The 53,991-nt window shown below is 59.6% G+C and carries 66 protein-coding genes and 1 pseudogene (2 of these 67 running past the window's edge); 51 read left to right on the plus strand and 16 right to left on the minus strand.

From position 1 onward, the window contains the following. The 7 genes and pseudogenes from EC919_RS09080 to EC919_RS09105 form a co-directional block, all read right to left on the minus strand. Positions 1–1,346, minus strand: the 5' portion of a protein-coding gene (locus EC919_RS09080) for an N-acetylglutaminylglutamine amidotransferase (RefSeq protein ID WP_133773172.1). 427 nt of this gene lie to the left of the window's left edge; 1,346 of the gene's 1,773 nt are visible here — the first part of the coding sequence; its start codon is at positions 1,344–1,346; its stop codon lies off the left edge, out of view. A gap of 36 nt (positions 1,347–1,382) precedes the next feature. Continuing rightward, positions 1,383–2,567 (minus strand): tyrosine-type recombinase/integrase, encoded by a 1,185-nt coding sequence (locus EC919_RS09085; RefSeq protein ID WP_133773174.1) that lies wholly within the window; start codon positions 2,565–2,567, stop codon positions 1,383–1,385. 187 nt (positions 2,568–2,754) lie between these two features. Beyond that, positions 2,755–2,991 (minus strand): hypothetical protein, encoded by a 237-nt coding sequence (locus tag EC919_RS09090; RefSeq protein WP_133773175.1) that lies wholly within the window; start codon positions 2,989–2,991, stop codon positions 2,755–2,757. Further along, positions 2,984–3,154, minus strand: a complete 171-nt coding sequence (locus tag EC919_RS27125) for a hypothetical protein (protein WP_166650514.1) — start codon at positions 3,152–3,154, stop codon at positions 2,984–2,986. Before EC919_RS27125 ends, EC919_RS09090 begins: the two co-directional genes overlap by 8 nt. Positions 3,155–3,329: 175 nt before the next feature. After that, positions 3,330–3,512, minus strand: a pseudogene (gene csrA / locus EC919_RS27810) (carbon storage regulator CsrA); the annotation flags it as partial. Between the two features lie 138 nt (positions 3,513–3,650). Further along, on the minus strand, positions 3,651–3,953 hold the full coding sequence (locus tag EC919_RS09100) for a helix-turn-helix transcriptional regulator (RefSeq protein ID WP_133773179.1): 303 nt from the start codon (positions 3,951–3,953) through the stop codon (positions 3,651–3,653). A 176-nt stretch (positions 3,954–4,129) separates the two neighbouring features. After that, positions 4,130–4,969, minus strand: coding sequence for a LexA family transcriptional regulator (locus EC919_RS09105; RefSeq protein ID WP_208294960.1), 840 nt, complete (start codon positions 4,967–4,969; stop codon positions 4,130–4,132). 105 nt (positions 4,970–5,074) lie between these two features. Between EC919_RS09105 and EC919_RS09110 the strand changes: the two genes are divergently transcribed. From EC919_RS09110 to EC919_RS27405, 19 genes are all read left to right on the plus strand, one after another. Next, positions 5,075–5,371, plus strand: coding sequence for a Cro/CI family transcriptional regulator (locus EC919_RS09110; RefSeq protein WP_133773181.1), 297 nt, complete (start codon positions 5,075–5,077; stop codon positions 5,369–5,371). Next, positions 5,368–5,535, plus strand: a complete 168-nt coding sequence (locus EC919_RS27130) for a hypothetical protein (protein ID WP_166650515.1) — start codon at positions 5,368–5,370, stop codon at positions 5,533–5,535. Before EC919_RS09110 ends, EC919_RS27130 begins: the two co-directional genes overlap by 4 nt. Before the next feature lie 140 nt (positions 5,536–5,675). Beyond that, positions 5,676–6,008, plus strand: coding sequence for a hypothetical protein (locus EC919_RS09115; RefSeq protein WP_133773182.1), 333 nt, complete (start codon positions 5,676–5,678; stop codon positions 6,006–6,008). Next, a complete protein-coding gene (locus EC919_RS09120; protein ID WP_133773185.1) occupies positions 6,005–6,343 on the plus strand; it encodes a hypothetical protein in 339 nt (112 codons plus the stop codon). Before EC919_RS09115 ends, EC919_RS09120 begins: the two co-directional genes overlap by 4 nt. Continuing rightward, positions 6,340–6,636 (plus strand): hypothetical protein, encoded by a 297-nt coding sequence (locus EC919_RS09125; RefSeq protein ID WP_243842229.1) that lies wholly within the window; start codon positions 6,340–6,342, stop codon positions 6,634–6,636. Before EC919_RS09120 ends, EC919_RS09125 begins: the two co-directional genes overlap by 4 nt. After that, positions 6,633–7,079 (plus strand): hypothetical protein, encoded by a 447-nt coding sequence (locus EC919_RS09130; protein WP_133773187.1) that lies wholly within the window; start codon positions 6,633–6,635, stop codon positions 7,077–7,079. Before EC919_RS09125 ends, EC919_RS09130 begins: the two co-directional genes overlap by 4 nt. Beyond that, entirely contained in the window at positions 7,076–7,849 is a 774-nt protein-coding gene (locus EC919_RS09135; RefSeq protein ID WP_133773189.1) for a phage antirepressor protein, read from the plus strand. Before EC919_RS09130 ends, EC919_RS09135 begins: the two co-directional genes overlap by 4 nt. Next, positions 7,846–8,247: a hypothetical protein gene (locus EC919_RS09140; RefSeq protein WP_133773191.1), complete on the plus strand. Its 402-nt coding sequence runs from the start codon at positions 7,846–7,848 to the stop codon at positions 8,245–8,247. Before EC919_RS09135 ends, EC919_RS09140 begins: the two co-directional genes overlap by 4 nt. Beyond that, positions 8,244–8,996: a helix-turn-helix domain-containing protein gene (locus EC919_RS09145; protein WP_133773193.1), complete on the plus strand. Its 753-nt coding sequence runs from the start codon at positions 8,244–8,246 to the stop codon at positions 8,994–8,996. Before EC919_RS09140 ends, EC919_RS09145 begins: the two co-directional genes overlap by 4 nt. After that, positions 8,993–9,775 carry an ATP-binding protein gene (locus EC919_RS09150; RefSeq protein WP_133773195.1) on the plus strand — a complete coding sequence of 261 codons (783 nt, stop codon included), beginning with the start codon at positions 8,993–8,995 and terminating at the stop codon, positions 9,773–9,775. Before EC919_RS09145 ends, EC919_RS09150 begins: the two co-directional genes overlap by 4 nt. Beyond that, the gene (locus EC919_RS09155) at positions 9,772–11,151 is read left to right on the plus strand and encodes a replicative DNA helicase (RefSeq protein WP_133773197.1); all 1,380 of its coding nucleotides are present in this window, start codon (positions 9,772–9,774) and stop codon (positions 11,149–11,151) included. Before EC919_RS09150 ends, EC919_RS09155 begins: the two co-directional genes overlap by 4 nt. Beyond that, a complete protein-coding gene (locus EC919_RS09160) occupies positions 11,144–12,493 on the plus strand; it encodes a tyrosine-type recombinase/integrase (protein WP_133773199.1) in 1,350 nt (449 codons plus the stop codon). Before EC919_RS09155 ends, EC919_RS09160 begins: the two co-directional genes overlap by 8 nt. After that, entirely contained in the window at positions 12,486–12,782 is a 297-nt protein-coding gene (locus tag EC919_RS09165) for a hypothetical protein (protein WP_037015266.1), read from the plus strand. The genes EC919_RS09160 and EC919_RS09165 overlap by 8 nt, the downstream gene beginning before the upstream one ends. After that, a complete protein-coding gene (locus EC919_RS09170) occupies positions 12,782–13,327 on the plus strand; it encodes a hypothetical protein (RefSeq protein ID WP_133773201.1) in 546 nt (181 codons plus the stop codon). Before EC919_RS09165 ends, EC919_RS09170 begins: the two co-directional genes overlap by 1 nt. Positions 13,328–13,487: 160 nt before the next feature. Beyond that, a complete protein-coding gene (locus EC919_RS09175; protein WP_133773203.1) occupies positions 13,488–13,688 on the plus strand; it encodes a hypothetical protein in 201 nt (66 codons plus the stop codon). Between the two features lie 482 nt (positions 13,689–14,170). Then, complete coding sequence (gene gvpU, locus EC919_RS09180; protein WP_133773205.1) at positions 14,171–14,641, plus strand: gas vesicle accessory protein GvpU; 471 nt, start codon at positions 14,171–14,173, stop codon at positions 14,639–14,641. A gap of 356 nt (positions 14,642–14,997) precedes the next feature. Beyond that, on the plus strand, positions 14,998–15,315 hold the full coding sequence (locus tag EC919_RS09185) for a phage holin, lambda family (RefSeq protein ID WP_122537670.1): 318 nt from the start codon (positions 14,998–15,000) through the stop codon (positions 15,313–15,315). A 41-nt stretch (positions 15,316–15,356) separates the two neighbouring features. Then, positions 15,357–15,743 carry a hypothetical protein gene (locus EC919_RS09190; RefSeq protein ID WP_133773479.1) on the plus strand — a complete coding sequence of 129 codons (387 nt, stop codon included), beginning with the start codon at positions 15,357–15,359 and terminating at the stop codon, positions 15,741–15,743. Further along, the gene (locus tag EC919_RS27405) at positions 15,703–15,891 is read left to right on the plus strand and encodes a hypothetical protein (protein WP_243842230.1); all 189 of its coding nucleotides are present in this window, start codon (positions 15,703–15,705) and stop codon (positions 15,889–15,891) included. Before EC919_RS09190 ends, EC919_RS27405 begins: the two co-directional genes overlap by 41 nt. Before the next feature lie 7 nt (positions 15,892–15,898). On the opposite strand, the gene EC919_RS09200 is transcribed toward EC919_RS27405, so the two are convergent. Then, positions 15,899–16,327: a hypothetical protein gene (locus EC919_RS09200; protein WP_133773206.1), complete on the minus strand. Its 429-nt coding sequence runs from the start codon at positions 16,325–16,327 to the stop codon at positions 15,899–15,901. A 261-nt stretch (positions 16,328–16,588) separates the two neighbouring features. Here EC919_RS09200 and EC919_RS09205 point away from each other — a divergent pair, with 261 nt between their 5' ends. From EC919_RS09205 to EC919_RS09290, 18 genes are all read left to right on the plus strand, one after another. Beyond that, on the plus strand, positions 16,589–16,921 hold the full coding sequence (locus EC919_RS09205; RefSeq protein ID WP_133773208.1) for an HNH endonuclease signature motif containing protein: 333 nt from the start codon (positions 16,589–16,591) through the stop codon (positions 16,919–16,921). A 234-nt stretch (positions 16,922–17,155) separates the two neighbouring features. Further along, positions 17,156–17,578: a terminase gene (locus tag EC919_RS09210; protein WP_133773210.1), complete on the plus strand. Its 423-nt coding sequence runs from the start codon at positions 17,156–17,158 to the stop codon at positions 17,576–17,578. A 27-nt stretch (positions 17,579–17,605) separates the two neighbouring features. Beyond that, positions 17,606–19,360 (plus strand): terminase large subunit, encoded by a 1,755-nt coding sequence (locus EC919_RS09215; RefSeq protein WP_133773211.1) that lies wholly within the window; start codon positions 17,606–17,608, stop codon positions 19,358–19,360. Then, complete coding sequence (locus EC919_RS09220; protein WP_133773213.1) at positions 19,360–20,628, plus strand: phage portal protein; 1,269 nt, start codon at positions 19,360–19,362, stop codon at positions 20,626–20,628. The genes EC919_RS09215 and EC919_RS09220 overlap by 1 nt, the downstream gene beginning before the upstream one ends. An 18-nt stretch (positions 20,629–20,646) precedes the next feature. After that, on the plus strand, positions 20,647–21,309 hold the full coding sequence (locus tag EC919_RS09225) for an HK97 family phage prohead protease (RefSeq protein WP_133773215.1): 663 nt from the start codon (positions 20,647–20,649) through the stop codon (positions 21,307–21,309). Positions 21,310–21,311: 2 nt separating this feature from the next. Then, positions 21,312–22,475 carry a phage major capsid protein gene (locus EC919_RS09230; protein ID WP_133773217.1) on the plus strand — a complete coding sequence of 388 codons (1,164 nt, stop codon included), beginning with the start codon at positions 21,312–21,314 and terminating at the stop codon, positions 22,473–22,475. Between the two features lie 37 nt (positions 22,476–22,512). After that, positions 22,513–22,704 carry a hypothetical protein gene (locus EC919_RS09235; RefSeq protein WP_133773219.1) on the plus strand — a complete coding sequence of 64 codons (192 nt, stop codon included), beginning with the start codon at positions 22,513–22,515 and terminating at the stop codon, positions 22,702–22,704. Further along, on the plus strand, positions 22,701–23,060 hold the full coding sequence (locus EC919_RS09240) for a head-tail connector protein (RefSeq protein WP_133773221.1): 360 nt from the start codon (positions 22,701–22,703) through the stop codon (positions 23,058–23,060). Before EC919_RS09235 ends, EC919_RS09240 begins: the two co-directional genes overlap by 4 nt. Further along, a complete protein-coding gene (locus tag EC919_RS09245) occupies positions 23,030–23,362 on the plus strand; it encodes a phage head closure protein (RefSeq protein WP_208294961.1) in 333 nt (110 codons plus the stop codon). Before EC919_RS09240 ends, EC919_RS09245 begins: the two co-directional genes overlap by 31 nt. After that, positions 23,355–23,798, plus strand: coding sequence for an HK97-gp10 family putative phage morphogenesis protein (locus EC919_RS09250; protein WP_133773223.1), 444 nt, complete (start codon positions 23,355–23,357; stop codon positions 23,796–23,798). Before EC919_RS09245 ends, EC919_RS09250 begins: the two co-directional genes overlap by 8 nt. Then, positions 23,798–24,163, plus strand: a complete 366-nt coding sequence (locus EC919_RS09255) for a DUF3168 domain-containing protein (RefSeq protein WP_133773225.1) — start codon at positions 23,798–23,800, stop codon at positions 24,161–24,163. Before EC919_RS09250 ends, EC919_RS09255 begins: the two co-directional genes overlap by 1 nt. A gap of 87 nt (positions 24,164–24,250) precedes the next feature. Further along, entirely contained in the window at positions 24,251–24,979 is a 729-nt protein-coding gene (locus EC919_RS09260) for a phage tail tube protein (RefSeq protein WP_133773227.1), read from the plus strand. A gap of 9 nt (positions 24,980–24,988) precedes the next feature. Further along, positions 24,989–25,423 carry a phage tail assembly chaperone family protein, TAC gene (locus EC919_RS09265; protein WP_133773228.1) on the plus strand — a complete coding sequence of 145 codons (435 nt, stop codon included), beginning with the start codon at positions 24,989–24,991 and terminating at the stop codon, positions 25,421–25,423. After that, entirely contained in the window at positions 25,420–25,650 is a 231-nt protein-coding gene (locus EC919_RS09270; RefSeq protein WP_133773230.1) for a phage tail assembly protein T, read from the plus strand. Before EC919_RS09265 ends, EC919_RS09270 begins: the two co-directional genes overlap by 4 nt. A gap of 27 nt (positions 25,651–25,677) precedes the next feature. After that, complete coding sequence (locus EC919_RS09275) at positions 25,678–28,563, plus strand: phage tail tape measure protein (RefSeq protein WP_166650516.1); 2,886 nt, start codon at positions 25,678–25,680, stop codon at positions 28,561–28,563. Next, a complete protein-coding gene (locus EC919_RS09280; protein WP_133773234.1) occupies positions 28,553–28,891 on the plus strand; it encodes a phage tail protein in 339 nt (112 codons plus the stop codon). The genes EC919_RS09275 and EC919_RS09280 overlap by 11 nt, the downstream gene beginning before the upstream one ends. A gap of 7 nt (positions 28,892–28,898) precedes the next feature. After that, positions 28,899–29,648, plus strand: coding sequence for a phage minor tail protein L (locus tag EC919_RS09285; protein ID WP_133773236.1), 750 nt, complete (start codon positions 28,899–28,901; stop codon positions 29,646–29,648). A gap of 2 nt (positions 29,649–29,650) precedes the next feature. Beyond that, positions 29,651–30,409: a C40 family peptidase gene (locus EC919_RS09290; RefSeq protein WP_133773238.1), complete on the plus strand. Its 759-nt coding sequence runs from the start codon at positions 29,651–29,653 to the stop codon at positions 30,407–30,409. 127 nt (positions 30,410–30,536) lie between these two features. On the opposite strand, the gene EC919_RS09295 is transcribed toward EC919_RS09290, so the two are convergent. Beyond that, positions 30,537–30,761, minus strand: a complete 225-nt coding sequence (locus tag EC919_RS09295) for a hypothetical protein (protein WP_133773240.1) — start codon at positions 30,759–30,761, stop codon at positions 30,537–30,539. Between the two features lie 218 nt (positions 30,762–30,979). Here EC919_RS09295 and EC919_RS09300 point away from each other — a divergent pair, with 218 nt between their 5' ends. From EC919_RS09300 to EC919_RS09355, 12 genes are all read left to right on the plus strand, one after another. Next, positions 30,980–31,489 (plus strand): hypothetical protein, encoded by a 510-nt coding sequence (locus tag EC919_RS09300; protein ID WP_133773242.1) that lies wholly within the window; start codon positions 30,980–30,982, stop codon positions 31,487–31,489. Positions 31,490–31,563: 74 nt separating this feature from the next. Further along, positions 31,564–31,908, plus strand: coding sequence for a hypothetical protein (locus tag EC919_RS09305; RefSeq protein ID WP_133773244.1), 345 nt, complete (start codon positions 31,564–31,566; stop codon positions 31,906–31,908). Positions 31,909–31,949: 41 nt separating this feature from the next. Further along, positions 31,950–32,546 (plus strand): tail assembly protein, encoded by a 597-nt coding sequence (locus EC919_RS09310; RefSeq protein WP_133773246.1) that lies wholly within the window; start codon positions 31,950–31,952, stop codon positions 32,544–32,546. Between the two features lie 57 nt (positions 32,547–32,603). After that, the gene (locus EC919_RS09315) at positions 32,604–36,170 is read left to right on the plus strand and encodes a host specificity protein J (RefSeq protein WP_133773248.1); all 3,567 of its coding nucleotides are present in this window, start codon (positions 32,604–32,606) and stop codon (positions 36,168–36,170) included. Positions 36,171–36,178: 8 nt separating this feature from the next. After that, positions 36,179–36,559 (plus strand): hypothetical protein, encoded by a 381-nt coding sequence (locus EC919_RS09320; protein WP_243842231.1) that lies wholly within the window; start codon positions 36,179–36,181, stop codon positions 36,557–36,559. Further along, positions 36,559–37,278, plus strand: a complete 720-nt coding sequence (locus EC919_RS09325; protein ID WP_133773252.1) for a hypothetical protein — start codon at positions 36,559–36,561, stop codon at positions 37,276–37,278. The genes EC919_RS09320 and EC919_RS09325 overlap by 1 nt, the downstream gene beginning before the upstream one ends. Before the next feature lie 72 nt (positions 37,279–37,350). After that, positions 37,351–38,376: a phage tail protein gene (locus EC919_RS09330; RefSeq protein ID WP_133773254.1), complete on the plus strand. Its 1,026-nt coding sequence runs from the start codon at positions 37,351–37,353 to the stop codon at positions 38,374–38,376. Then, positions 38,376–38,705 (plus strand): hypothetical protein, encoded by a 330-nt coding sequence (locus EC919_RS09335; RefSeq protein WP_133773256.1) that lies wholly within the window; start codon positions 38,376–38,378, stop codon positions 38,703–38,705. Before EC919_RS09330 ends, EC919_RS09335 begins: the two co-directional genes overlap by 1 nt. Continuing rightward, positions 38,702–38,980, plus strand: a complete 279-nt coding sequence (locus EC919_RS09340; RefSeq protein WP_133773258.1) for a tail fiber assembly protein — start codon at positions 38,702–38,704, stop codon at positions 38,978–38,980. The genes EC919_RS09335 and EC919_RS09340 overlap by 4 nt, the downstream gene beginning before the upstream one ends. Before the next feature lie 61 nt (positions 38,981–39,041). After that, positions 39,042–39,467: a cell wall hydrolase gene (locus EC919_RS09345; protein WP_133773260.1), complete on the plus strand. Its 426-nt coding sequence runs from the start codon at positions 39,042–39,044 to the stop codon at positions 39,465–39,467. A gap of 10 nt (positions 39,468–39,477) precedes the next feature. Further along, complete coding sequence (locus EC919_RS09350; protein ID WP_243842232.1) at positions 39,478–39,696, plus strand: hypothetical protein; 219 nt, start codon at positions 39,478–39,480, stop codon at positions 39,694–39,696. After that, on the plus strand, positions 39,693–40,946 hold the full coding sequence (locus EC919_RS09355; RefSeq protein ID WP_133773262.1) for an SGNH/GDSL hydrolase family protein: 1,254 nt from the start codon (positions 39,693–39,695) through the stop codon (positions 40,944–40,946). Before EC919_RS09350 ends, EC919_RS09355 begins: the two co-directional genes overlap by 4 nt. A 137-nt stretch (positions 40,947–41,083) precedes the next feature. On the opposite strand, the gene EC919_RS09360 is transcribed toward EC919_RS09355, so the two are convergent. Both EC919_RS09360 and EC919_RS09365 read right to left on the minus strand, forming a co-directional pair. Continuing rightward, on the minus strand, positions 41,084–41,581 hold the full coding sequence (locus EC919_RS09360) for a hypothetical protein (protein ID WP_133773265.1): 498 nt from the start codon (positions 41,579–41,581) through the stop codon (positions 41,084–41,086). Beyond that, positions 41,578–41,850, minus strand: coding sequence for a hypothetical protein (locus EC919_RS09365; RefSeq protein WP_133773267.1), 273 nt, complete (start codon positions 41,848–41,850; stop codon positions 41,578–41,580). Before EC919_RS09365 ends, EC919_RS09360 begins: the two co-directional genes overlap by 4 nt. A 518-nt stretch (positions 41,851–42,368) precedes the next feature. Between EC919_RS09365 and EC919_RS09370 the strand changes: the two genes are divergently transcribed. Further along, on the plus strand, positions 42,369–42,716 hold the full coding sequence (locus EC919_RS09370; protein ID WP_133773269.1) for a hypothetical protein: 348 nt from the start codon (positions 42,369–42,371) through the stop codon (positions 42,714–42,716). 556 nt (positions 42,717–43,272) lie between these two features. Here the strand turns inward: EC919_RS09370 and EC919_RS09375 are convergent. From EC919_RS09375 to mnmC, 5 genes are all read right to left on the minus strand, one after another. Continuing rightward, positions 43,273–43,500 carry a hypothetical protein gene (locus tag EC919_RS09375; RefSeq protein ID WP_122537513.1) on the minus strand — a complete coding sequence of 76 codons (228 nt, stop codon included), beginning with the start codon at positions 43,498–43,500 and terminating at the stop codon, positions 43,273–43,275. 220 nt (positions 43,501–43,720) lie between these two features. Next, complete coding sequence (locus EC919_RS09380) at positions 43,721–44,839, minus strand: lipocalin-like domain-containing protein (protein ID WP_133773271.1); 1,119 nt, start codon at positions 44,837–44,839, stop codon at positions 43,721–43,723. Beyond that, complete coding sequence (locus EC919_RS09385; RefSeq protein WP_133773273.1) at positions 44,829–47,309, minus strand: ABC transporter permease; 2,481 nt, start codon at positions 47,307–47,309, stop codon at positions 44,829–44,831. The genes EC919_RS09380 and EC919_RS09385 overlap by 11 nt, the downstream gene beginning before the upstream one ends. Before the next feature lies 1 nt (position 47,310). Beyond that, positions 47,311–47,979 carry an ABC transporter ATP-binding protein gene (locus EC919_RS09390; RefSeq protein WP_133773275.1) on the minus strand — a complete coding sequence of 223 codons (669 nt, stop codon included), beginning with the start codon at positions 47,977–47,979 and terminating at the stop codon, positions 47,311–47,313. Between the two features lie 148 nt (positions 47,980–48,127). Further along, on the minus strand, positions 48,128–50,146 hold the full coding sequence (mnmC, locus tag EC919_RS09395; protein WP_133773277.1) for a bifunctional tRNA (5-methylaminomethyl-2-thiouridine)(34)-methyltransferase MnmD/FAD-dependent 5-carboxymethylaminomethyl-2-thiouridine(34) oxidoreductase MnmC: 2,019 nt from the start codon (positions 50,144–50,146) through the stop codon (positions 48,128–48,130). A gap of 136 nt (positions 50,147–50,282) precedes the next feature. On the opposite strand from mnmC, the gene EC919_RS09400 reads away from it, so the two are divergent. Further along, positions 50,283–53,991 carry the 5' portion of an NEL-type E3 ubiquitin ligase domain-containing protein gene (locus EC919_RS09400; RefSeq protein WP_166650517.1) on the plus strand. Its footprint extends 593 nt past the window's final position, so the window shows 3,709 of its 4,302 coding nt (coding positions 1–3,709); the start codon lies at positions 50,283–50,285; its stop codon lies off the right edge, out of view.

The following is a 53,991-nucleotide window of genomic DNA, read 5'->3' on the forward strand; positions in this document are numbered from 1 at the left end:
GTGCTGTCCAGCCGCAGGGCTTTGTCCACGGCCGCATCAGCGCCCGGCATCGCGAAATGCTGGCGCACAAAATCACCGGCGGCGTCATTCGCCGTCAGCCACTTCGGTGTAACGGTCTCGGCGTACTCGTCGTAACTGCGGTCGAAGAACGCATCACGGTAAGCGGCATAAGGGTCGCTGGCGCCGTCCACTTGCGGGTACCAGTGATAGCCGGCGAACAGCTCGTCCGCGCCCTGGCCGCTCTGAACCACCTTGCAATGCTTGGCCACTTCGCGGGACAGCAGATAAAACGCGATGCAGTCATGGCTGACCATCGGCTCGCTCATCGCGCGGAACGCGGCGGGCAGTTGTTCGATGATCTCGCTTTCCTTGATGCGCAGTTGATGATGATTGGTGCCGTAGTGTTTGGCGATCAGATCCGAATACTGGAATTCATCGCCGCGTTCGCCGCCCGCATCCTGGAAACCGATGGAGAAGGTCGACAGGTCCTTAACGCCCACTTCACGGAGCAAACCGACGAGCATGCTCGAGTCAACGCCGCCGGACAGCAGCACGCCGACATCCACCGCAGCGCGTTGACGGATGGCAACGGCTTCCCGCGTGCTGTCGAGCACACGGTCGCGCCAGTCTTCGAGGGTCAGATTCGCTTCGTCAGCACGCGGACCATAGGGCAGCGTCCACCAGACTTTCTGCTCGACCTTGCCTTCGGCACTGACGCGCATCCACGACGCCGGGGGCAGTTTTTCAACGCCCGCCAGCAAGGTGCGCGGCGCAGGCACCACGGCGTGGAAGTTCAGGTAATGATTGAGCGCGACCGGGTCGAGCATCGGGCTGATGTCGCCACCTTTCAGAAGGGCGGGCAGCGCAGAAGCGAAACGCAGGCGCTTGTCGGTGCGCGACAGGTACAGCGGCTTTACACCAAGACGGTCGCGGGCGATGAACAGGCTTCTGTTGTCGCGCTCCCAGATGGCGAACGCGAACATGCCGTTGAGCTTGGGCAGCATGTCTGCGCCCCAGGCGTGGTAGCCCTTGAGCAGCACTTCGGTGTCGCCGCCGGAATGGAACTGATAGCCAAGGCTTTCAAGCTCGGCACGCAATTCCGGGAAGTTATAGATGGCGCCGTTGAAGGCCAGGGAGAGGCCCAGATGGCTGTCGATCATCGGCTGCGCCGAGCCGTCAGACAGATCCATGATTTTCAAACGACGGTGGCCGAGGGCAATTGGTCCCTGGCTATGAAACCCCCACGCATCCGGGCCGCGAGCCGCGAGATGATGGGTGATACGTTCTACTGCGGCGAGATCCGCAGGTTGGTTGTCAAAGCGTAGTTCGCCAGCTAATCCGCACATCAGTCCTAAACCCTTATGTTTTCGGCGTGTTTGGCGTTACTGGGATTTTGACCGTACCGATTCCGTACCACTTTCTTTCTGGTCCAGCTTCTTCAACTCAGTCCAATCGCTCGGCGAGCTGATCCACTTTGCGTATGTGGATAGCAGAACCTGTACGCTGTGCCCGAGCTGCGAGGCGATGAATGCCGGGTTCATGCCAGACATCAGGCACATGGTTGCGTACGTGTGACGGGTGTCGTACATCCTGCGCTGTCTAATCCCAAGCTTGCGCAATGCACTCAGCCAGTAACGTTTTGGCCCTGTCTCGGAGCGTATAAACAGCTCTGATTTGATCCCGCTGCCTTCAGGCGCAAACACATAATCAGAGCGCGCTGCCGTCAGCGGCCTAGCAGTATCGAGTGCATGAAGCGCCTGATCGTTCAATAAAACCTCGCGTGACTTCTTCGTTTTCGTCCTTTCCTGAATCTTCCCGTAGATGCGAATTCGGCAGACTTTGGCCGTTCGATTGCGGGTGTCCACCTCGCTCCAGCGCAGCGCCATCGCCTCGCCTGGACGCATTCCTGTATAGAAAGAAAACTCAAAAAACGCTGCGTAGATCTTCTGCAAGCCGTTCGTCAATTGATACAGCTGATCGATAATCGCGTCCGCTTCGTCACGGCTGAAAGGATCGATCTCACGCTTCACCGTCCGAGTGGCCGGGATCGACAGCGCGGGGTTGCGCAGGATCAGCTCGTCGTTCACTGCCTGCGCGAAGATGCTGGTCACCAACCGCACAGCGCCTTTGCGCCTGCTGGGCGATGACCACTGGATGTCCGTGGCGATCTTGCGCATCAGCATGGGGGTGATTTTGTCGACGGGCAGCTCAGCCAGGTACGGCACCCAGTAGATCTGGAGCGCGGACCGATAGCTTCTGCGAGTGCTCTCGACGATCTGCAGGCTGTTCAGCCACTCCTGCGCATAGTCGAAGAAGATAGGGACGGTGTGAACGATGGCGTTGCGCGAGTTCGGGAACAGCTCGGCGTACTTCTCTGGCGAGAGCGCGCCGGCCTTGTCCAGTTGCTTTACTTGAGCACGTAGATTCGCGGCTGCAGCGATCCCTTTCGGGGTTTGAGGGAAGGCGAGCGTTTCGCAGCACCGCTTCTTGTTCCAGGAGAAACGAATTCGGATTGATCGCCCGACAATTTCAACCCCTGCTGGCAGGTCCACAGGCTTTCTATCCATTCGTCATACCGCCTCACGCTATAAACAATTCGACCATCAATCTTCGTCCAGACCCACTCAGGAATGACCTTGCGCTCGCGCTTTCGCTGCAGCGCCCTCTGCGTGGTTCCCACCAGTTCAGCCATTCTCTTTTCGGTGACCTTGTCGAATCCATCGCCGGTTTCAATCTTCTCAGCTGCGACCATGGCTATTGCTCCTGACGCGTCAGGTTTTCTGTTTGTAGTGAAACTGACGCGTCACGGCTGCACTCCCCGTCGCGAACCTCTGCCTCGAGGCGTTCTAGGTCGTTCAACAGGCTGAGAACGGCCGCAGGGGTCGTAAGGTGTTCGAACTTTTCCAGCGCCTGCTCGGCGTCGTGGACAGATTCGAACTGCTGGCTGACCAAAGCTTCACACAGGTCCTTCAGGCTCAAGAGTTCAAGCATCAAATGATCCCCTGCGGAATTGGTCGGCGAGAAGCCGGCGCGGGTTGATACCGCAAGAGGCCGCCATTTCAGCAATCTTGATCACTGGGGTCTCGCGGCGCTGCATTGCATTGAACAGCTCGATCAGCCTCCGACCGACAGGCCCGTTACCGTAGCGGGTCATGTTCAATCTCCTTTGCCATCAGCGTGATGCGGCTCACCTTCGCCTGAGTCCCGAACACGCGTTGGCCCGACGGCATTTGATTAATCAGCGCGGTAGCAGCCTGTGCGTTGGGCAGCTCGAAGAGAACGCTCAGCGTAACTGGCTCAGACGCTGCAGCCTTGATGCGGTCGTCAATGTGAACGTTGCTCATCGCGCGCTCGGCTTGAATCTTGTCGTAGATCTCGGCGCGATGGACTTCTACGTGGTCCGGAGCATGGATACCAACACGAACCTGAGTCCCCTGAATGCCGACAACCGTGATCGTTACGTCGTCGCCGATGTGGATTGTTTCGCCTGGGCGGCGTGTGAGGATGAGCATGGAATCTCCTTGATTTCAGGCCGAACGAATCCCGGCCGCGCTTTTTGGCTTTCGCAAAATTCAGTTTGGTTTACGGGTCAGATCAGCCTGAGCACCGGACTGCGTCCCCGCTGGAGGCGCACGCCGCTGCAAACGCGGTCATGCGATGAAGACGCCGTCGTGTGATTCGTCGCGCTGGTTTTCGGGAGTAGGGCTGCCCACACCGGCGAAGCTGATGATCCCTTGCGCAAATGCGGCTGCGACCAAGGCTGCCTGACGGTTCACGCCAAGCTTGTACATGGCACTTGCGATGCGCTTAGCTGTTGTGGAAGGGGCCATTCCCAAGATCTGAGCCGCCTCTTTAACCGTCTTGCCGTTGGCCACGGCCAGAACGCACTGGAGCTCTCGTGGCGCCAGTCCTTGACCCAAGATTCCCTTCCAAACGCCAAGCTTGATGTTCATATAACTCTCCAAATAACCGCAGGTGCTAATTCGATAGGCGAAATCTAGACCCGTTCGACTCCCTTGCCAACACCGGCGGTTATAAAGATTGTTTTTCTCACATGCCTTTATTTGGAGTCGTAAAAAAACCCGCTCGTGGCGGGCATTTTGGAGGGGTTTGGCGGCAAGCCTGGCGTTTAGAAGCTGCGGCCGTTCCACCAGTAAATTACTTGGGCCAGGATGTGGATATCTTCTTCGCGGTCGGCAGGAACGGGCAGATCGCGGTACTGCGCGTTGTCCGAAATGATCGACAATCCGTCCAGGTTTCTCTGTATGCGCTTGATCAGAAGCTGGCCTTGCAACTGGAAAAAATAGATTGCATCAGCCTCTACCGTGTTCACTCCAATATCTATCATCACCGCGTCGCCATTTCTGATCGTTGGCGACATGCTGTCCCCGCGACCGGAGATAAGCTTGAGGTTTTCCAGCGCGGAAAATGTGAGATTTTGCCGGACCCAACGAGCATCCAAGCTCATGTTCTCAACCACCATGTTCATTTCTGGCACATCTGCACCCGGCCCCATGGACGCCGTCACGTCGTAGCGAGGAACCACCACAATTCGCTTGTAGTCGCGAATCTTCTGAGCAAGAGCGGAAGGCAGTCCCTGAACGTCAATAGTCCCGCCCAGCTCTTCTATGTCGGCTGGCGAAAGGATGCTGCTCGCCGGTTGCTGCTGGGATCCGTCCCATATTGCGCCGAGCAATTTGCTAACCCCGCTTGGCCCCCTTATTTCAGCGGCAATTCGAGGGCTAAATTCACTCACTGATACCTCCAGGAGCCGAGATATTTTGAACGCGAATTCTAAGTTGATGGCGTTCCGGCCATTCAGATACATCGAAAGGCCAGCTTGGGACATATTTAGCTGCTCTGCCAGCGCCTCCTGGGTTAACCCGAGGTCTGCACGCTTGCGCATATAGATGCTCTTCAACTGAGCACACTCGGCTTTCTCTTCTGGCGTCAATTCACGTTTTTTCATGCGACAACTCTATAACCGTGGGTGTTCACAATCAAAAACCGCAGGTGTTGATTTATTCATCACCAGCGGTTATTTTGTGTCGCAATAGCCATTTCAGGTGAGCGTATGACGCCTATTCCCTTGAGCGTATTCGTTGCAGACAAAGGTCAAGACGAAGCCGCTAAATCGCTCGGTTCGAGCCAGACTGCGATCTGCAAAGCTTTGAAGTCCGGGCGAGTGATCCTCGTTCATGAGGACGAGCCAGGTATTTTTTCCGCGCTTGAACTCAAGGGCTTTCCTTCAAGTGGACCGAGCCAAAAGCCCCGGCCAAATCTTGAACAGATTGTGGCGCAGATCTCAGCGATTGGGCAGGGCGTTGGTGTAGCTGTGGTTTCATCCAGTGTTTCCGGATGTGGATCGTGAACAACGTCACTTTCACGGCGGACTCGATATTAAACACGGCGGACTGGACGTTAAGTGCACAGGGTTGGGTCGCGCCGAATCCTCTAAGTATGCATTCTGTTCAAACCGAGGGCCTGAACCTGGCCTTCCAACTATTGGCGTTTGCCGATTTGATTGAGATCTGACGAATGAACAAACGCCAATCCCAGTATTTGTTGACCGGCTAAATCGCAGGCAACAAAAAGGCCCCCTTTCGGGAGCCTTCTTTTCCACTCCCTGCCAGGGGAGCTTCGTAAATCTTCTTCGTTCTGTGGAGGACGAATCAATGCACCCGAAAAATAGCAAAACGCCAGATGTAACGCAACTGCCTCTCACGGCTAATTCTGACTTCAGCAACACTCCGATAGACAACCGCGGCCTGATGGTCTTCAGCGTTAACGCCGGCGTTAACAGTGAAGATGCGCTTCAGACGGCCAAAACCCTGTCGTCCGGCTTGGGGCAGATCTGCGATCACATGCATGACTCGCTGAACATGGGGGAAATGGCTTATTGCGATGGCATGAAAACCCTGGCTTTCATCGCCGAAGCAGTATCGGCCCTGGTTTGGTCGGTTCAGCGTGGCATGGGCCCGGCAGCAGAAGGGGAGGCCCGTCCATGAAATCCCCAATGTGGAATCAATTGCTCGTCGACGTCCCTCGTTGCTATCCATCCGAGTCAAATCCCCGGGCAAGGCTGACGCCAGATCAGGTGGAGGAATTGCAGGCAGTCGAGAATGCAGCTGAAAACTTCGCCATCACTATTGGCCACGGTCTTGCCGCTGTAGGCGAGCTGCTAGCACACGCCGCATCGCATAACGAACTGACTGATGAATTGGTGCTCAGCACGGGTTGGCTGGTGAGCTCGCTTGCTTTGCTCACCATGACGATGTCCGAAACGGGTGCGGCGGCTACTTACAAGCTCGGGCACATCCCTCACCAGGGGGACGCGAAGTGAAAAAGCCAATCCCAACGATGCAGCAGCTCGCCGCCGAGGCTGAATTTCAGCTTCAAGCTGCCGCTGATCAGCTCAACTGGCTGGCCGCGCTGGCAAGCGCGATCCAGCTTGATCACACCCATGGCCAAGGCAAGTACGCCGCACACCTGGCTGCGCTCGCCGGCTATTTGAGTGATACCGACTTTAGCGGTGTGCACAGCTCAATCGACGAGTTCAACCAGCTCAGCGAATCCGCGCCACAGAACCCGGACATGCCGAATCGTGGCGCGCACGCCGCCGGAGCACCCCAATGATTAAAAACTCACCAACGGTCTCCAGCTTGGTAAAGCAGATCGCCGCCATTCTCCGTGCGCATATTGGCGTCGCGGAGCCTACCGCTGCGGGAGGCGACCTGGTGTCGCTTGTCCGCGCCTACTGGCAAGTCCACGGCCTAATAGATGCGCCCGAGGACGGACCCCGCACACGTCGCCATCCTCTCAATCGTGCCCAGCAGATCGACCTCGAGCACATTTCTCTAACCCTGTACCGCCAGATCATGGCGCTCACCGGACTGAGCTTTTACCCAAGCTGGCAACTGTGCGTGTCAGCAGTGCGCATCGATGCAGAAGGTGGCTCGATCACTTCTGAATTCGCGCTGGCTGAGATTGAGCGGCTCAAACAGTACGTAGTGGGCCTGGGCTTCAAAGAACAGATCGTCACCGAGCGCTGGATGGTTGAGGAGGGGGCGACGGCATGAGCATCGTCAAATTCAACGGCGCCACCATGACCAGCGATGACTTGCTGGCGCTCATCAACGAAGCAAGAGCGGAATCGGGCGAGCCTCAGATCCGCCGGAACAAGCTGGCCGAGAAGATAGAGGACGAGCTCGCCGGCGAGCACTACACAAAAAGGGTAGTGCAAAATTTGAACAGCACCGAGTCAGCGGTGTTCGACCTCACCCGCGATCAATGCATGCTGGTTTCGATGCGTGAGTCGAAAGCTGTACGGCGCCGAGTCGTCGTCAAGCTGAATGCGCTTGCCAGCCAGGCGGCATTTCCGATCCCGCAGACTCGCGCTGAGGCGATGCGCCTTGCAGCCGATCTGGAAGAAAAAAACGAGCTGCTCGCGCTGGTGAACCAACAGCAGGCGGCGAAAATTGAAAGTCTTGAAAATTTCTTCATGGCCGGCGAGACGCCGTTCCAGTTCGTCAAGCGCTTGAACGGCGTCAACTGTTCGCTGATATCGCACGCGCTTATGGAGATGGGCTGGGTGTTCAACGACGCCGACCCGAAAGGCCGCCCGCATTATCGGGTGTATAGCAGCACGCGCGCCAAGAACTGGCTCAACGAGAAGCCTCGGACCATCCGGGGGGAGGGCGAATCCACGTTCGTCCGCTACGACCTCGTGCTGCTCCTCAACGGCGCCAAGAAGCTGCATGACCTCTACATGAGTCAGAAACTGCCCATGAAAAAGACCTGGGACGGTCGGTTTTCCTATATCAAATTCACGCCGGAGACGTCCCTGTGATCAAGAAACCCACGCAAAAAGAACTCACGGCGCAGGTCGTCCAGCTGTCCATGGAACATCAGCTTGCCCATCTGGCCGTGCAGCGCCGCCGCATCGAGCTCAACGACCAGTACCGGGCCTATTTCGCTGTCTATGGCGAACCGGAGCCAAACTTCCGCGGTATCCGGTGGGAGGATCCGCGCTATGCCGGGGTGATCAGTCACACCGACGGGGCGTACGAACTTCTTCGGAAGGCGAAACAAAAGCGCTACACCGTAAAGCGTCGTCTTGACACCGCTGTGCGCAAGCTCATGACCTTGACCGGCGTCTCTCTCGATGTGCCGGCTGAGGCCTGCACCGCTCCGCCGTTGCCCTTGCCAGTGCGGCGATTCACCTCTGCTGGGGAGACCCTGCAATGAGCATGGAGTCGATGGTTAAGGCCATGAAAACCAAGGTGGGCAACCCCTTGCGCAAATTGGTACTGATCAAACTGGCGGACAACGCTAACGATCAAGGCGAGTGCTGGCCGTCGTATCAGCACATCGCCGACCAGTGCGAGATCGGCCGCTCCACGGTAAAGCTGCACATTCGTGAGCTGGAGAAGGCCGGATACCTGCGCCGGGAGTACCGCCGCAAGGGTGAGCTGAATCAATCCAACCTCTTTCACTTATCACTTGATGGTGGGGCAGCTAATGCCCTAGGGGGTGGGGCAGGAGATAACCCACCTGGGGCAGGAGATAACCCAGGGGGTGGGGCAGGAGCTGCCCCCAGAACCAGTCACCCTTCTGAACCAGTCAAGGAACCAAAACCTGTGTGCGAAACCGACCCACAGGAAGGGTTCGCAGTGTTCTGGAAGCTGTATCCACGCAAGGTCCAAAAGGCCAAGGCAGAGGCCGCATGGGAGAAGCTGGCCGTCACGCCGGAAATGTTCACCGTCATCACCGCGGCGCTGGCGCGCCAAGTGACCAGCATCGACTGGCTGAAGAGCAATGGTCAGTTCATCCCACACCCGACCAGCTGGCTCAACGGCAAGCGTTGGGAAGACGAACTGCAACCCGCGGCTGTCGCCGCGCCTTCCCGTCACAGCGGTTTCGACCAGATCGACTACGAGGAAGGCCTGGAGCGCGACGAGAACGGCAACTTTCGGATCGCGGGGAGCGGCCAATGAAAATCAAATACACGCTTGAAACCGCGACTCGGGACTGCCCGGATCACGGCCAATTCACAGATTCGCTGGTCGAGCAGTTCGGCGCTGAGCCGGCTTGGTACGGCTGCCCACGCTGCCATTTCGACAAACGCCACGCGCAGGAATACGAACCCCGCACGGCTGGCGTGACGTTGCACCGTGACCGTCAGATGAATGAGCGTCTGCTGGACGCCGGGATCCCGTTGCGCTTTCAGACCAGCTCGCTGGATACATGGGCTGCGGGCCAAGATCAGGGCAAGCTTCAAGCCTGGAGCACGGCGACCGGTTACATCGACGCCTTCAGCGAGAACTTCCTCGTAGGTCGCTCGATGATGCTGCTGGGCCAGGTCGGTACCGGGAAGACGCATCTTGCGACCGGCATCCTGCAGCAGATCATCCGCCACTTCGGCTCGCAGGGTCTTATCGGCCGCTACGCCACCGCTGGCGGCATAATCCGCAGCGTCAAGGACACCTTCGGCTCGCCCAGCAAAACGGAATCCCAGGTCTACGCCGATCTGGTCCGGCCGCATCTGCTGGTCATCGATGAGGTGGGCGTTCAGCACGGCACCGACTTCGAGCGCACCGTGCTGTTTGAGGTCATCAACGGCCGATACGAGCAGCTGCGCCCGACCATCGTGGTGAGCAATCTCGGCATGGCCGACCTGCGCCACTGCCTGGGCGATCGCGCTGTCGATCGTCTCCGCGACAAGGGCGGGCTGGTAGTGCTGTTCCGCTGGCCGTCCGCGCGGGGTGCCGCATGAGTCGCGAACTGTTCAACGTAGACGCCGAGCACGGGCTGCTTGGCGCGATATTCGTCGACCCGACGCTCATTGACGAGGTCCGCTCAAAGGTCGAGATCGCGGACTTCCATGAGATCGAGAACGCGGCGCTGTACCGGGCCATTCTGGATTGCCACGAAGCGGGCGACCCGGTCGATGTGATCATGGTCGGCGAGCATCACCAGTACCTGCCCGACGGCAGCAGCATGTTGGCCTATGCCGCGACGATCCAGTCGAACGCGCAGGGCACCTCGAGCTGGAAAACTTACGCTCGGGTGATTCGTGAGCGCGCCGTGCTGCGCAAGGTGGTCGAGACTGCCCACGCGATCAGCCAATCGGCCAACGATGACCTCCCGGTGGCCGAGATCATCGCGCGCGGCCAGCAGGCCATGGCCGATCTGCGTGACCTGGACGACGGCGAGCCGGATTATCACAAGGTCGGCGGCATCCTGCCGCAGGTGATCGACACCATCGACGCGAAGTTCTCCGGCACGGCGCCGAAGGGTCTTTCGACCGGCATACCGGATCTGGACAAGCTGATCCGGGGCCTGCGCCCTGGCAACATGATTGTCGTGGCGGGCCTGCCAGCATCCGGCAAGACGATCCTCGGCGTCCAGATCGCCCAATACGCGACTACCCAGCTCGGCGGATCCGGCCTGGTGTACAGCCTGGAAATGACCAAGGAGGAGCTGGTGACACGCAATATCGCCTCGCTGGGTGGGGTTGACCTGACCCGGCTTGATGAGGGGCACTCGATCAAGGATGAGGACTGGCCACGGATCACCAGCGCGGTGAGCATTCTGAGCAAAGCCCAGTTGTACGTCTGCGATCAGCCCGGCATGACCGTCGCGCGCATTCGCTCGATCGCGCGTCAGTGCCAGCGCCACGAAGGGCTGGACGTGATCGTCGTCGACTACATCACCCTGATTGCGGGCGAAGGCGGGCAGAACCGCACGCTGGAGGTCGGCAAGATCTCCACGGCGCTGAAGAACCTGGCCAAGGAATTGAAGGTGCCGGTGATCGTTCTGGCGCAGCTCAACCGCGGCCCCACCAACCGCCCGGACAAGCGACCGCGCCCGAGCGATATCCGCGACAGCGGGCAGATCGAGCAGGACGCCGACGTCGTCATTCTGGTTCATCGAGACACTGACACCGACGAGGGGGCGAATGGCGTCACGGAATTGATCGTCGGCAAGTGCCGACACGGCAAGCCCGGAACGTGCCTGGTGCAGGCGCAGGGGCAGTTCGTGCGGTTCGTGCCGTTCGGTGGGAAGCCGCCAAGCGACGAAGAAGTGGCGATGGGCCGGGTATTGAAGTTCACCGGCCGCAACCATCGCGGAGGCGCGGACGATGAGTAAGCCAGCCAAAACCGTCTGGGTCGGTATTTCCGACGCCGAAATCCGCAAGCAGGCGGCCACCGGCTTCCGTCAGCTGCGCGATCCTCGTTATCCACAGCTCCGCTTCCGCTACTCGACCGCCGATCGCAGCAAGGGCTCCTGGCACGTCGTGGTCAGCGGTAAGTGGGGCAAGGCCGGCAGTTATCCCGGCATTAACGCCAAGCTGATGCAGGCCACGTTGCCCGAGATCCTCGCGCGCCGTGCCGTGGACTCGGCGGCGGCATCCACCACCACCAGTTGGCGCACCGTCGGTGATGTGCTGACCTGGTACACCGACCGGATGACTCGCGACCGTGGATTGTCGGCCAAGCGCAAGGCCAGTGCACAGTCGGCGCTGCGCTGTCACCTGGTGCCGCGCCTTCACGAACTAGAGCTGGCCAGCCTCAATCGGTCCTCGGTCGACCGCTTGCTGATGTGGCCCATGCAGGAGAAATACGCGCTGTCGTTCGTGCGCTCGGTCTACGGCGTGCTGGCTGCGGCGTTTCGGCAAGCCGCCCGGCTGAAGTTGATCGACATCAGTCCGATGGCAGACCTGAAGTTCACCGACTTCGTCCGGACGCGGATCAGGCCCAAGGCAGCGCGCCTGCGTGGTGATGATCTGCCTCCGCTCCTACAGACGTTCGCTGAGCAATTCGACGCTGTGCCGGTGCAGTCCATGTTGCCGCTCATGATGCTCTGTCACGGCACGCGCCTCGGGGAAACCCGGCTGGCGCGCTGGAAGAACCTCAACGTCGTGACCCGCCAGTGGTTCATCCCCACCGGCGACACGAAGACCAAGGCCGAGCACACCCTGCCGCTGACCGAACAGGCCTGCGCGCTCCTACAGCGATACCGCGCCCGACAGCTTGCAATGGGCTACAGCGGACCGTTCCTGTTTCCCGGCAGCAATGGGTCGGCACTGAGCGCAAGCAAGGCCTGCACGGTGTTCACCAGCGTGAGCAAAGGCGAATGGTCGAGTCACGACCTGCGCAAGGTCGCGCGCACGGCCTGGGCTGATCTGGGCGTCGATTACATGGTCGGCGAAATGCTGCTCAACCACGCCATGAAAGACCTAGACGCAACCTACATCCACACCACCGCCGAGGGCATGAAACGCAAGGCGCTGGAGGCATGGCATCAGCACCTCGACAGCCATGGATTCGCGCTGCTTCACGGTGGGACATATGCAGGACAGCCAGCGGTGTGTACACGAGTGCAGCCCTTTGAATCAGGGGCTTTCAGAGCAAACCAGCATCCATCCCAAGGGAGGAGCCATATTGAAAAAGGCGCCGCCCTAGCCCAGCCAGGAGACGGCAATGAGTAGAGTTTCAGCGGCACTGCCGCGCAAAAGCCTCCAGGAGCATGAGCGCAAGTTTCTCAAGGTAGCCGGCACTTACCTAGCTCAGGAGAAGGTAGGAGGGCCCGCTGCACTGGCCGATCTGCTCGACATGGTCGCGAGTTGGCACTCGCTGCGCACCGATATCGAGTTTGGCGAGTACTGCAAGCGCTGGGTGCTGGAGGGCAATAGCAAGAGCCCGCCCGCTGACAAGTTGCTGCGAAACCTGTTGGGACTGGATCAACCACCACCACGCCGCATCCGGAGGGCTGCCTGATGACTGTTTACCGCGATGCAGCGCATTGCATCAGCCGTGTGATGTCGATCGAGATCCATGACGGCACCAAGAAAGCGTCTTGGCAGCGCATGTACAAGGCGAGTTTTGATGATGAGTTGCCGGGCCAGTCGATTACCGACGATCTGTCGCCGGAGGAGCGCCTGACCCAAGACTCAATGACGCGCGCCACACTAAAACGCTCGCTGCCCGAGGTTCAGTGGCAGGCATTGGTGGGCAAGTACTCCATCAACCAGAATGAAGTGAAAGACGCGGCGGCATACCTCACTCCCCGGGTTGTCAGCCCTGCGCACTACCTGTTCAAGACCAAGTGCGTGATGGCCTGGATCGTCCCGGAGCGGCGCAACGGCCTTCCAGCATCGTTCTACGTGTTGCACAGCTGGGACGCTGACGGCACGCCGGAGCGAACGCTGCGGCGGTGGCGATCAATCAGCAAGCGCTGGCTCGACGACCAGGTGAGTGCCGCTCACTTGGCTGTCGAGGCGCTGCTGGAGGAGCGCGGTCTGTTGCATCAATTGGCCGCTTGACTGTGACCGAGTGACCGCGTAGATTTCGAACCTGCGGTTTGGTGCGTTACAGGATGACGGCCAAATACCTGAAGCCCGGCCATCATGTCGGGCTTTTTATCATCCGGTGTTTGATCAATAATGGTGGTGTAGGGGATCGTTTTGTGACGCAGGGAAATGCATGAATAACAAAACTATCCGATGGATCACCAATCTGTTGTTGTGTATAGGCACAGGCTTCATGGTTACAGGCTTGGCGACCTTAGTGATAGGTGGAGCGTTAAGTGCCGATACGATCGTCACCGGTGCTACCATGGTCGCAGGAAGCTTTTTCGTAATTGTTGCCTCCTACGTGGTAGCCATGATGGAGAGAGAATTATGACAATCTTGATTATGTCGGCTTGGGCGGTTGGTATCTTGCTTCTAATAGCCGTCGCGGTGTACCGCGGTCGCGCCTCGATGCCACGCGCGCCGGAAGCAGCGCCTCGTGATGAGTCGGAAGTAAAGAGCCAGACGAAAAGAGGCTTCCACGAAGCTAATTCCCTGGTTAACGAGGATATCCGCGCGCTCTTCGCTGAGATGCATGAGCTCAGGTTGCGTAGGGGCTCCTCGGACGAAGAGCACCTCGATATCTTGATATCACCATCTGTGCTTCGGACAAATATGATATTGATGGAGACACTCAAGAACACCGATCGCAGTGGTCCTAGGTCAACTAAAAAAGCTGCAACCCAGGCCGGCATCATATAGTTTCGATCTGTACCATCAATGGCCGTTCCAACCTGAAGCCCAGCCCATGCTGGGCTTTTCTATTATCGAGATTCAGGTTATATGTGAGTCTCATCACGCGGGACGGAGCCAGCCATGAGTGACACGAACGAACAGCCTCTATCAGAGGAGGAGTATTTCAAAAGCGTTGGATTGGTGAAGAACGAATGGGATGGTAGACAGGTCGACTGGCTTCTTCAGTGGCTATGTGCGTTCATAAATGACACAAACCTCCGTGTCGGGATCACCCTCACAGTAGGCGGCAGCATCATCACCGGAACCCTCATCCCTCATCAGGACTACTTCGAACGACTGGCCGCTGACTTTTCCTCCCCTTTTGCTAAGACAAGTGAGGAAAACCGTGCGGCGATTCACGAGAGGATACTGAGCTTCCACGTTCCCTTAGACCCGAGCGCAGTTCCGACACCTGTTCAGTACATTCATGTGGATAATGCGCGTGTCCATACTGGAGGAAGTCAGGTATTCCCGGACAAAGGGACACTTTGGCGCGGAAAGATTTCAGCCGTGGAAGGATTTGTACTCGGCGAGCTGAACACTAGCAAGTAAAGCACCATCGCTAAGAAAGTTTTGATTTCAACACATCAAGGTCAGCTCAGTGCTGGCCTTTTTTGTTTTTGCGGGACGCCATAGCCAGGGTGGTTCCTTCGGGAGTGGCCTGGACGTCGATAGCCGGCAGTGCGGCGTACGGAAATAACACCGGCAGCCAGTGAGCCTCATTACCTCGATTGTTCCGGGGCGGCTTTGGTGGGCAGCGTGGGAAGACACGCAACTATTTTGAGCCTCAGCACCTGCTGGGGCTTTTTCGTTTTCAGCCCTGCCACACCCATCGCTCCTAGCTGGGTGTGCTGTGGGGCTGACCCATTCACCGATCCCGAAAGGGCGGATGTCGGACTACGACGAACATGCCTGAAAAATCACCTGACTTCTGGGCGCAGGTCTGGCTCGTCCTGTCGAATCCGCTCTGGCAAGGAGCGATCATGGCCGCAACGATCTCGTTATTGCGTGTGCTCTATGAAGGCAAAGAGGCCAACAAGTGGCGCGTAGTGCTGGAAGCGCTGATCTGCGGCGCTTTGAGCTTGTCAGCTAGTAGCGTCATCGAGTGGATGGCCTGGCCGTCGAGTCTGTCCGTCGCCGCTGGCGGCACAATCGGGTTCATCGGTGTAACAGCGATCCGCGAGCTGATCATCAGGTTCCTTGGCCGCAAGGCGGATTCAATATGAGCCTCGAGCCTGTCGTCTCAGTCGCCAAAGCCGGCTCCACATTGCGAGCCATTGCGGCCGCCATCGTCATTGTCATCGTTATGGGCTTGCTGATCGCGATCCAGCAGATCCGCGTGGTTACGTTGCAGGGCGCCGTCACGGTCGAGCGAGATGCTAAGCAGGTCGCCGTGGAAGCGAATAACGCCAGCCAGGCCACCATCACCACGCTGCGCGCCGAGGCAGAGCGCAACGCCAATTACGCCGCCGACCTGAGCAAACGCATCAAGGCCAGCGAAGACAAGGCCAAAAAGGCCAAGAAGGATTTCGATGATCTCAAGCGCAACAGCAAACCTGTTCGTGATTGGGCTGCTCAGCCTTTGCCTGACGGCCTGCGCGGCAAAGCCGCAAGTGGTAACAAAGACAACAGCCATAAGGCTGGAAGCCCCTGAGCTGATCCCATGCGAGCGGGTGAATGCAGACGATACCGATCTGCGTGATAACGGCGACGTGTGGGAACTGAAGGATCAGGCCATCAAGCTGCTCGACACGTGCGCCGACCAGGTCGATGCGCAGATCCAGCGCAGCAAATCAAAGTAGCGGGGCATCACATGCGAGCGTTATAGCAAGCTCGAAGTGTTTGCTGGTAACCGTCCAGCACCCTTTGTAGGTCCGGTACCTTTTCTGCGTTGTAACCATAGCCGTAAGGCTGATTGACATAGTTCTTCATCTGATTGACTTGTTCCAGCAGTGGAGTACATCGGTCATTCTCTAAAGCCTGTAGCTGCACCTTTGTAGTCTGGAACTGAGCCCCTTGCTCGTCGTAGGCCTTGCGCCAGTCTTTGATTATTGCTGACAACTGATCTTGTTGAGTCCGTAGTTCTTCGTTCTGACCTCGCAGCGTTTCATTATCGCTGTCTTGCTTACCGACCTTCACGGCAGCGGTGATGAGGCCGGTTGCGAGTGATAGTGCTAACGAGCACCCGGCAACGGTGAACCAGCTTGGGTTACTTGTTTGAGATGGCTGTTGAGACATAAAGCAATTTCCATATAAGGGTGAATCGAATGACGTCATGTTCGAGGTGTTCCGCTTCGAGAGCGCGCTTCCTCAAGTGGGCGTCCATCGCGCAAGAACGCGCCAGATCAATAATCTCGGCCGCTGGATCTAAAACTAAAGGCATCGCGGATGGTACGTCTCGAGACTCCCGGCCGCAGGGTCAAGACCCTCTATGAGCGGCTGACCAGCCGTCGGCCTATGACCGACGCTTCACCGTATTCAAACGCCACGAGAAGCTTGATGCCCGTCCGCCCGAAGAGACACCAGCCACAATCCCCCGCAACTCCCCAGCATAAGACGGCTGACCAGGAGCGAGGCACCAGCAGCCAGCGCGGTTACAACTATCGATGGCAGCAGTCGCGCAAGGGCTTCCTTGCCAAGCATCCCCTATGTGTCCACTGCGAGCAGCGCGGCAGGGTGACAGCGGCCACGGACGTCGACCACATCGTGCCGCACCGTGGTGACATGGAACTGTTCTGGGATCGTACCAACTGGCAAGGCCTATGCCATCCATGCCACTCGGTGAAGACCGCGACCGAGGATGGTGGCTGGGGCAACCGGCGGAACCGATGAACCCCCTAGGCTGGTCGGCAATGAGAATGATTCGCTCGAAAAGGACGGAAATGGATACGAAATCGACCCTTTTGGTCACGTTTCTCGCGATCTGATCGAAATTTGACCGATTTTGATAGGTTTTCTCTATCAGGGAGGGGGAGGGGTAGAAGTTTGGCCTTTTTCGCTCCCAGACCGCGCCCGAGGCTTTTTTTCGCGCCGTCGAAATTAGGATTTGAAAATAGAGGGTGACAAATGACCAGAGGACGGAAGCCGACGGCGCCGCACCTCAAGGTCCTGGCCGGTACCGATCGCCCGGATCGGGGGGAGGAGGACGCGCCAGAGTTCGACCTGATTGAAGATTTCCCGGACCCGCCTAAGCACCTGAACGCAGACGGCGCCGAAATGTGGCGGAACCTGGGCCGGCAGTTGGTGAGCGCGAAAGTGCTGCAGGTCGTCGACCTGTATTCACTTGAGCAGCTCTGCCATGCCTGGCAGTGCTTCCGGAAGAAAGCCAAGGCGGACATGGAATCGACCGCCGCTGAAACGACAGCGCTCAAAGCGCTGTTCTCAGAATTTGGCATGACGCCCGCGAGTCGCCGGAAGGTTTCATCGGGCGGCACCGAGAAAAAGGGCAACGCGTTTGCCGGGAATGGCCGCAAACAAGTGGGGAAATAATCGAATAAACAGGCTGTGGAGTGGGTCATGCGTGACTTCGTAAAGATCGCGACTGACTACGCCAAGGCCGCAGTAGCGGACAAGAAGCGCAAGAAGCACGGAAAGCTGATACGCCAGGCTGCTCAGCGCTTTCTCGATGACCTCAAACGGGCGAAAAAGAAAGATTGCCCGTTCATGTTTGATCCGTGGCACGCCAACGACCCTTGCGACTTCATCGAAAAGCTGCACCACGTCGAGGGCAAGTGGGAGAAACCCACAATCGTGATGCACGCGTCTCACGTTTTCTTCGTCGTTCAGCTCTTCGGCTTTCGCAAGCGCGAGGCGGTCTTCACCGAAGGGTGGGGCGGCAACGGGATGTTCCACCCGCGCCGCTTTACCTCGGCACTGTTCGCAGTCGCGCGAAAGAACGCGAAGAGCACGCTGTCGTCGGCCATCCTGCTGTATTGCGAGTGCTGCGAGCCGGAAGAAGGCGCGCAGATCGTCAGCGCGGCGACCACGTTCGGCCAGGCCGCAATCATTTTCAACGCTGCCAAGCGGATGACCGAAAAGAACGCTGACCTGCGCGAGTATTTCGGTCTTGAGGTCTGGGCAAAATCGATCAGCCGGGCCGAGACCGGTGCTAGTTTCAAGCCGATTCACGCGAAGGCCTCGACTCAGGACGGCCTGAACCCGTCGCACGTCGGGCTCGATGAGATCCACGCACACAAAACCGCTGACCTGCTCAACGTATTGCAGTCAGCAGCCGGCGCCCGGGGCAACCCGTTGTGGCTGTTCACGACCACCGAGGGTTACACGAACCCCGGGCCGTGGGCCGAAATCAGGATGTTCGCCAAGAAATTGCTGGCCGGGCTGTTCGGCCACACGGCTGATCACTATCTGGTCGTGTTTTACGCGCTCGACGACGAAGACAAAACTCTCGGCATCAAGGCTGATGAGGAGTTCGACGAACGCTGCTGGATCAAAGCCAACCCACTGATGGATGTGAACCCGCACCTGCTGGCGGCGATCCGCAAGGAGGCCGTGGAAGCGAAGCAGATGCCGTCGAAGATGGCGGAGTTTCGAATCAAGCGGCTGAACCGGCCGGCATCTACCGCTGACGGCTGGATTGACCTCAACAAGTGGCAGCAATGCGGCGGCGAGGTTGACCTTGAATGGCTGGCGGACTTCCCCTGCTGGGGTGGGCTCGACCTGGCATCGACAACTGACCTCACAAGCTTTCGCCTGATCTGGAACGTGGACGGCGTCATCTACACGTATGCCTGGCGCTGGGCACCGGAGAGCGCAGTGGCGTTCCGCACGGAGCGCGGCACGGTTCCTTACGCGTCGTGGGTGGAATCCGGACTGCTCAAGCAGACCGAGGGCGACGTCACGGATTACGCCGTGATCGAAGCGGACGTGAAGGCTGCAAATGAGCGGTTCAACATCCAGGCCATCGGTTACGACAAGTGGAACGCCTCGGACCTGGTGAACCGGCTCGTTGCCGGCGACGTCCCGATGGTCGAGTTCATCCAGGGGCCGAAGTCATACCACCCGGCGATGCAGGTACTCGAACGGGCTTACATTTCCGGGCAGTTTGCCCACGGTTCGGACCCTCTTTTGAACTGGTGCGCCTCGAACCTCATCGCCAGGCGCGACGACAACATGAACATGGCGCCCGACAAGAAGCGGTCAGCCGACAAGATCGACGACATGACCGCCTTGCTTATGGCAATTGGCGTCTCGGGCGCCAGTCCGGACGACGTCAATGTCGATGATTTCCTCTCTAGACCAATGAGTATGTAATGGCCGAAACCGACTACAGCATCGATCTGCGCACGCGCAGTCCCTTCTGGGCGCGGATGGCAAGCTACTTTGTCGGCGGACGCCTGACCACTCCTGAAAAGGGCTCGCAAACCGGGCCGATATCGGCGTCTGGCGTTGTGGGCGACTCGGTCGTCAACGACGAGCGCTCGCTGCAGATTTCAACGGTCTTCGCCTGCGTGCGGTTGATCTCAAGCGTCACCGCCTGTATGCCGCTGGACGTTTTTGAGACAAAAGGGGATGACCGAACCAAGGCCCCGCTGACCCACCCGCTCGCGCGGCTCCTGCGGTACATGCCCAACCAGTACATGACGGCCTTCGACTTCCGAGTCGCAATGACCATGCAGCTCTGCTTCTACGGAAACGCTTATGCGCTGATCGAGCGCAACGTGGCGGGTGATGTGATCAGCCTGATCCCGATGATGTCAGTGAACATGGACGTTCGCATGGAAGGCAAACGGGTGATTTACAAATACCGGCGTGACTCGGAATACGCGGAATTCAAGCAGAGTGAGATCTTTCACCTGAAGGGTTTTGGCTTCAATGGTCTGGTCGGGCTATCGCCGATTGCTTTCGGAGCCAAAACTGCAGGCGTCGCGGTCGCGATGGAAGATCAGCAGCGCGACTTTTACGCCAACGGCGCGAAGTCACCGCAAATCCTCTCCACCGGCGAGAAGACGCTGAACAAGGTCCAGCGCGACCAAGTGGAGGAGAACTTCAAGGAAATCTCCGGCGGGCCGGTCAAGAAGCGGCTGTGGATCATCGAGGCGGGCTTCACCACCCAACCGATCGGGGTCAGTCCGCAGGATGCGGAGACAATGGCCGCTCGGAAGTTTCAAGTCAGCGAGCTGGCGCGGTTCTTCGGTGTTCCGCCGCATCTGGTGGGTGATGTCGAAAAATCCACCAGTTGGGGGTCGGGCATCGAGCAGCAGAACCTAGGCTTTCTGCAGTACACCATGGACCCGTACCTCGAAATCTGGGAGACCAGCATCCTCCGCTGGCTGGTGAAGCCTGCTGATCTGGGCAAGGTCCACGCCGAGCACAACCGCGACGGGCTGCTCAGCGGTGACTCGACGGCCCGGGCGAACTACATGAAGACGCTTGTCGATACCGGCCTGCTGACCATCAACGAAGGACGTCGAGTGAACAATCGGCCTCCGCTCCCAGGCGGTGATGTGGCCACGCGGCAATCCCAAAACGTGCCCCTTGAGCAACTTGGCAAAACAAACCCCGCCCCTGGCGGGGTTTAGTTTTTCTGGAGTCAGTAAATGTCGAATATTCATAAGACCATCGCCTTCGAACAGGCTGAAATCAAGTTCTCCGGCGGGGGCACGCAGGGCGTCTTCGAAGGTTATGCCAGCGTCTTCAACAAGGTCGATGCGGATGGCGACATCATTCTACCGGGCGCCTTTGCGAAGGCGCTTACGGGCCAGTCCCGACCGGTGGCGATGTTCTTCAACCACCAGCGAAACGCCATTCCTGTTGGGAAGTGGCTGCACCTGGAAGAGGACAGCAAGGGATTGCTCGCGCGCGGCGAGCTCACCCCGGGTAATCCTCAGTCCGAGGCGCTCAAGTCCGCGATGCAGCACGGCACCGTAAACGGCCTGTCGGTGGGCTTTCTGGCTGGCGCTGCCGACTTCGACCGCATTGCGACCGGCATGGCCTTCAAGTCCATGCAGCGGCTGCGGGAGATCAGCATTTGCACGGAGCCAGCCAACGAAGACGCATCGATCTCCTCGTTAAAGAGCATGGACGCCATCGAATCCATTCGTGATGCGGAGCACTGGCTGAGGGATTCGGCCGGCCTATCCAAATCCGAAGCGCAGGCGTTGATCGCCCGCATCAAGTCCGCAGTTCGGAGCGATTCCGAAGGTGGCGAAATCACCGCGATCCTGGATCGCATCAAGTCCTTCCCATCTGTAGGAAAATAAACATGTCCGAATTGGCCCAGATTCAAAAGGCTATCGAAACCGCGCAAGAGAACATGACCGCACTGTTCGATGCGCAGAAGAAAGAGATCACCGCGACCGGTGAAGTCAGCAAGAAGATTCAAACCGATCTGCAGACCGTGCAGGACGAGCTCAAAACCGCAGGTACCCGCCTGTTCGACCTGGAATCCAAACTCGCCGGCGGCGAACTGGACAACCCAGAGCACAAAAAGAGCTTCGCCGAGCGCGCGGCAGAGGACATCAAAAAAGGCTGGAACGGCTCCACTTCCGGCAAAGTTGATGTCAAGAGCTTCAGCAAGGCGCTGGGCAGCGGTGCTGGTTCCGCTGGTGCGCTGGTACAGGCTCAGCGCAACCCAGGCATTTTGATGCCCGGTATGCGCCGTCTTACCATCCGCGACCTGCTGGCCCAGGGCCGCACTAACTCGAACGCGATCGAGTACGTGCGCGAGAACGTGTTCACCATCGGCGCCGCGCCGGTAGCCGAGGGTGCTTTGAAGCCCGAAAGCCAGCTGACGTTCACCAAGGAAACTGCGAACGTCAAAACGATCGCTCACTGGATTCAGGCTGCGCGCCAGATCATGGACGACGCGCCGATGCTGGAGTCCTACGTGAACGGCCGCCTGCTGTTCGGTCTGGACCTGGTCGAAGAAGGCCAGTTGCTCAACGGTGACGGTACCGGTGACAACCTGCTGGGTTTGAACAAGGTCGCCACTGCGTACGACACCGCGCTGAACGCCACCGGTGACACCCGCGCGGACATGATCGCTCACGCGATCTTCCAGACCAGCGAGTCCGAGTTCGAGGCATCCGGCCTGATTCTCAACCCGCGCGACTGGCACGCTATCGCGCTGCTGAAAGATGCCGATGGTCGCTACATCTTCGGCGGGCCGGCGGCGTTCGCCGCGAAAGTCATGTGGGGCCTGCCGGTTGTGGCAACCAAAGCCCAGGCGCAGGGCACCTTCACTGTCGGCGGCTTCGACCTGGCCTCGCAGATCTGGGACCGCATGGACGCAACCATCGAGGTCAGCAACCAAGACCGCGATAACTTCGTCAAGAACATGCTGACTATCCTTTGCGAAGAGCGCCTGGCGGTAACTCACTACCGTCCGACCGCGATCATCAAAGGCACTTTCACCCCAGCGGCATAATGACAGGAGCGGGGCGGGGAACCGCCCCGGTTTCACCATGAAAACTATTCGCGCGTTGCGGCAGTTCTCTCACTACCACGCTGGTAATTTCGACCAATATGAGAAGCGGCCAGTGTCTGATGACGTTGCCGATGCTTTGGTCGGCATGAAGCTCGCTGAACTGGCCGATGATGAGCAGTCCGCCCAGGTCGATGGCCAGGGAAAGGCGAAGGAAAAGGTTAAGAAATGACCGTGGCCCTTGCCGATTTGCTGGCGATGGATCTCATCAAGAAGCACTTGCGCGTCGATTCGGCGGATGAGGACGATCTGATCGAGCTGTACGCGGAGTCGGCACTGGCTTGGGCTCTCTGGTACTGCGACAACCATCAACTCGCCACCGCAGCCGACATCCCGGCAAGCTTCAAATCTGCGCTTCTGCTGCTGATCGGCCACTCCTACACGAATCGTGAAGCTGTGCTGGTCGGCACATCGGCGGAAGTTCTGCCGATGGGTGTTGGTCCGCTTCTATGGTCTTCGCGCAGCCTGGCAGACAGCAAACCGCAGGAGGAATACCCATGCGCGCCGGCGATCTCCGTCATCGGGTGACCTTCGAGCAGAAGGTCGTCACCAACGACCCCGTTTCTAACGAAGAGCTGGTGTCGTGGGTGGAATTTGCCTCGGTATGGGCCGCAATCAGGGATTTAAGCGTGCGCGAGTTCATCTCGGCGCAGTCCACCCAGTCCGAGGTCACTTGCAGGATCGTGACGCGATACCGTGACGGCTTCGACGCTGCCATGCGCGCTCGCCATGACGGCAGGATCTACAACTTGCACGGGATTTTGAGAGATCCCGTGTCTGGTAAGGAGTACTTGAGCTTCCCAGCCAGTGAGGGCACGAACGATGGGTGATCGGGTTGAGTACAAGCTCAGGGGAGCGGACGAGTTATCTGCCCGGTTCCGTGGGCTGACCGAGGAGATGCGCCGCAAGGTCGTCACGCCGGCGGCCAAGGATGCAATGGAGCTCGTTCTCGCGGACGCCAAGGACCGGGCAGCGCGGATCGATGACCCGGAAACGTCGAACTACATCCCGAAGAACCTCGCGATCGTTGAACGCAAGGCAATCGGCGTGGAAGTGGGCGCAGTTGTGATGTCTGTCGGTGTGCGGAAGCGCAGCCGGGGGCAGGGCGGTGGCAATACGTTCTATTGGTGGTGGGTTGAGCTCGGCACCGAGAAGAATCGCGCAAAGCCATTCCTGCGGCCCGCGCTAGCCAATAACCGCGAGGCCGTGTTCAAGGAGTTTCTCGGGTCGGCCAAGTACCAACTGATCAAACTCGGGGTGAACTGATGATGGCTCCCATCGTGGCTGTCTGCAAAGCGGACCCTGCGGTAACGGCGCTGCTCGGGGATGCTCCCATGCGCCTCTACCCGCACGGACAGGCTGATCAGAACGTCGCCAAGCCGTACGCCGTGTGGCAGGTGGTCAGCGGCTCACCCGTCAATTACATCAACGGCCAGCCGGACGTCGACCGGTATGGCCTGCAGATCGATGTCTACGCCACAACGGCTGTGTCTGCCGATGCGGTCGTCTCTGCCATGCGCAAAGCCATCGGAAAGCGGGCCTACATTACCGGTTTCGGCGTCGACACCGTGGACACCGCCACCAAGAACTACCGCAAAGGTTTCGATGTTGCCTGGCTGGTGAGTACATAGCCGGAAAACCTGAAAGAACGACCCGCCCCGGCGGGTTTTTTTATGCCCGCCAATATGTGATTTCGCAGGAAATCTGGGAGTACCAAATTGACCATTAATGTCCAGGGCACGGAGCTTTTCGCGATCGACCCGGCCAATAACACCATCCTCGATGTGGGCTGCTTTACCACGCTTGATGGCATCGACACTTCGGTCGCGCAAGTCGACGTGACGTGCACCAAATCGAAAGGGCGTGAATACGAAGCCGGTCTTGCTGAACCAGGTTCGGCTTCGTTCGGCTTGAACATCGACCCCAAGAACCCGGTTCACCTTCGCCTGCACCAGTTGAAGACCGCTGGCACGAAGCTCAAGTGGGTTGTGGGCTGGTCGGACGGCTACAACTTCGACACCGAAGAAGGCATCCAGCCTCTTATCGGCACGCCAGGCGGTCTTTCAGCGCTGGTGCTGAACTCGGCGGGCGCCGGCTACACCACCGCTCCTACGGTGGCTATCACCGGCGGCGGTGGCACCGGCGCGACGGCGACGGCCCAGATCGCGAACGGCAAAGTCACTGGCTTCACCATCACCAACGAAGGCACCGGTTACACCAGCGCGCCGACCGTGACGCTCACAGGTGGCTCTGGTACCGGTGCAACGGCCCGCGCGTTGGTGGAGACCGAGATCGACTTCGACCTGCCAAACACCCGCACCTGGCTCACCTTCGAAGGCTACATGAACAGTTTCCCGTTCACGTTCGGCCTGGGCGACGTCGTCAAATCCACCGTTGGCATCCAGGTTTCGGGCGAGCCCGTTCTGGTCGCCAAGAGCGCGCCGTAAGGAATACCCATGGATCTGAATATTGCTTCGCTCAAAGCGTCCGGCGCTTTCATCTCGGCACCGCAGAAGAAAGAAGTCAGCTGGCACGCCAACGGTAAGCCCCAGAAAGCCACCGTTTACGTGCTGCAGGAGTCGTTCCTTTCGCTGACCCAGCGCTGGGATGCGCAGGACCGTGGCGGCGACTTGGCCGCCCAGCGCATCGCCTCCTGCATCACCGACAAAGACGGTGTGCCGGTGTTTACCGTCGAGGACGTGGTCGGCGGGCCAGAAACAGGTCACGGCCCGCTGTGCGCGGAGCTGGCGATTGTGCTGCTCGCCGCTATCGGAGAAGTCAACAAGGTTCCGGAGGGCGCGCTCGAAAAAAAATCCAACCCGAGGAAGAGCTCTGGCACGAGCTCGCCATCGTCCTCGGCACCACGATCGCGGAAGCAAAGCAAAGAATGACCTACGTCGAGGCGATGGACTGGATGCGGTACCGGCTTCAAACCGGTTCGCTGAATCTGGGCCTTCGCCTCGATGAGGGTTTCGCGCTGCTGGCCACGGTGTTCAACAACGTCATGGGCGGTAAAGCCAAGTTTTCGGACTACATGCCGGCCCGGGGTTTTAAAGACGCCCCGAAAGCTGCCACGCCGCAGGATATGTTGGCGCTATTGCAGCGCGTGAAGGGGTGATTTATGGCTGTTGATTCGCTAGGCCAGTTGACGGTCGATCTGGTGGCGAACACCGGCGGCTTCGAAAAAGGGATGGACCGTGCCCAGCGCTCTCTCAAGTCGGCCACCCGCGAAGCCGAGAAGCAGGCCAAGCAGCTTGATAACTTGGTTGGCCAGATTGATCCGGTAGTGGGTGCCTATGGCCGCCTCGACAAGATGGAAGAGCAGCTGCGCAAGCACCGTGCAGCGGGCCGCTTGGACAAAAGTGACTTCGATGAGTACCTGAAGAAGCTCAACGACCAGCGCGACGCCATCGGCAAGACCGACACGGTCATGACCAAAGGCACGATGTCGGCCAAAGCGTACAACGCCGCGCTGCGCGGCGTGCCAGCTCAGTTCACCGATATCGCTGTGTCGCTGCAAGGTGGTCAAGCCCCGCTGACGGTCTTCCTGCAGCAGGGCGGTCAGCTCAAAGACATGTTCGGCGGCATCGGACCAGCAGCCAAGGCGTTGTCGGGCTACGTGATGGGGCTGATCAACCCTTTCACGGTCGCCGCAGCTGCGGCCGCCGTGCTGGCGCTGGCCTACAAGCAGGGCAGTGAGGAGGCGACGGCGTATAACGCGGCACTCGCGATGACGGGTAACACCGCCGGCGCGAGCGCAAACGGCCTGGCCGATATGGCTCGTCAAGTCGCTCAGTCGGGCGGCACTGTCGGCAAGGCAGCGGAGGTTCTGGCGCAGTTGGCCAGCTCTACGCGGATCCCTGTCACAGCCTTCGAGTCGATTGCGGAAGCCGCGATAAAATTCCAGTCGGCGACAGGTGTCGCGGCGGACGAGACGGTCAAGAACTTCGAGCGCATCGCCAAGGACCCGGTCGCGGAAATTCTGAAGCTCAACGAGTCGATGAATTTTCTGACGGCGACGACCTACGAGAACATCAGGTCGCTGCAGGAGCAGGGCAAAACGCAGGATGCAGCGGCGGTCGCTACGGCGGCCTATGAAGACGGGCTGAACCGCACCTCGACATCGATCAAGAACAACCTCGGCACACTGGAGTCCGCATGGGCTGGCGTCATGTCCGCCGCAAAACTGGCATGGGACGCCGCGCTCAATGTCGGCCGGGAGGACACGCTCGACCAGCAGATCAAGAAACTGGACGAGCAGCTCGATGCAATTGCGGCCAATGCCGCGAAACGCAACCAGCGTAACGCCAAAGGCCAGCTCGTCGACCCGATGAGCAACCTGACCCCAGATGACTCGTTCCGCAAGGAAGCGCTCGAGCGAGAAAAAACTGACAAGCTTGTTCAGAAGGCTGAAGAGGATCGTCGGGCCGCTTCGAAAGGGTTTGCGCAGCAACAACAGCAGCAGGCGCTGGACGATCAGCTCAAGCTGGACAAACTCCGCAAGGAAACGGAGAGCAACGCCGACAAGCGCGCCCGGGAGCTCGCCGACTACCGGCTGCTGGTGGAACGACGGATCGTCCAGGCTCGCAAGACCGGCGACAAATCCCTGGTGCTCTCGCCAGATCAGCAGGCGAAGGACATCGCCGCAATCAACGAAAAGTACAAGGACCCCAAGGCTCCGAAGACGCCGCAGTATCGAGAGGATGCCGGCACCAAGGCGTTGGACGCGGCACGGCAGCAATATGCAGCGCTTAAACAGCAGAGCGCACTGATCGGCGACCAGAACGCAGCCAGTCAGACCCTCGGCGCCAATGCGAAGAAGTTGGTCGAGTGGGAGCAGCAGCTCGCCGATATCAAGAACAAGAAGACGCTGACGGCTGATCAAAAATCGCTGCTGGCCAGCTCGGACCTCTACACCGCCCAACTCAAGCGAAACGCCGCGCTCGAGGCGGAGAACACGCTGCGCGAAAAGGCGCTGGACACCCAGCGAAAGCTCGCTGCTTTCGACGAGAACTTGCGCAACCAGCTCAGCAGCGCGCAGCAGGGCCTGGACAACAACCTTGCCGGCGCCGGTCTGGGCGATGTTCAAAGGCAGCGGCTGCAGGAACAGCGAAACATCCAGCAGTCCTATCAGTCGCAGCTCGACAAGCTGACCTCCGACTACAACAAGAGCAACAAGGACCAGTTCAGCACCGAGCTCTACGACAAGGAAACGGCATCGCTGAAAAGCGCGCTGGATCAGCGCCTGGCGATGCAACGGCAATATTACGTCGACGTGGACAAGGCCCAGAGCGATTGGACCGTCGGAGCCTCGTCTGCGTACCAGGACTATCTGCAAAGCGCCAAGGACGTCGCGGGCCAGACCAAGAGCCTGTTTACCGGAGTGTTCAGCGGCCTTGAGGATTCGGTCGTGAACTTCGCCATGACCGGTAAAGCCTCGATCGCCGATTTCACCAAATCGGTTCTGGCTGACTTGGCCCGGATCGCCGCGCGGCAGGCCGTTGCATCAGGAAGCAGCGCACTCCTTGGGCTGGCGACGACTGCAGCTACCACGTACTTCGGTGGCGGGTCTTCTGGCTCGACTCAGACCGGGTATACAGGCGCCGCTTACCAGAGCTGGCTCTCCGCGCAGCACTGGGATGGCGGCTACACCGGCGACGGCGGGAAATACGAGCCGATGGGTGTCGTTCACGGCGGAGAGGTCGTTATCCGCAAGGAAGTGGTTCAGCAGCCCGGGATGCGTCAGTACCTCGAGCGCCTGAACAAGTCCGGGAAGCCGGGTTACGCGGACGGTGGCTATGTAGGCCTGGCTTCGGGCGGGTCTGCGGCCACTGGCCCGGCCAACGCCGCCGGATCTGTAGTCATTCAACAGAACTTTACAGTGCCCAGCGCGGCAAACGACTCGTCGGCGAAAGACATGCAGGCGGTCGGGCAGGCTTATGCCGATACCGCAAAACGCGGCGCTCAGCAGGCGATCGCTGAAGAGCTTCGGCCAGGCGGGGCAATTTGGAGGACCATCAATGGCCGTTGAGACATTCACCTGGTGTCCGAAACTGGAGACGACCAGCGCGCCCGAATACCGGACCAGATCGAGCAAATTCGGCAACGGTTACGAGCAGGTGGTCGGCGACGGGCCTAACAACAAAGTCGATGTGTGGCCTCTGACATTCGTTGTGCGCGAGGCCGTTGCGCTTGAGATTAAAGCGTTTCTTGATCGGCACGCCGGGTTCAAGTCGTTCTTCTGGACGCCACCACTCGGCGAGATGAGCTTCTACCGGGCATCAGCCCCCACTGTCTCGCCGAATGGCGCAGGCTTTTACACCCTGACAACCACGTTCACCCAGTCATTCATCCCATAGGTAAAACATGCCGCTGATCAACGATATACAGGTGCTCGAACCTGGGAGTGAAGTGCTGCTGTTTGAATTGGATGGGTCTGATTTCGGCGCGGATGTGTTGCGGTTTCACGGTCACTCCATCCCGTACACAGCCGCCGAGTTGATCGCTGCTGGCGCCGATGCCGATCAGCTGCTTGCAAAAGCGATCTGGTGGCGGGGGGAGGAATACGGCGCCTGGCCGATGCAGATCGACGGCATCGAGGCGACCGGCGACGGTACGGCTGTGCGGCCGACGCTGTCTGTGGGCAACGTCAACGGCCGTATCACCGCGTTGTGTCTAGCGTTTGAAGACCTGCTGGATTTCAAGCTGACGATGCGGCACACGCTGGGCACGTATCTCGATGCCGAGAACTTCCCCGCCGGCAACCCCGACGCGGATCCCTCGCAGGAGACGATCGAGGTCTGGTTTCTGGACCAAAAGACATCGGAGAACGGGTCGAGCGTGTCGTGGGAGTTGGCGAGCCCGGGCGATGTGGGTGGTGAATCCATCGGGCGGCAGATGACGACGCTGTGCCACTGGTGCCTGACTAGTGGGTACCGCGGCCCCAACTGCAATTACACCGGCCCATACCGGGACAAGGATGGAAACCTCACCGACGATCCAGAGAAGGACGAGTGCGACGCGACTCTGGGGCGTGGTTGTGTGCCTCGCTTCGGTGAGGGCAACCCCTTGCCGTTTGGCGGCTTCCCTGCCGTTTCTCTAATCGCCAGGAGCTGACCATGCTGAAACATATTCTCAAGGCGGTTCAGGCGCACGCCGCCACCGATTACCCTCGCGAGTGTTGCGGTCTGCTGATCAGCATCGGGCGAAAACAGCAGTACATCCCGTGCACGAACACTGCGGCTGATCCAAATGAAGAGTTTCGGATCTCGCCGGAGGATTACGCCGCGGCAGAGGACCTGGGCGAGGTGATCGGCATCGTCCACTCGCATCCGGACGCCACGAGCAGGCCTTCGCCGCGCGATCTGGCGATGTGCGAGGCGACGGAGTTACCCTGGCACATCCTCAGCTGGCCTGAAGGTGATCTGCGAACCATCGTTCCCACCGGCAACACGCCGCTGCTCTGGCGTCCCTTTGTGCACGGTGCCTGGGATTGCTGGCAGGTCTGCGCTGATTGGTACAAGCGCGAATGGGGGCTGGAGTTCGAAGCCTTCAAGCGTGAGGACGGTTGGTGGGAGCAGGCCGACAGCCCGAGCCTATACGAGCAGGCGTACAAGTCGGCTGGGTTTGAGCGTGTCGGCACACCGCAGCGGGGGGACATGGTTGTCATGGAAGTCGGGCGCACGAAACATCCGAACCACGCTGGCATTTACCTCGGCGCAGATCCGATCTTGCCCAGCGAGCCGGCTGCCGTGCACGGCGCTGGGCCTTTCCTGCTCCACCACCTGTACGGCAGGCCATCGGAGATCATCATCTTCGGCGGCCCATGGCACGACAGAACACGCCTGATCCTCAGGCATAAGGACGCAAAACAGTGAACGGCCCATCCGCGGTAGAGGTTTATGAAAAAAAGTCATGAAGAGAAATCGGCTGAAGGAGCTAAGGCTTTGTTGACACGCAACAAGCCTTCGCTAGCAGATTACGCAGTCGCCGCACAAGTCATTGCTACCGCACTTTACCTTCAGACGCAGCGATGAAGCTGTGGATTGTCTTGTCGTAGATATCCTGATTAAGTTTGTTATTGCTTTGCTGAATATCTTGCACCTTTTGCACATGCCGCTTTAACGCTTCGTCCGTCAGCGCTCCCGATTCGGCCAGGGCGCTGATCAGGGCTAGTAGTGCGTCTTGCGTTGCCATAGATGCTGCTGCTTGTGCATGTTCATAACTCATATAGACCTCCTAGGTCATATTGCCCCGGTCCATGGGCTTGCAGGCAACGGCCCGGAGCGATTCGCTGAAGGCGCAAAGCTACTACGGAGGGATCCGATTCGGTTACTGAGCGTTTGTCCAGCGGTGGATGTTCGAACAGGACCTTGCTGTAAAGCTTGCTTAGCTTTATAGCTGTGGTATCAATGGGCAGAACTCTGATGGAACAAAAGGATGACGCAATGGACTTAGAAGCGGTAAAAGATCTGCGAGTGGCATTTGTCAGCTTTACCCAGGATGATTTTGACTGTTTGGTAAGCGAATCCTTTTTGCTACTGCCCAGAATGGCGCTCAGTGACATCACCGATCTGGACTTTGTGGTTATGCACTACGGACACACTCCCTATTGGGTTGCCAAGATAGAGGAGGTTGCCTACCTTAAAAGTGCGGGAAACACTGTGCAGATCAGATGCTCTGAAGTTCGCAATGTCTGGGATAGTGAAGCAGCAAAGGCTGAGCTTAAAAAGGTTTATCGTAATTTCGACGGTTCGCGGCCTTCAGTCGTTGCTTGCTCGTCAAATCAATTCTTTGCCCTCGGCACTACGGTGCAAATGAAGGTAAAAGCACCTGGGCTTGGCGGGTTGAGCTTGAAAAGAGCGATCGCGGAGATTGCAGACACTTACGGCGTTCTGTCGTCTCAAGTTGAGATCAGTATCACCGCTGTCGAGCGAGATTATTTGAGTCAAACCTGAGCCCAACCCAGCGTTGGACTTTTTGCATCAAGCCGCCAGTGCTACCCTCGGCCCTTCTTAAATGAGGGACCATTATGCGAATTTTGGTTGTAGCGCTGGCAGCTGCTGCCCTGCTGGCTGCCTGTTCCAGTCCATCAGACCTGATGTCGTCGCCAGCAAATTTAACCGTTACCACTTCGAAATCGGCAAAAGCCTATGCGTTATGTGTGTTTCCAGAATGGCAAGAACACAGCACCGCGGCGGTCATGAGCGAAACCGCCAAAGGCTATAGGATCGTGAACGGCTTCGGCCAACAAACGGACGATGTTCTCGACATCACAACTACCCAGGCTGGCGCTGTCGGAAAGCTCTATCAGCGGGTTGCCTGGTCTCAACTCGGGCGATCATCGCTGAGGGATTCCATGCAGAAGTGCAGATAATTAGAAGCCGCCATTAGGCGGCTTTCTTTTGCGAGGTGAAAATGCAGGCTGCTCCTTTACTCTCCCCAGGACTGGTCAACATCAAGTTGTCCGGATCTCTGGCATCTAAATTTGGTAGGAATCATCCGAAGCAGATCGATTCCGGAAGTACGCGAGAGGTACTGAAATCGCTTAGCTGCACGATCGAGGGGTTCGACCGCGAGGTGAAGAGGCTGGATGCGCTCGGCATGCGGTTCGCCGTTTTTCGAAATGGTAGAAACGTTGGTGAGTCAGCTTTCGAACTTGGTGGCACAAGAGAAATCAGGATTGTCCCAGTAGTTGGCGGCAGCAAGCGTGGCGGGGTGCTGCAAACTGTGCTCGGTGTTGTCTTGTTGGTCATCTCGGCCGTGTTTCCTGCCACATCCCCTTATCTTGCGCCGGCAGGTATTGGTCTTGTCGCGGGCGGGGTTATTCAGATGCTGAGCCCACAAGCTTCTGGTTTAAAGCAAAGCGCTTCACCCGACAACTTGCCTTCCTACGCATTTGGTAGTGCCAAGAACACGACTGCCAGCGGCAACCCTGTTGCGATCTGTATCGGCGAACGTCGGTGGGGCGGCGCGATCATCTCGGCATCGATTCTCGCTGAAGACAAAACCTGATTTTGAACTGGAATACCTGACCGCCGATTGGCGGTTTTTTTATGCCTGGAGGAAAGCATGGGCGCAGCTGAGCAAGTGGACATCCGGGGCGCCAAAGGCGGCAGCAGCAGCCCGAAAACGCCGACGGAGGCAACCGACAGCCTGCGTTCCACCAACTTGGCCAAGATCCTTATCGCGGTGGGCGAGGGGGAGTTTGAAGGCGTGCCCACGGCCGCCGACATCTTCCTGGATAACACGCCGATCAACGACGCCGGCGGCAACGTCAATTTCCCGAACGTTAAGTGGGAGTGGCGCTCCGGCTCCGTTGAGCAGGATTACATCCCGGGTATCCCGTCGGTCGAGAACGAAACCACCATCAATGTCGAGCTGCGCAGCGACAGCCCGTGGATTCGCTCGATCACCAACATCCAGCTTTCGGCCGTGCGTGTTCGCCTCGCTTGGCCAGCCCTCCAGCGGCAGGATGATGAGGGCAATGTCGGCGGGTACCGGATCGATTATGCCGTTGACCTGGCCACGGACGGCGGCGCGTACGTACAGGTGCTGGCCGAGGCCGTGGACGGAAAGACCACGACCCGTTATGAGCGCTCCCGCCGTATTGATCTGCCCCCGGCGACTTCCGGCTGGCAGATCCGGGTGCGCCGCCTCACAGCGAACCAGAACACCAACAAGATCGCCGACACGATGCTCGTCGCCGGGCTGACTGAGGTGATCGACGAGAAGCTCCGCTACCCGAACACCGCGCTGCTGTACGTCGAATTCGACGCTGAGCAGTTCAGCAACATCCCGGCCGTGACCATCAAGTGCAAGGGCCGCAAGTGGCAGGTCCCAAGCAACTACGACCCGGTCGCACGCTCCTACACCGGCGTTTGGGATGGCACCTTTAAGCAGGCCTGGACCAACAACCCTGCGTGGGTCACCTACGGCATCTGCACGGTAGATCGCTTCGGACTTGGCAAGCGCATCAAGCCGTACATGGTCGACAAGTGGGAGCTGTACCGGATCGCTCAGTATTGCGATCAACTGGTGTCGGACGGCATCGGCGGGCAGGAGCCCCGCTTTCTCTGCGACATGAACCTCCAGGGCAAGGCAGATGCCTGGACGCTGCTGCGCGACATCTCAGCGATTTACCGGGGCATGACTTATTGGGCGCAGGGCCAGCTCGTGATGCAGGCGGACATGCCGCGCGCGCAGGATTTCGACTACGTGTTCACCCGGGCGAACGTGATTGGCGGGGAAATGAACTACGGCAGCGCCTCCGCAAAGACACGCTACACCCGCGCAATCGTCAGCTACGACAACCCGGCCAACAACTACGACACCGACGTGACCGCCTATTCGGACTTGGCGCTGCAGCGTCGTTTCGACGACAGACCCACCGAGATCAGCGCGATCGGGTGCACCCGCGCCTCCGAAGCTCAGCGCCGCGGGAAGTGGGTGGTGATGAGCAACAACCAGGACCGGACCGTCACGTTCAAGACCGGCATGGAGGGCGCGATACCGCTGCCGGGCTACATCATCCCGGTGGCCGACTCGCTGCTCGCCGGTCGCGAGGTTGGCGGCCGTATATCTGCCGCTGCTGGCCGCGTGGTGACGTTGGACCGGGACACGATGGCCAAGGCCGGCGACCGGCTGATCGTCAACCTGCCAAGCGGCCAAGCGCAAGCTCGCACTGTGCAGTCGGTGAATGGTCGAGCGATCACGGTCACCACGGCGTACAGCCAAACCCCAGGCCCAGAGCTGCAGTGGGCGCTCGACGCCGACGATCTGGCCATTCCGCTGTTCCGTGTTTTGAGCACCAAACGGACGACTGAAGGCGACTACGAGATCTCGGCGCTGCAATATGAGCCGAGCAAGTTTGCCTACATCGACACCGGCGCTCGCCTTGAGGAGCGGCCGATCAGTGTGATTCCGCTGACGGTCGTTCCGGCGCCGGCCAGCGTGACGCTGACCTCGACCACTGCGATCGCGCAGGGCCTGGCTGTCACCACCATGACGATCGCCTGGCCGGCGGTGAATGGCGCGGTGGGCTATGACGTCGAATGGCGAAAGGACAACGGCAATTGGATCAAGGTGCAGCGCACCGGCGCAAACAGCGTCGATATCGCGGGCATCTATTCCGGCGCGTACCTGGCGCGCGTTCGGGCTGTCAGTGCCTACGACATTTCGTCGGTATGGCGCAGCTCGATCCTGACCCAGCTCAACGGGAAGGAGGGCCTGCCGCCGGCGGTGACATCGCTGACGGCTACCGCGCTGATCTTCGGCATACACCTCAAGTGGACTTTCCCACCAGGTGCGACAGATACCCAGCGCACGGAGATCTGGTACGGCCCGACCACGGACCTGGCTGCGGCCACCAAGCTCAGCGACCTGGCTTACCCGCAGTCCGAGTACAACATGCAGGGCCTTCTGGCTGGCGTGACGTTCTTCTTCTGGGCGCGACTGGTCGACCGCACGGGCAACATCGGCCCGTGGTACCCGACCGGCCTCGGTGTGATGGGGCAGACGAGCTCCGAAGCCGGTCCGATCCTCGACATGATCGCGGGCCAGATCGGCGAGACTGAGCTGGGTCAGGATCTCCTGGCCAAGATCGAGAAGATCGACGACCTGCAGGACCAGATCGACGCGCTCGATGGCCTGTCCGCTTACAAGGGGGATCAGGCCTACCTCAGCGGTCAAATGGTTGTCGGCGGCGGAAGGATTTATCAGGCGACTCAGAACGTGCCGATCAATACCCCGCCGCCGAACATTGCTCACTGGCTGGATGTCGGCCAGGTCGTGCAGACGGCGAACGGACTGGCGCAGCAAGTCGCGAGCAACAAGGCCGACATCACCGAGCTCGACGGCGCGGTCACTGCGCAGGCCAGCAGTGTGCAGGCGCTCAGGGCATCGGTTCGCGATGACAATGGGGAGGGCGAGCTTGCTGATGCGCTGAAGGGCTGGAGCAGCACGGCCAGCATCGTCACGGAATCGCAGGTGCGGGCGACCGAGAACGAGGCCACAGCCAGGACTGTGACGCAGCTAACCGCAACGGTTGGCGACAACGTTGCCCAAGTTACAGATCTCCGCCAGGTGGTGAGCAACAATCAGTCCTCGACCGCCACCGCTATTTCGCAGCTCTCGACAGCGGTGGGTAACAACGCTGCAGCTGTTCAGCAAACGAGCCAGGCCGTAACAACTTTGGATGGCAAGGTTTCAGCCTCATACACCGTGAAGCTCCAAGTCAACTCCAACGGACAGTATGTGATGGCAGGTATCGGAGTGGGCATCGAGAACACCGGTGCCGGACTTCAAAGCCAAATCCTGATGTCGGCCGATCGCTTCGCCTTGGTGAACACGTTGGCAGGTGGGGCGATTTCGACCCCATTTGTGTCGCAGGGCGGCCAGCTGTTCCTGGGCCCAACCTTTATTCAGGATGGCACGATCACCAACGCCAAGATCGGCAGCTATATCAGCTCCACCAACTACATTGCCGGTCAGAGCGGGTGGATTCTGAACAAGGACGGTACTCTCGAAATTAACGGTGCAGTAGCCGGCGGCGGGCGTCTGGTCATCACGAACCGTTCTGTGCGCGTCTATGACGCCAACAACGTGAAGCGCGTGCAATTGGGAGACCTTACTGAATGAGTTTTGGGATGGAGGTTTTCGACGGTGCAGGCGCAAAGACGTTGGGGATGGACGACTTCACCATCCAACGCCTGGCCTCGTTCGTGGTGCCTGGGTCAAAGACCTCGGGCACCGGAGTGAGAACAGACAGCTTGGTTTACGACATCCCGGGCTACAACCCGGCAACCTGCTTTGTGATGATCACCCCGCGGGTCTACGCAAACTACCCGCAGCCAGGTTACGACGACAATTGGGGATACACCCCAACGTACAAAGATCTGGGCGGCACTCAGATCGGCATCATCCGCTACATGAATTACCGGCAGCCCACCGGCGTTGGGGGTAACCAGCGAGACGCCTGGATAGAGAAAACGGTGGAGTGCGTTGTTGAAGTTGTGAGGGTGATCTGATGGCGGACTATGGCCTTTCAGTAACCAACAACGGCGGCTCGGTCATCATCAGCAACACTTACAAGACCATGGTCTTTTCCGAGCGCGGATCATTCAGGATTACTTCCTCATTCACTGATAAAGGCGGGCAGGGCTCCTACGTATTTGCCAAGCCGATCCGAACTCAGGAACCGCCGCAGATTTTCTTCGGAAACTTGAACGGCGTTCACCCCAAGGTCAGCGTCTACCTCACGCTGCTGGGCGGTCCGGGTAATTGGACGGGGTTTGTAGCGAACTCGGCTATCGGCGGTGGCAATCAACTGCAGAACACCTACGTCGAGTTCGTGGCGTGCAAGTACTCGGATTCCCCGAATCAAAACCGCTTCGGCATGAACCAGTGGGACGCCAGCGGCAACATCATTTTTAACTCCGATGATCGGATCATCCGCTACACAAAGTTCGCGAAGAACTGGAGCTTCGTTACCGGCCAGACAGTCTTCACCTATCGCAGCAACCTGGCGTTGGACGCTGATGACTTTGTTTGCATATCCGCTTTCGACCGAGGCGTTACTTGGTTCATCGGATTCAACTTCGCCGGTATGACCATCCTCGACAATGGCGTGCCGGTGCTGGATATCACCGTCAACGTGCCCGGCGGAGGTAACTCTTACCCCTACGGCGCCAACACCAGCTTCTGCGTCCCGGTGTGTAAGTTTCCTGCCGCCAGGTATCACAACTGAAATCACGGCCTTGAGGTCGCCGTCTCGGCAACTTTGCTCTGCGCTGAACACTAATTAATTTGGAGATATGTGATGCCCTGGTACAAAGCCGGGACGGTTTCCGTCGGCCAAAATTCCAACGCTGTCACCGGCAGCAATACTTCGTTCATCGCCAACAGCCGGGTAGGGGACGCATTCCTCGGTCCGGACGGTCGCTGGTACGAAGTGACCAACATTGCCAGCGATACAGCGATGGCGATCTCCCCGAACTACCTTGGCGCCACAACCAACGCAGGCACCTACGCGGTGGCGCCGATGCAGGGTTACGTCAAAGACTCGGCCGACGCATTGCGAGCCCTCGTGAACCAGTTCGGCACGAAGCTCGCAGCTTTGGGCACCACCGGCAATTACGACACCTTGCCGGTGACGAAGGGCGGCACCGGGATGACAACGGCTGCAGGTGCATTGGCGGCGCTCGGCGCAGCTGGCTTAGGAGTGAACAATAATTCCGCGGGTACGTTTTTCTCTTCTGGTGAGCCGCCAGGAATCGCAAACATAAGTTCATCCGGGAAAGATGGGAGAACAGCATTACGTATTTCTAACGGCGCAAATGCCGGCGCGTCCTCCGTCATTACCTTTATCAGAGATGCGTCATATGCGATTCACTTCGGCCTGGATACCGACAACAAACTAAAAGTTGGCGGCTTCTCAATGGGGGCGGTTGCTCGCACCCTATACCACGAAGGAAACGCGGTCGGTACTGTCTCGCAATCCGGCGGGATTCCTACCGGTGCAATCGTCGAAGAAGGCACAAACGGCAACGGTACCTTCACGAAATACCTTAACGGCACGATGATCTGCCGGCACGGGATCGCCTACCCGTCCTTGCCGCCGGGATCCGCGGCGGCAGCGGCGTGGTCCTTTCCGTCGCCGTTCACCGCCCAGCCCATCTGCGTTCCTGCCGCGGGGTCTGTAGGTGGCAATGGGGGGTTCCTAAACGCTGCCCAGGACAGCGCTGGTAGCGGGAGCAGCACGACAATTGCCGTCGGCAACTCACACCCCTCAGCGACTGTCGGCACCCCGTATGTCCATGTAATCGCTATAGGCAGGTGGTTCTAATGATTATCAAGCTTTCCCCCCAGCGCCGAGACGACTTGCTGGAAGTCGTCAAAACCGGGCAGGTCCTGAATATCAACGGCGAAGAATTCGATTTCTCCGCGATTCCTGATGGTGCCACCTTACCGCGCTCTGCGATCCATTCAGAGTGGTTCGCGGGCGACGTGGAAATGATCTCCGGTGATTTGGTGGTCACGCTGCTGTTTCCCAACCCGGCTAATTACAGCCCGGCGCAGGCATTCCCGGTTGATCTGGTCGGCGTGCCGGACGGCCCAGTTGCATTCCCACAACCGCTTGCGGCTCCCCCAAGCCCAGAGGCATTCCCAGAATGAGCAATATCGACTGGTCCAAGCTCATCACCAAAGAGATGAAGGAAACGCAGCGGGTTATTGCGCTGATGGGCGAAGTGATCGCCGAGCAAATCAGGCGCAAGAAGATCGCCGACGATGCCATTCAGCCGCTTCAGGATGATCACGATACCGGTGACGCGGACGATGACGGCGAGGCGCTTCTGATCGCTTGGAAAAGATACCGTTCGGCGCTGGCAAAAATTCAGCTACAGCCCGGATACCCCACGACTGTCGACTGGCCAGTGCCTCCGACCTGAGCACCCTGAGCTTTACCGCAACCCGCCATCGAGCGGGATTTTTTTTGCCTGGAGAAATGTGATGACCGTGACCGAACAAGATCGCGATGTGCTGGCGCGCACGCTGTGGGGCGAAGCGCGAGGCGAGGGACTGGCCGGGATGGTGGCCGTGGCCTGGACGATCCGCAACCGCGTGGACGATGGCAAGGACAAGTCGTGGTGGGGCGAGGGCTACGCCGGCGTATGCCAGAAGCCGTACCAGTTCAGCTGCTGGAACCGCAACGACCCGAACTATCAGTTCCTGAGCGGCGCACGGGCGATTCCGTTCCGCGAGCTGGCGCAGTGCCGAATTGCTGCTGACCAGGTGATTGACGGCAAGGTGGCGGATCCCACCGGTGGGGCAACTCACTATTACGCGACCACCATGCCCAAGGCGCCGGACTGGGCGGCGAAGGCAAAGCGGACGCTGAAGCTAGGCAATCACGTTTTCTTCCGCGACGTCCCCTGAGGAGCGATCTGTGCAGACGACAACAAAAGAAGAGTCCTACGATCGCGCCATGCGCGTGACGCTGGCAGTAAAGGCGAACGGCGGCTCTGTCGCAATTCAGATCAAAACAGCCGACAGCTGGCTGACGTCCGACACGCTCTGGAATGATGGGGCATATCCACTCAACATCCCGCGTGCGACGGTGCGCTTCGTGCCCGCGAACGGTGCTGCCTTCGAGGTGTTCGCATGACCTTGCTCGCCGAGGCGCTGCCGACCCGCCGCCGCATCCGTCGTGGCTTAGGCTTGCTGGGCGACAGCTTCAGCGCGAACTGCCACACGATCGATCCGAAAGCCTTCGGTACCGAAGCGTATGGATACGCCGGCGCGATTGCGGCAAAGACGGGCCTGTTCCCGAGCTACCTGGACAATCAGGGCAAGGTAGGCGACCACTCGGGGCAGTTCATGCCACGGCTGCCGTCCTGCCTGACATCCGCGACTGCCGATTTGTGGATGCTGCTGTCGCGCACGAACGACAGCACGACGCCGGGCATGACGCTTGCCGACAGCAAGGCCAACGTGATGAAGGCCATCACGGCGTTCCAGAACACGCCCGGCAAGTACCTGATCGTGGGCACCGGTACTCCGCGCTTCGGCGCCAAGGCGCTGACCGGTCAAGCGCTGGCGGACGCGATAGCCTACAAAGACTGGGTGCTGGGCTTCGTCCGGCAGTTCGTGCCTGTGGTCAATATCTGGGACGGTTTCACCGAGGACATGACTGTCGAAGGCCTGCACCCGAACCTGCTGGGCGCGGATTTCATCCAGTCGCGGTGTGTGCCGATCATCAACGCCAACTTTGAATTCTTCGGCGTACCGCTGCCGACCGATGCTGCCGACCTGTACTCGGCCATCCGCCCGTTCGGCTGCTTGAACCTGAACCCACTAATGACCGGCACCGGCGGTACCTTGCCGGCTGGCGTAAACGCCGTGGCCGGGTCGGTACTGGCTGATAGCTACAAAGCGGCAGGCTCGGGCTTGGCTGGCGTTACCACGCGCTGGTACAAAGAGCAGGGCCAGTACGGTGAAGTGCAGTGTATCGAGCTGAACGGCAACATGACGGCGGCAGGCGGCTATATCTACGTCCAGCCCTCGGCCAACGTCACATTGGACAACCTGCTCGCGGGTGATTTGGTCGAGATGGTTTCAGCGGTGGAAATCGCTGGTACATCCCGGGCGATTCTTGGCTGGGAAGCCGAACTGATCTTCACGAAGCCAGTGTCGAGCACCTCCACCACCACCACCATCTACTACCGCTCGATGGACAAATACCAGGAGCCTTTCACGCTGCCGGCGAACTGGAGAGGTGCGCTGGAAACTCAGAGGGCCGCTGTTGACAAGACCGAAGCCGTCGTGAGTGCGCGGATGGGCCTGTACCTGGCCGCTGGCGTCAATCTGGATGGCGTGCGGGTGAAAGTCGGGCAGTTCGGGGTCAGGAAAGTCTAGCGGAGCGCGCAAGTATGGAGCGGGAGCCCGCCAGATGGAGGTAAGCGGGTCTGCCGGGCTAGGCCTCGCGTTGATGAAGCCTTTCAACAGCGTAGATGACGTAGAACGCAAAAGCCCGGCGCTAGGCCGGGCTTCGGTCAGTGGGCATGCCTGCGTAACGGATGGACATCCACTTTAGCAGCTGTCGTCATATAGACCGCAGAGGGTGAGGGAATGGATCTTAACCGATTGGCGAAAAGCCCCAACAACATGGCTACAGATGCCAGAACAAAGAACACCAAGAAGCATGCAGCGCCGGTTATCGGGTTGCGGAACATATACATCTTCATCGATTCGTCGATGATGCGGTCCTTTTCCTTGCCACCTTCAGAGGTCAAAGGGCGATTGAACAGCGTTCCACCTAGAATTACAGGAATGGCAAGGATGGTCATCAGCGGTAAAAAGCCCCAGCTGGTCGCAAATCGGTAGAAAAATGTAGCAGCGTCTTTGTCCTTCTCGCTGACGCCTTTCTTTTCGAAATATTCGACCAGCAGGCCAGCAGCGTTTTCCCTGTGGACGAGTGATCGACGACGGCAAACAATCCAATAAACCACTATTAGCGCCGCGGAAGCGAACGTAATCAGGGTGTGGGTCATTTTTTCGGTCCTCCTAAGATTTTCTTCGCGCCTTTCTTGGCAGACTTTCTGGCGTCTATGACACGCAGCGTCGCGTTTTTCTCCTTGGTGCTGATGCCGAGGTAGCGGCAAATCAGCCAAAAGAATGGTAATAAAAAAACCAGTATCACGACAGTATCGGCCACGAACGGCGATTTTGCAGCAACAGTCGTATAGAGATTTGTAACCGAGTCGATTATGGATGCCACGCCATCGACCCAAGACGAGGTTTCCTTTTCTGAGCTTGCCATGCTACTCCGTTAGTAGGCTGATTCTGGGTTCTCGAGTGAGAAAGCAGTCGATCACCGGGTGATTCTGGACATCTGCGGCGAAGGCCAGTTGGCTCCAAAGCCTGGCCGGGATATTCGGCGCGAGATCTTACCGCATTACCTCAATTTCACCTGAACGAAATCCGACAGCCTGCTCTATAAGCCAACAGAGCAACCCAATGGATCCCGGTTGGAGCGGCTCGAGTCGCTCTACAACCAGCACGTAACCTTCGGCACCTAGTCCAACTCGTTCTGCAGCATCGCAGGTCGTGGCGCGGTTGATCGTCGCGGGCAAGGCGTCAAGTTCCTGTCTGACTGCATCGGGCGTGGTGATATCGTCGTGTTTGACGATTTGCCTTGGTGACGATGTTAAAAATTTTTGACTGAAAATCTGGGATAGATGGTAGCTACGTCATCATGTCAATCATCTATTAGTCGAATGTGGCGAATCATCGGTCAGGTGCTATCAATATGGATCCAACATCTATCGAGTACCGGACATGGCTGTCGACTTCTTTACCAGCAACCCTCAAAACTTGCTGAACCAATTCAAGTCCAAGATCAACCAAACGGAACTGACTGGAAAAATCACCACCTGGGATGTCGATTCCGATGGAGACTTCACCCACAAATCGGGCAACTGGGGAAGGCAAGCTTGGTTTCGACCATCAGTTAAACAGGGCGTGCTCACTTTCAACATCATCAAACCGCAAAACCAAGCTATTTCTACCCCTACTTACGGTTACTACCACGGCCACCTGACCGAGACCTTTCTAAACCATTTCGACAACCTTTTCACGCAAGCGAGTAGCACGGCGCTCCCGACAGGCGCTGATATGGTTAGCTGACGCAGGCAATTACGCTCGTACCACTTTTTGTACCAATCAATGTTCCCGGCAGGGGTTTTGAGGGTAGTGAGAGTGCGCTGGGCAGCCCCTTTGAGCGCATTCGGGTTACGCCAGCTAATCCGCACATTCGTCCTAAACCCTTTATGTTTCGGCGTGTTTGGCGTTACTGGGATTGCGCGACGATGAATGCCGGGTTCCGGACATCAGGCACATGGTTGCGTACATATGGCGCGTGTCGTGCATCCTGCGCTGTCTGATCCCGAGCCTGCGCAATGCACTCAGCCAGTAACGTTTTGGCCCTGTCTCGGCGCGATATACAGCCCTGACACGAGCCCGCTTCCTTTCGGCGAGAACACATGATCAGGGCGCGCTGCCGTCAGCGGCCTAGCTTTATCGAGTGCCAGCAGGACTGGATCGTTCAATAAAAACCTTGCAAGCGAGGGAGGTGGGGCGGAGTTTTTTGATCCCCGAGGGGGTTTTCGTGGGATGTCGAATCGCTGACAGGTTCAAGATGCGCTGCCCACGTAACGGCCGGGAAGCGCATATGTCGCCGGCGTTAACGCGAGCGGTTGGCGATCCGCAAAGCCGCGGTTTTGATGTACCTCACCGAGTTGGCAAGGTTACCGGCGTGACTTTCGAGAAGCATGAGGTCCTCTTGTCGGCACACGACTCGCTGAGCCTTCAGGTAGATGGCGTGACCTTCGAGGAACTGCGACAGAGAATCAAAGTAAGCCGCAGAATCTTCGAGATCCAGCTGCATATCTTTCAAGCTTAGAGTAGACATCAAGGCTCCAGACGCTATTGAAGCAGGCGTCCTGCCTGATGGGGTTTTGGGTATGGGGTTCACTATCCGATTCTTTGTTTATCGGCAGCCGCGAGGAAACTTTAGATGATTATTAGGAGATGATTATTAGGGTCGTTCGCGGCGGCGTAACAGTAGTCGGCGAGCTGTGCAGGGGAGCCGTGGCTGAGGCGTCACCGAGCCGACCCTGAACCTATTCGGCTTAGTACCCCGTCATCTCAAGATACCCCACGCCCTCATGGCTACCGCTCAGGGTGACCGGCCCCTCCCAATAGGGAATTTGCAAGTTCATCCACGCCTGCGGATTAAGCGCTTCGACAGCGATGTCCACGGCTTTCGAAGGGATTTTCACCGACCAGCGTGTAGGCATGTCGCGGCCGTCAACGTCAGTGGTGTCCTCCGGCATCAGTTCGATGTCCTTCGCCGCCAGTGGCTCGGTGCTGCCGTCTGCATTGATCCAGGTCCCGGTCAGGTACGGCTCGCCGTTCTTTTGCCGCATGCGATAGAGCATGACTTCGGTGCCATCCCCCAGGTGCAGCGAGAACCAGTCCCAGCCGGTCTGGTTATCGGTGAGCGGCTGGCTGCTCCACTCACGGTCCAGCCATGCAGGCCCGGACACCAGATAGGTTTTGCCGTCAATCTCGATGCTGCCGTCCGCCTGAAAAAACGGCTGGCTGTAGTAATACGACGCCTGACCCTGCTCGGACTTCTGGCTGAAGCCCTGCTTGCCTTGCAGCACCAGCGGCTTCGTGGCTTTCAGGTGCAGACGATAGTTGAACTGCGGCCCGCTGGCCTGCAGCTGCATGTCTGCCAGCGGATCGTCGTTGGCAGACTGGCTGATGAAGGACCAGTTATCGATCCAGGCTGCGAATGGCGCCAATGTCACGCCGGCCTGCTGCACGCCGCCACGGGCATATCGTTCCGCGGCGAAGTGGTCGTCCCGGGACGTTACCGCCGCGTGGCCCATCCACAAATTGCGGTTGCTCCAGCCAGATCCATCGCCTTGCAGAGCTTTCGCACGGGGCAGGGCGCTACGAAACAGTGTCCATTGCACCCCGAATGACTGGCCGTCGGCATCCTTGAGATTGGCAGTGACGTACCACCACTCGATACGGAAATCGTCGTGGGGGCCGTGATCGTCGGGAAACACGAAACGCTTGTCCGGCGTAACCTGCGCGTAACTCGAGGCGTCGTCGGCAAGGCCGGCGAAGCCTTTTTCTTCCTCGGGTTTGTCGTCGCAGCCGCTCAGTATCAGGCCCAACAGCAGCAGGACGACGATCTGCAGGCGAACGATGAACAGGGGCAGGGCTTTAACCTTCATTGGCGAAAGTCCTCAGCAAATCAGCGGGGCGGGTGCGGTACAAACGGTACAGCGGCCATGCCGAGGCGAGCAGGGTGGCGAGCATCGCCAGCAACGTCAGGCGCACCAGCTGCATCGGGAACACTTGCAGCGGCAGGCGCCAACCGAACGCTTGCACGTTGATCACGGCGTCCAGACACCAGGCCAGCAACAGCCCCAGCGGAATTGCCAGCACCAGCGTCAGCACCGCCAGCAGCCAGGTCTGCGCCAGATTGAGCAGCATCAATTGTCGCCGGGTCACGCCCAGCGCCCACAACGGCGCCAGCTGCGCGAGGCGGCTCTGGCTCTGGGTCAGCAGGCTGATGAACAGCGCGACGCCGGCCACCATCAGCGTCAGGCTGTTCAACGCTGCGGTGGCGGCGAAAGTGCGTTCGAAGACCTGTTGCGACCAGGCCTTGAGCTGGATCTGATCGACGATGCGGTTGTCGTCGATGGTGAATTTGTTGTGCAGAACCCGCAGCAGTTGCGGGATGGCGTGGGGATCGATGCGCAGATTGAAGCGGTTGGGTGTGAGCTGCGGCCAATGCTTGAGCAAGTGGTCGGCGTTCACCAGTAAATGGCCCTTGGGGTTGCCGTAATCGGCATAAATGCCAACGACGCGCAGCGGCCACGGTCCGTCAGGCGCGGGCAGTTTCACTTCATCGCCAACGCTGACGTCCAGGCGGCGGGCGAGTTGTTCGCTGAGCATCAGCGTGTCTTCCTGTGCCAGTTGCTTCCAGGCATCGCCACTCGCCGATTCCAGCAGCGGCCAGTGCTGGCGGTAGTGCGGATGATCGATCACGCCATACAGCTCGGCCGGCCAGCCATGCAGCTGCAGCGAGACTTGCCAGTTGGGCAGCACCGCCGATGTCAGCGGTTGTTGACTCAGCCACTGCTGCAACGGCGCGGCTTGAGCCGGATTCTGCGGATTGATGTACAGCTCGGCGCTGAGGCGTTGCTCCAGCCAGTGGGTGAACGTCTGGCGGAACCCCGACGTCATGCTGCCCGCGCCGATGTTTGCCGCCATCGCCAGTAGCAAGGCCATCAGCGCCAGGCTGAGGGCCGGCAATTGCTGGCGGCAGTCAGCGAGAAACCACTGCCTCAGCACCGAACGGCTTCTGCCCAGCAGTGCGTCGAGCAGAAGATTAAGCAGCACCGGCAGGCCCAGCGCCGCGCTCAACAACAGACTCGCCATCAACACGAACCCCAGCGCCAGGCTGTCGCCGAATAGCCCGGCCAATACCGCGATCAGCGCTGAAATTCCGGCGACCCAGCCCTGGCGTCGCAGCCATTTGGCGTGGGTTTCATGCCAGGCCTGGGCATTGGCCAGTGCCAGCAAGGGCAGGCGGGCGGCGCGCAACAGGCTGCTGGCTCCCGCTAGAAACGCGCCGAGCAGACTGACGCCCAATCCGCTCAGCCACCACCAGACGCTCAGGTTCAGGTGCCCGGCAACTTCAGCGCCGTACAGCCCGCGCAGACTGGCCGCGACATCGGGCAGCAGCGCGCTCGCCAGCCAGTAACCACTGATGACGCCGGCGATGCCGCCGAGCAAGGCCAGCACGCCGAGCTCGACCACCAGACTCACCATCAACCCACGTGCGCTCACCCCGCAGGCGCGCAGGTTGCGCAGCAGCCCGCGACGCTGTTCCAGCGCGAGACCAATGGCGGCGTGGACGATGAACAGCCCGACCACGAACGATAGGAAACCCAGCGCGTCGAGGTTCAGGTGGAAGCTCTCGGTGAGCCTGCCCAGGTCGTTGTCTTCGCCACTTTTGCGCAGCACGAGCTCGCCGTTCAGCTCGGCCGGCAGGGCGGGAGCGTTATCGGCGAAGTCCTTTGGCAGCACCAGCCGCGAGATCTGGTTCGGCTGGTTGAGCAGTTGCTGGGCGAAACCGATGTCCATGAGCAGCACGCCCGGCGCCATGTCGGTTTTCGCACGCAGCGGCGGCAGGACTTTACCGGAGTCGATGACCGGCTGCTGGCCTTCATGCAGCCCGAGGGCGGCGAGGGTCTGCGGCGAAATCCAGGTGGTCCCGGGAGGGGTGAAGAAGTCGACGATCTGCGCGGTGTCCAGGGATTGCCCGGCCAGCGAGGTGTTCACCGGCAGCGAGACCGGCTCGATGCCGAGCACGGTAAGGCGCTGCTCCGGCGCCTCTTTGAGGGTGACGCGCCCGCGCAGTGCGGGGGAGACCGGCCATCCGGCCCGGCGCAGGGTCACGAACAGGTCTTGGGAAAAGTTGGCGCCGTTGGGTGAGACCAGAATCTTCTGCGGCTCGCCGCCGATCATCTGGCTGGCCTTGGCGTAACTTTCGCGGGCCTGGCTGTTCAGCGCCTGCACGCCGGTCAGCAGGCTGGTCGCCAGCCACAAGCCGGTCAGCACGCTGAAAAACTGCACCGGATGTCGGCGCCAGTGGCTGAGCAGCGCTTTCAACGTCCAGTAGAAAACCGACATCTCAGCGTTTGCCTTCGCTGACCAGACGACCCAGGTGCAACACGGCCTGACGCTGCAATCGCGCGGCTACCCTCGGGCTGTGGGTCACCATCAACATACTGGTGGTGCTGTCGGCCAGAAGGTCCAGCAACAGTTGCAGCACTTCATCACTGGTGGTTTCGTCGAGGTTGCCCGTAGGTTCGTCGGCCAGCAGCAGCGCGGGCCGCGAAGCAAGGGCGCGGCCGATCGCAACGCGCTGTTGCTGACCGCCGGAAAGTTGTTCGGGGTAGCGCTTGAGCAGCGAGCCCAGGCCCAGCCGCTCAGTGAGTTCGGCCTGCCATTGAGGCTGATAGCGCCCGGCCAGACGTGCTTGAAAAGCCAGGTTGTCTTCGACCTTCAGGCTGCCGATAAGGTTGAACTGCTGGAACACCAGACCGATTTCCGTTCTCCGCCAGTTAGCCAGTTGCGCTTCGTTCATCTGATCGAGACGCTGCCCCGCAACCTCGATACTGCCCTTGTCCAGGTGGTCCAGCCCGGCCACCAGATGCAACAGGGTGCTCTTGCCGCTGCCCGACTCACCCATCAGCGCCAGACTGCCACCCTGATCCAGGTGCAGGTCCACGCCACGCAAAACGGCCAATGGGCCCTGGGCCGTGGCATAGCTCTTGAACACACCCTGGACTTGCAGCATCGACACGCACCTGATTGAAGGGATGGTCTGGAGAATAACGGTTTGGCCGGAGCCGATGTAGCTGGCACACGGTGGATCTTCGGCAGGACGAAGAAGTTGCGTCGGATAGTGGTGACGGGCGCCTGGCCAGCCAATGCCGCAGGCATTTCTACTTCCCGCGAATCAGCCCGCGCAGCGCGAACCGGTTGGGGTGACAGGCCTCGGCCACACTTCGCGGCAACGGCAGGGGTTCCTCATCCAGCCAGGCGGCGATCAGTTCGCCGGACAGTGGCGCAGTGATCAGGCCGCGAGAGCCGTGACCGCTGTTCACATACAGGCCGTCGAGCCATGGGCATTCGGTCTCCGGCGTCTGGCGCGCGTCCTTGCGCAGCACGGCGTACGTCTCAAGGAATGCCTCCCGGTCCGCCAGCGGCCCGACGATGGGCAGGTAATCCGGGCTGGTGCACCGAAATGCGGCGCGCCCCTGCAGGTCCTCGGCGGGCAAATCGTTGGCGTTCAGCCGCTTGGTCAGGTCCTCGGAAATTTCTTCGAGCAGTTCGAGATTGCCGAGGTGTTCGGCCGTGCTCGGCGTCAGGTCATCGCTGTTGAAGGCGAAGCTTGCGCCCAGCGTGTGTTCGCCGCTGCGCGCGGGCGCCACGTAACCCTCGGCGCAGACGACAGTCTTCAGGGCCTGGCTTTCGGGGGTCGCAACCAGTCGGGTGATTTGTCCTCGAATACGCTTAAGTGGAAGGTCCGCGCTGGCGGGAAAGCGGTTGATCTCGGCTGCGCCCGCCAGCACCACGACTGGCGCCGAGGCCAACAGGCGCTCGCCATCCCACGCCTGCCACAGCCCGCCTTCACGCCGCAGCTCGACGGCATCATTGTGGGGCAGCAGTTTGATATTGGTCGCGCTTGCCTGATCGCGGCACAGCGCTGGCGGATGCACCCATCCGCCTTGTGGGTAAAACAGGCCGCCGCTTTTCAACCCAATACCGGCCCGTGACTCGGCGTCAGCCCGGTCCAGCACATGCAGCAGATCGTCGGGGAACGCCGCAGCCAGTTGCGCCTGCCTTGTTTGCTCTTTCTCGTCGAAGGCCAGCTGCAGTACGCCACAGTCGTCCCAGTCGATGCCCCGTTGCAGGCGCTCCAGCAAGCGTCGGGTATGACCGAATCCGCTCAAGATCAACTGCGACAACGCGGTGCCATGGGCCGACAGCTTGAGGTAGAGCACGCCTTGCGGATTGCCCGATGCTTCTTGCGCCAGATCCCCATGGCGCTCCAGCAGACTGACGTGCCAACCGCGTGCTGCCAGGCTCGCCGCCGTGGCGCACCCGGCCAGCCCCGCGCCAATCACCATTGCTGTGCGAGGGGTGTCGGGTGAACGGGGCATTGATCGGGGCCGGGCAAACCAGGGTTTGGCGCGCGGAGGCGTTGGCACGCCTTCAGGCCAGCCGATGAAGCGGCCTTTAAGCACTTCCCACTTATGACCGATTCCCGGCACGCGCTTCATTTTGAAACCGGCTGCATTCAGTGACCGGCGCACCCAGCCCGTGCTGGTAAACGTGCCGATGGTTGAGCCCGGTGCCGCCAGCCGCGCCAGCTCGGCGAACAGCTCGGGCGTCCACATTTCCGGGTTTTTCGCGGGCGCGAAACCGTCGAGAAACCAGGCGTCGATCTGCCCGTCCAGTTGCGGCAGCATGTCCAGCGCGTCGCCGATCAGCAAGGTCAGCGTCACGCGGCCGCCATCGAACACCAATCGCTGGAAGCCCTGATACACCGCCGCGTATCGGCCCAGCAACTGTTCCGCCAGCTCCTTGAGCTCGGGCCACAAACCTAATGCGCGCTGAAGATCAGCACGGCTCAGCGGGTATTTCTCGACGCTGACGAAATGCAGGCGGGCGTCTGCCACTGCGCGGGCGTTGAACAACTGCCAGGCACACAGGAAATTCAGCCCGGTACCAAACCCGGTTTCGCCGATCACCAGCCGCCCGCCCGCCGGTAAAGCAGCAAAGCGCTCGGGCAGCTCGTTCTGGACCAGGAACACATGGCGGGTTTCATCCAGGCCCGATTCGGTCGAGAAATAAACGTCGGAGAACACCCGTGAATGCGGATTGCCGTGTTCGTCCCAGTCAATCCGGGCGTGGGCGATCCGGGCGTCGGCGATCTGGTTGGGGTCAGTGGTGGTCATGTTTGGCTCGGAGCAGGCAAGGTGGCGATGTTACTCCAGCGTCCGGTGGGCCGTGCACTACATATGTATGCCACTTTGCGGGCTCGTTCCTGTTTATCTGTGCGCCTTTGATCACTTGCAAAAACAAGGACGTAAGATGAACACCGCCAGTCAGGCTCTCACTGCTACATTCATTCAGAACACGCTCCCACATTGGTTCATCCAGGCCACGCCGGCGATGCGCGATGCCCTGCGCCAGGACATGACCCTGGCCCAGGCCGCTCGGGAAGACCTCAGTCAGGTGCTCCAGCCTATTCAGGACCTCCCGGCATTTGCCCGCCCGTTGCTGACCCAGGCCCTCGAGGCCGAATTCGGGCCGGGTCTCGATGTTGATCGTGACCATTTCTTCCATGCTCGATTCCAGCGCGAAGGGCTGACGGGCCGGGCTGCACCGCAGGGTTCCAGCACCCGTTCGCTGCTGGCGGCCGCGTTGCAGAATTTCGAGGCGGCCGAGGTCGGGGAAACTGATCGCGAAAGCGCCTCTGCCATCGTTCGTGGCTCGCCTGATGCTTTGGCGGCGCACGCGAGCGTGCATCCTTTGAACGTACGTCCCGGTCGATTTATCGAGCTGTGCCGCCGGCTGGACCTGGGCGGCCAGTACCAGCGTCACTTGCGTCATGTGCTGCATCCCGTGGCGCGGCCCGGTATGGCCGGCAGTCTGGACAGCAAAGACATCAAGGCGCGCATCATCGAACGCGCGCGTCTGGCCCTACGGGTCGATTGTCACATCGCGCGCCTCAAGGGGACGATCGACGAGGCACAATACCAGGCGCTGTTGCGGCTCGACTTCACTGGCCCGGCCGCTCAGGTCTGCACCTTGCAGATGCTGGGCTGCAAATTGCGCGGTGCGTTGCTGTTCAAGCTCGGTGAGCAGACACGCTGCACGGTGTACCTGCCGGGAGAACCGGATAATGCGGTTCAGTCCTATCCCTCGATGGAAGATTTCACACAGGCACTGAGAACCAAACTGCGTTCCGAGGCGTACCAGCGCTACTTCGACCGGTTCATTCCCGAGCGCAGCAAGTCGGTCTTCTTCAAGCGTCTGCATGAGCGACTGGCGCCCCACGTGCTGCACAGCGTCGCCCGCGGCAAAGGTTTTCACCGACAGCTGATCAGCGTTTCCGAGGTGGATCAGAAGGCTTTTCTCGATCTTGAAGCCATCGAGGTGGGCGGCGCGCTGGGTGATGTTGTCTATCTTCACCACATGCTGCAAGTGAAGGACGACGCTCGCGTACTGGCGGTCCCCACTGATGACGAAGACCGCAAAACCCGCGATCGTCGTCTCGCTGAATGGCTGGACTACGGCATGGACGGGCTGAATATCGCCGCGCTGTTCGTTCCCGGCCTGGGCGAAACCATGATGTTGGTCGCCGGTGCGCAATTGCTGGACGAGACCTTCGAAGGTATTGAAGCGTGGCGCCATGGCGACATGGATGAAGCGTTGGATCATCTGGGCCGTGTGGCGCAAAACCTGGCATTGATGGGGGTAACGGGTGCCGCCGGTGCGGCGGCCGGCGCAATGGCAGCAGAGGCTGCCGCAGCGCAGCCGCCGTCCTTCATCACGCGCAGTGTGCCGGCCCGGGACGCCGCCGGACGTGTGCGCTTGACCGATGTCGGCGTGGCCCTGCGCCGTTTGCATCCGGAGTTCGCGGACATCGACGACAAGTCGGTCAGCCGCATCATGGCGGTCAGCGGCGTGGATGAGGAACGCCTGGCGGCCTTGCACATCGGCCGTCTCCCCGCGCCTGCGGAGCTGGTCGACACTGTCAAGCGGTTCCGGCTGAGTCTGCAAGCGGCAGAGTCCAGTGAGGCATTCGAGGCGGCCTACCGCGCCAGCGAACAGTCGAGCGATCCGCTGATTGTCCTGCTCAGGCGCGATTTCCCCTCCCTCACATTGTCTGCAGGCCAGTCGCTGGTTGCAGAAATGAGCGCCGAGCAGAGGCTCGCCATGTCCGACACTCAACGCATCCCGCTGGACGTGGCCGGTAAGGTTCGCATGCACTTGCGTCAAAACCGGATGAGCCGCGCGCTGGAAGGCTTCTTTCTGACGCCGAGCACGGTCAACCGAGATCTGCAACGCCTGACATTGCGCAGCCTCGCAACCTTTCCGGGATGGCCCGCCGACCTGCGTATCGAAATTCGCGACGGCAGTGCCACAGGGCCATTGCTTGACAGTGTTGGCGCCGAAAGCGCCGAGCGCCGATGCTTTATGGTCAGAACCGACAAAGGGTTTCAAACAGGTGGCGCCGACTCATCGGAAAAACCGCGCAGCCTGTTTTCCGCTCTCCTGCGGGTACTGCCCGAGGACAGCCGTCGGGTGATGGGACTGAACGATGCTGACACCCAGATACGGGCTTTGAAGCGCAGGGTTTTCGACTGGGTCCGCTCGCAACCGAAATGGGCTGCCGAGCAATTGGGCGAATGGACATTTCCCACCCGGTTCAGCCCGCCGCAGCGTTTGCCCGACGGGCGCATCGGCTACCCCCTCAGCGGACGCGGTGCTGTGCCGCTTGCGGGCGGAAGCACGACCGAACAGCAACTGCTCCAGGCCATGACCCATCTTTATCCGGAGAGCGTGGAATTGCCCGAGCAGGTCCGCAGCATGGCGCGACGTGCTCGCCCACTGGAGCAATTGCTGGCCGCAACCCGTGCCCTTATTGCTGCTTACGATCAACTCCACGTCAGCCTGATCGCCTGGGCCGAGGCGGACGACATGAGCGTGCTGCTCAATGACGGGGAGCGCATGGCGCGACGTCGCGTGGCCAACGCACTGGGGCGGGCATGGCGCTACAGCCACGATACGGCGCCCCGGGGTTCTCGCTGGCTCGTTCTGGAGCACGTCGCCATTCCGGAGCTTCCACCATTGCCGAATTTCTACACAGACATCACTCAGATCGAGCTGAACACCGTCGCACTGGACAGAGGCGCTGCCGATGCTTTCCTGGCGAATTTCCCTAATCTGACGCGACTGAACGTGCAGGGCAGTTTAACCGAGCTGCCGGCCATCCTGCCGCAGCTTCAGTATCTGGAGCACCTGTCTCTGGAAAACATGCCATGGCCGATCGCCCAGCCAGTGATGGACAGGCTGATGGATATTCCCGCACTCACCTCACTGAGCCTGGCAGGCACTTATCTGGGCGAACTGACCGACACTAGCCGCCTTCGTTTGTCGACCTTGTGGATCAACAACACAGGCCTTACTCAATGGCCTGAATGGACCCAGTCTCTGGCCCTCAATGAGCTGGACATCAGCGACAACCACATCACCGAGATCGCTGCCGAGGTCATCGAAAACCCGACCGATCACGACCGGCATACGGTGATATACGCCTACAACAACCCTTTTACACACGAGGCGCTGGAAGCTTACTGGCGCAACGACACCGGCTACGGTCATCGTTATCAGCTGGATTACGACTTCCCGGAGGACATCCGCGAGATCCACGTAGAGGGCGCCCGGATCGAAACCGACTCCGATTCATCGGACGACGGCGAGCCCCACGGCCATCGCGCCGGGTCAAGCCGCCGTGTTCCCGAGGCGTCGGCGCAGGACTGGTTACAGCCAGGTGAAGACGTGTTGAACGCGCGGCTGCTGGCAGCATGGGAGCGGGTGGAGCAGGCGGCCGGCGCGCCTCATTTGCTGGTATTACTGCAGCGTTTGCGGGAGACCCCGGACTTTCGCCAGTTCCATGCCGAGCTCGCCAGCGACGTGCTGACCGTGCTGGAAACCGCCGCGCAGGATGCCCCGTTGCGCAGCCAGCTTGAGGTCATGGCCAATGACCGCCTGTTCGGTGCCAATCAAACCT

The organism is Pseudomonas graminis (assembly GCF_004364335.1).
Taxonomy (GTDB): Bacteria; Pseudomonadota; Gammaproteobacteria; order Pseudomonadales; family Pseudomonadaceae; genus Aquipseudomonas; species Aquipseudomonas graminis_D.

What these genes read in the sequence shown, in the direction of transcription:
- EC919_RS09085 (WP_133773174.1), bottom strand. Translation starts at nt 2,567, where the DNA reads ATGGATAGAAAGCCTGTGGACCTGCCAGCAGGGGTTGAAATTGTCGGG.
- EC919_RS09090 (WP_133773175.1), bottom strand. Translation starts at nt 2,991, where the DNA reads ATGCTTGAACTCTTGAGCCTGAAGGACCTGTGTGAAGCTTTGGTCAGC.
- EC919_RS27125 (WP_166650514.1), bottom strand. Translation starts at nt 3,154, where the DNA reads ATGACCCGCTACGGTAACGGGCCTGTCGGTCGGAGGCTGATCGAGCTG.
- EC919_RS09100 (WP_133773179.1), bottom strand. Translation starts at nt 3,953, where the DNA reads ATGAACATCAAGCTTGGCGTTTGGAAGGGAATCTTGGGTCAAGGACTG.
- EC919_RS09105 (WP_208294960.1), bottom strand. Translation starts at nt 4,969, where the DNA reads ATGAAAAAACGTGAATTGACGCCAGAAGAGAAAGCCGAGTGTGCTCAG.
- EC919_RS09110 (WP_133773181.1), top strand. Translation starts at nt 5,075, where the DNA reads ATGACGCCTATTCCCTTGAGCGTATTCGTTGCAGACAAAGGTCAAGAC.
- EC919_RS09115 (WP_133773182.1), top strand. Translation starts at nt 5,676, where the DNA reads ATGCACCCGAAAAATAGCAAAACGCCAGATGTAACGCAACTGCCTCTC.
- EC919_RS09120 (WP_133773185.1), top strand. Translation starts at nt 6,005, where the DNA reads ATGAAATCCCCAATGTGGAATCAATTGCTCGTCGACGTCCCTCGTTGC.
- EC919_RS09130 (WP_133773187.1), top strand. Translation starts at nt 6,633, where the DNA reads ATGATTAAAAACTCACCAACGGTCTCCAGCTTGGTAAAGCAGATCGCC.
- EC919_RS09135 (WP_133773189.1), top strand. Translation starts at nt 7,076, where the DNA reads ATGAGCATCGTCAAATTCAACGGCGCCACCATGACCAGCGATGACTTG.
- EC919_RS09145 (WP_133773193.1), top strand. Translation starts at nt 8,244, where the DNA reads ATGAGCATGGAGTCGATGGTTAAGGCCATGAAAACCAAGGTGGGCAAC.
- EC919_RS09150 (WP_133773195.1), top strand. Translation starts at nt 8,993, where the DNA reads ATGAAAATCAAATACACGCTTGAAACCGCGACTCGGGACTGCCCGGAT.
- EC919_RS09155 (WP_133773197.1), top strand. Translation starts at nt 9,772, where the DNA reads ATGAGTCGCGAACTGTTCAACGTAGACGCCGAGCACGGGCTGCTTGGC.
- EC919_RS09160 (WP_133773199.1), top strand. Translation starts at nt 11,144, where the DNA reads ATGAGTAAGCCAGCCAAAACCGTCTGGGTCGGTATTTCCGACGCCGAA.
- EC919_RS09165 (WP_037015266.1), top strand. Translation starts at nt 12,486, where the DNA reads ATGAGTAGAGTTTCAGCGGCACTGCCGCGCAAAAGCCTCCAGGAGCAT.
- EC919_RS09170 (WP_133773201.1), top strand. Translation starts at nt 12,782, where the DNA reads ATGACTGTTTACCGCGATGCAGCGCATTGCATCAGCCGTGTGATGTCG.
- EC919_RS09175 (WP_133773203.1), top strand. Translation starts at nt 13,488, where the DNA reads ATGAATAACAAAACTATCCGATGGATCACCAATCTGTTGTTGTGTATA.
- gvpU (WP_133773205.1), top strand. Translation starts at nt 14,171, where the DNA reads ATGAGTGACACGAACGAACAGCCTCTATCAGAGGAGGAGTATTTCAAA.
- EC919_RS09185 (WP_122537670.1), top strand. Translation starts at nt 14,998, where the DNA reads ATGCCTGAAAAATCACCTGACTTCTGGGCGCAGGTCTGGCTCGTCCTG.
- EC919_RS09200 (WP_133773206.1), bottom strand. Translation starts at nt 16,327, where the DNA reads ATGTCTCAACAGCCATCTCAAACAAGTAACCCAAGCTGGTTCACCGTT.
- EC919_RS09205 (WP_133773208.1), top strand. Translation starts at nt 16,589, where the DNA reads ATGCCCGTCCGCCCGAAGAGACACCAGCCACAATCCCCCGCAACTCCC.
- EC919_RS09210 (WP_133773210.1), top strand. Translation starts at nt 17,156, where the DNA reads ATGACCAGAGGACGGAAGCCGACGGCGCCGCACCTCAAGGTCCTGGCC.
- EC919_RS09215 (WP_133773211.1), top strand. Translation starts at nt 17,606, where the DNA reads ATGCGTGACTTCGTAAAGATCGCGACTGACTACGCCAAGGCCGCAGTA.
- EC919_RS09220 (WP_133773213.1), top strand. Translation starts at nt 19,360, where the DNA reads ATGGCCGAAACCGACTACAGCATCGATCTGCGCACGCGCAGTCCCTTC.
- EC919_RS09225 (WP_133773215.1), top strand. Translation starts at nt 20,647, where the DNA reads ATGTCGAATATTCATAAGACCATCGCCTTCGAACAGGCTGAAATCAAG.
- EC919_RS09230 (WP_133773217.1), top strand. Translation starts at nt 21,312, where the DNA reads ATGTCCGAATTGGCCCAGATTCAAAAGGCTATCGAAACCGCGCAAGAG.
- EC919_RS09235 (WP_133773219.1), top strand. Translation starts at nt 22,513, where the DNA reads ATGAAAACTATTCGCGCGTTGCGGCAGTTCTCTCACTACCACGCTGGT.
- EC919_RS09240 (WP_133773221.1), top strand. Translation starts at nt 22,701, where the DNA reads ATGACCGTGGCCCTTGCCGATTTGCTGGCGATGGATCTCATCAAGAAG.
- EC919_RS09245 (WP_208294961.1), top strand. Translation starts at nt 23,030, where the DNA reads ATGCGCGCCGGCGATCTCCGTCATCGGGTGACCTTCGAGCAGAAGGTC.
- EC919_RS09250 (WP_133773223.1), top strand. Translation starts at nt 23,355, where the DNA reads ATGGGTGATCGGGTTGAGTACAAGCTCAGGGGAGCGGACGAGTTATCT.
- EC919_RS09255 (WP_133773225.1), top strand. Translation starts at nt 23,798, where the DNA reads ATGATGGCTCCCATCGTGGCTGTCTGCAAAGCGGACCCTGCGGTAACG.
- EC919_RS09265 (WP_133773228.1), top strand. Translation starts at nt 24,989, where the DNA reads ATGGATCTGAATATTGCTTCGCTCAAAGCGTCCGGCGCTTTCATCTCG.
- EC919_RS09270 (WP_133773230.1), top strand. Translation starts at nt 25,420, where the DNA reads ATGACCTACGTCGAGGCGATGGACTGGATGCGGTACCGGCTTCAAACC.
- EC919_RS09280 (WP_133773234.1), top strand. Translation starts at nt 28,553, where the DNA reads ATGGCCGTTGAGACATTCACCTGGTGTCCGAAACTGGAGACGACCAGC.
- EC919_RS09285 (WP_133773236.1), top strand. Translation starts at nt 28,899, where the DNA reads ATGCCGCTGATCAACGATATACAGGTGCTCGAACCTGGGAGTGAAGTG.
- EC919_RS09290 (WP_133773238.1), top strand. Translation starts at nt 29,651, where the DNA reads ATGCTGAAACATATTCTCAAGGCGGTTCAGGCGCACGCCGCCACCGAT.
- EC919_RS09295 (WP_133773240.1), bottom strand. Translation starts at nt 30,761, where the DNA reads ATGAGTTATGAACATGCACAAGCAGCAGCATCTATGGCAACGCAAGAC.
- EC919_RS09300 (WP_133773242.1), top strand. Translation starts at nt 30,980, where the DNA reads ATGGACTTAGAAGCGGTAAAAGATCTGCGAGTGGCATTTGTCAGCTTT.
- EC919_RS09305 (WP_133773244.1), top strand. Translation starts at nt 31,564, where the DNA reads ATGCGAATTTTGGTTGTAGCGCTGGCAGCTGCTGCCCTGCTGGCTGCC.
- EC919_RS09310 (WP_133773246.1), top strand. Translation starts at nt 31,950, where the DNA reads ATGCAGGCTGCTCCTTTACTCTCCCCAGGACTGGTCAACATCAAGTTG.
- EC919_RS09315 (WP_133773248.1), top strand. Translation starts at nt 32,604, where the DNA reads ATGGGCGCAGCTGAGCAAGTGGACATCCGGGGCGCCAAAGGCGGCAGC.
- EC919_RS09320 (WP_243842231.1), top strand. Translation starts at nt 36,179, where the DNA reads ATGGAGGTTTTCGACGGTGCAGGCGCAAAGACGTTGGGGATGGACGAC.
- EC919_RS09325 (WP_133773252.1), top strand. Translation starts at nt 36,559, where the DNA reads ATGGCGGACTATGGCCTTTCAGTAACCAACAACGGCGGCTCGGTCATC.
- EC919_RS09330 (WP_133773254.1), top strand. Translation starts at nt 37,351, where the DNA reads ATGCCCTGGTACAAAGCCGGGACGGTTTCCGTCGGCCAAAATTCCAAC.
- EC919_RS09335 (WP_133773256.1), top strand. Translation starts at nt 38,376, where the DNA reads ATGATTATCAAGCTTTCCCCCCAGCGCCGAGACGACTTGCTGGAAGTC.
- EC919_RS09340 (WP_133773258.1), top strand. Translation starts at nt 38,702, where the DNA reads ATGAGCAATATCGACTGGTCCAAGCTCATCACCAAAGAGATGAAGGAA.
- EC919_RS09345 (WP_133773260.1), top strand. Translation starts at nt 39,042, where the DNA reads ATGACCGTGACCGAACAAGATCGCGATGTGCTGGCGCGCACGCTGTGG.
- EC919_RS09355 (WP_133773262.1), top strand. Translation starts at nt 39,693, where the DNA reads ATGACCTTGCTCGCCGAGGCGCTGCCGACCCGCCGCCGCATCCGTCGT.
- EC919_RS09360 (WP_133773265.1), bottom strand. Translation starts at nt 41,581, where the DNA reads ATGACCCACACCCTGATTACGTTCGCTTCCGCGGCGCTAATAGTGGTT.
- EC919_RS09365 (WP_133773267.1), bottom strand. Translation starts at nt 41,850, where the DNA reads ATGGCAAGCTCAGAAAAGGAAACCTCGTCTTGGGTCGATGGCGTGGCA.
- EC919_RS09370 (WP_133773269.1), top strand. Translation starts at nt 42,369, where the DNA reads ATGGCTGTCGACTTCTTTACCAGCAACCCTCAAAACTTGCTGAACCAA.
- EC919_RS09375 (WP_122537513.1), bottom strand. Translation starts at nt 43,500, where the DNA reads ATGTCTACTCTAAGCTTGAAAGATATGCAGCTGGATCTCGAAGATTCT.
- EC919_RS09380 (WP_133773271.1), bottom strand. Translation starts at nt 44,839, where the DNA reads ATGAAGGTTAAAGCCCTGCCCCTGTTCATCGTTCGCCTGCAGATCGTC.
- EC919_RS09385 (WP_133773273.1), bottom strand. Translation starts at nt 47,309, where the DNA reads ATGTCGGTTTTCTACTGGACGTTGAAAGCGCTGCTCAGCCACTGGCGC.
- EC919_RS09390 (WP_133773275.1), bottom strand. Translation starts at nt 47,979, where the DNA reads ATGCTGCAAGTCCAGGGTGTGTTCAAGAGCTATGCCACGGCCCAGGGC.
- mnmC (WP_133773277.1), bottom strand. Translation starts at nt 50,146, where the DNA reads ATGACCACCACTGACCCCAACCAGATCGCCGACGCCCGGATCGCCCAC.